47 protein-coding genes (2 of these 47 cut by a window edge) are annotated in these 57,671 nt (G+C 38.3%); 32 read left to right on the forward strand and 15 right to left on the reverse strand.

Annotation, left to right across the window (positions count from 1 at the left end):
• Positions 1 to 1,144 carry the 3' portion of an EAL domain-containing protein gene (locus tag DC53_RS14940; protein WP_204247260.1) on the forward strand. Its footprint begins 539 nt before the window's first position, so 1,144 of the gene's 1,683 nt are visible here — the last part of the coding sequence; its start codon lies beyond the left edge, outside the window; the stop codon is at positions 1,142 to 1,144.
• A 41-nt stretch (positions 1,145 to 1,185) separates the two neighbouring features.
• Here DC53_RS14940 and DC53_RS14935 read toward each other — a convergent pair whose 3' ends face one another.
• Together DC53_RS14935 and rraA are read right to left on the reverse strand one after the other, a co-directional pair.
• A complete protein-coding gene (locus tag DC53_RS14935; RefSeq protein WP_033028830.1) occupies positions 1,186 to 2,235 on the reverse strand; it encodes a formimidoylglutamase in 1,050 nt (349 codons plus the stop codon).
• Position 2,236: 1 nt separating this feature from the next.
• A complete protein-coding gene (gene rraA / locus DC53_RS14930) occupies positions 2,237 to 2,734 on the reverse strand; it encodes a ribonuclease E activity regulator RraA (RefSeq protein WP_007377253.1) in 498 nt (165 codons plus the stop codon).
• 205 nt (positions 2,735 to 2,939) lie between these two features.
• Here rraA and DC53_RS14925 point away from each other — a divergent pair, with 205 nt between their 5' ends.
• The 3 genes from DC53_RS14925 (at position 2,940) to DC53_RS14915 (ending at position 6,508) form a co-directional block, all read left to right on the forward strand.
• The gene (locus DC53_RS14925; RefSeq protein ID WP_007377252.1) at positions 2,940 to 3,479 is read left to right on the forward strand and encodes a phosphatase PAP2 family protein; all 540 of its coding nucleotides are present in this window, start codon (positions 2,940 to 2,942) and stop codon (positions 3,477 to 3,479) included.
• A complete protein-coding gene (locus DC53_RS14920) occupies positions 3,476 to 4,507 on the forward strand; it encodes an MJ1255/VC2487 family glycosyltransferase (RefSeq protein ID WP_007377251.1) in 1,032 nt (343 codons plus the stop codon). The genes DC53_RS14925 and DC53_RS14920 overlap by 4 nt, the downstream gene beginning before the upstream one ends.
• 120 nt (positions 4,508 to 4,627) lie before the next feature.
• Positions 4,628 to 6,508 carry a methyl-accepting chemotaxis protein gene (locus DC53_RS14915; protein WP_007377250.1) on the forward strand — a complete coding sequence of 627 codons (1,881 nt, stop codon included), beginning with the start codon at positions 4,628 to 4,630 and terminating at the stop codon, positions 6,506 to 6,508.
• A gap of 30 nt (positions 6,509 to 6,538) precedes the next feature.
• On the opposite strand, the gene DC53_RS14910 is transcribed toward DC53_RS14915, so the two are convergent.
• The 5 genes from DC53_RS14910 to priA form a co-directional block, all read right to left on the reverse strand.
• Positions 6,539 to 6,913 (reverse strand): gamma-butyrobetaine hydroxylase family protein, encoded by a 375-nt coding sequence (locus DC53_RS14910; RefSeq protein WP_007377249.1) that lies wholly within the window; start codon positions 6,911 to 6,913, stop codon positions 6,539 to 6,541.
• Positions 6,914 to 6,975: 62 nt separating this feature from the next.
• Positions 6,976 to 8,304 (reverse strand): ATP-dependent protease ATPase subunit HslU, encoded by a 1,329-nt coding sequence (gene hslU, locus DC53_RS14905; RefSeq protein WP_007377248.1) that lies wholly within the window; start codon positions 8,302 to 8,304, stop codon positions 6,976 to 6,978.
• A gap of 11 nt (positions 8,305 to 8,315) precedes the next feature.
• Positions 8,316 to 8,834 carry an ATP-dependent protease subunit HslV gene (gene hslV, locus DC53_RS14900; RefSeq protein ID WP_002958366.1) on the reverse strand — a complete coding sequence of 173 codons (519 nt, stop codon included), beginning with the start codon at positions 8,832 to 8,834 and terminating at the stop codon, positions 8,316 to 8,318.
• 79 nt (positions 8,835 to 8,913) lie between these two features.
• Complete coding sequence (locus tag DC53_RS14895; protein ID WP_007377247.1) at positions 8,914 to 9,441, reverse strand: SPOR domain-containing protein; 528 nt, start codon at positions 9,439 to 9,441, stop codon at positions 8,914 to 8,916.
• Positions 9,442 to 9,461: 20 nt separating this feature from the next.
• On the reverse strand, positions 9,462 to 11,648 hold the full coding sequence (priA, locus tag DC53_RS14890; protein WP_033028831.1) for a primosomal protein N': 2,187 nt from the start codon (positions 11,646 to 11,648) through the stop codon (positions 9,462 to 9,464).
• A 232-nt stretch (positions 11,649 to 11,880) separates the two neighbouring features.
• Here priA and rpmE point away from each other — a divergent pair, with 232 nt between their 5' ends.
• A complete protein-coding gene (gene rpmE / locus DC53_RS14885) occupies positions 11,881 to 12,096 on the forward strand; it encodes a 50S ribosomal protein L31 (protein WP_007377245.1) in 216 nt (71 codons plus the stop codon).
• Positions 12,097 to 12,619: 523 nt separating this feature from the next.
• Positions 12,620 to 13,861 (forward strand): malic enzyme-like NAD(P)-binding protein, encoded by a 1,242-nt coding sequence (locus DC53_RS14880; RefSeq protein WP_033028832.1) that lies wholly within the window; start codon positions 12,620 to 12,622, stop codon positions 13,859 to 13,861.
• 72 nt (positions 13,862 to 13,933) lie between these two features.
• Here DC53_RS14880 and metJ read toward each other — a convergent pair whose 3' ends face one another.
• Positions 13,934 to 14,254, reverse strand: a complete 321-nt coding sequence (gene metJ / locus DC53_RS14875; protein WP_007378651.1) for a met regulon transcriptional regulator MetJ — start codon at positions 14,252 to 14,254, stop codon at positions 13,934 to 13,936.
• 199 nt (positions 14,255 to 14,453) lie between these two features.
• Between metJ and metB the strand changes: the two genes are divergently transcribed.
• Both metB and metL read left to right on the forward strand, forming a co-directional pair.
• The gene (metB, locus tag DC53_RS14870; protein WP_033028833.1) at positions 14,454 to 15,701 is read left to right on the forward strand and encodes a cystathionine gamma-synthase; all 1,248 of its coding nucleotides are present in this window, start codon (positions 14,454 to 14,456) and stop codon (positions 15,699 to 15,701) included.
• A 5-nt stretch (positions 15,702 to 15,706) separates the two neighbouring features.
• On the forward strand, positions 15,707 to 18,052 hold the full coding sequence (gene metL, locus DC53_RS14865; RefSeq protein WP_033028834.1) for a bifunctional aspartate kinase/homoserine dehydrogenase II: 2,346 nt from the start codon (positions 15,707 to 15,709) through the stop codon (positions 18,050 to 18,052).
• Between the two features lie 45 nt (positions 18,053 to 18,097).
• On the opposite strand, the gene DC53_RS14860 is transcribed toward metL, so the two are convergent.
• The gene (locus tag DC53_RS14860) at positions 18,098 to 20,599 is read right to left on the reverse strand and encodes a penicillin-binding protein 1A (RefSeq protein ID WP_033028835.1); all 2,502 of its coding nucleotides are present in this window, start codon (positions 20,597 to 20,599) and stop codon (positions 18,098 to 18,100) included.
• A gap of 131 nt (positions 20,600 to 20,730) precedes the next feature.
• Here DC53_RS14860 and DC53_RS14855 point away from each other — a divergent pair, with 131 nt between their 5' ends.
• The 9 genes from DC53_RS14855 (at position 20,731) to DC53_RS14815 (ending at position 29,600) form a co-directional block, all read left to right on the forward strand.
• Positions 20,731 to 21,810: a pilus assembly protein PilM gene (locus tag DC53_RS14855; protein WP_007378655.1), complete on the forward strand. Its 1,080-nt coding sequence runs from the start codon at positions 20,731 to 20,733 to the stop codon at positions 21,808 to 21,810.
• Positions 21,798 to 22,370 carry a PilN domain-containing protein gene (locus DC53_RS14850; protein WP_007378656.1) on the forward strand — a complete coding sequence of 191 codons (573 nt, stop codon included), beginning with the start codon at positions 21,798 to 21,800 and terminating at the stop codon, positions 22,368 to 22,370. The genes DC53_RS14855 and DC53_RS14850 overlap by 13 nt, the downstream gene beginning before the upstream one ends.
• Positions 22,360 to 22,965, forward strand: coding sequence for a type IV pilus inner membrane component PilO (locus tag DC53_RS14845; RefSeq protein WP_007378657.1), 606 nt, complete (start codon positions 22,360 to 22,362; stop codon positions 22,963 to 22,965). The genes DC53_RS14850 and DC53_RS14845 overlap by 11 nt, the downstream gene beginning before the upstream one ends.
• Complete coding sequence (locus tag DC53_RS14840; protein WP_007378658.1) at positions 22,962 to 23,498, forward strand: pilus assembly protein PilP; 537 nt, start codon at positions 22,962 to 22,964, stop codon at positions 23,496 to 23,498. The genes DC53_RS14845 and DC53_RS14840 overlap by 4 nt, the downstream gene beginning before the upstream one ends.
• Positions 23,485 to 25,578, forward strand: a complete 2,094-nt coding sequence (locus DC53_RS14835; RefSeq protein ID WP_033023843.1) for a type IV pilus secretin PilQ — start codon at positions 23,485 to 23,487, stop codon at positions 25,576 to 25,578. Before DC53_RS14840 ends, DC53_RS14835 begins: the two co-directional genes overlap by 14 nt.
• Positions 25,579 to 25,762: 184 nt before the next feature.
• Positions 25,763 to 26,281, forward strand: a complete 519-nt coding sequence (gene aroK, locus DC53_RS14830) for a shikimate kinase AroK (protein ID WP_006793103.1) — start codon at positions 25,763 to 25,765, stop codon at positions 26,279 to 26,281.
• A 26-nt stretch (positions 26,282 to 26,307) separates the two neighbouring features.
• A complete protein-coding gene (aroB, locus tag DC53_RS14825; protein WP_033028836.1) occupies positions 26,308 to 27,378 on the forward strand; it encodes a 3-dehydroquinate synthase in 1,071 nt (356 codons plus the stop codon).
• Positions 27,379 to 28,677: an AAA family ATPase gene (locus DC53_RS14820; protein ID WP_033028837.1), complete on the forward strand. Its 1,299-nt coding sequence runs from the start codon at positions 27,379 to 27,381 to the stop codon at positions 28,675 to 28,677.
• Positions 28,678 to 28,730: 53 nt separating this feature from the next.
• Positions 28,731 to 29,600: a Dam family site-specific DNA-(adenine-N6)-methyltransferase gene (locus DC53_RS14815; protein ID WP_007378664.1), complete on the forward strand. Its 870-nt coding sequence runs from the start codon at positions 28,731 to 28,733 to the stop codon at positions 29,598 to 29,600.
• On the opposite strand, the gene DC53_RS21610 is transcribed toward DC53_RS14815, so the two are convergent.
• Positions 29,545 to 29,730 carry a DUF2970 domain-containing protein gene (locus DC53_RS21610; RefSeq protein WP_081824543.1) on the reverse strand — a complete coding sequence of 62 codons (186 nt, stop codon included), beginning with the start codon at positions 29,728 to 29,730 and terminating at the stop codon, positions 29,545 to 29,547. The two genes, DC53_RS14815 and DC53_RS21610, sit on opposite strands and share 56 nt — an antisense overlap.
• A gap of 4 nt (positions 29,731 to 29,734) precedes the next feature.
• Positions 29,735 to 30,034 (reverse strand): hypothetical protein, encoded by a 300-nt coding sequence (locus DC53_RS14810; RefSeq protein WP_007378665.1) that lies wholly within the window; start codon positions 30,032 to 30,034, stop codon positions 29,735 to 29,737.
• A gap of 216 nt (positions 30,035 to 30,250) precedes the next feature.
• Between DC53_RS14810 and rpe the strand changes: the two genes are divergently transcribed.
• From rpe to trpS, 3 genes are read left to right on the forward strand one after another with little or no spacing between them, the layout of a single operon-like run.
• Positions 30,251 to 30,934 carry a ribulose-phosphate 3-epimerase gene (gene rpe / locus DC53_RS14805; protein ID WP_033028838.1) on the forward strand — a complete coding sequence of 228 codons (684 nt, stop codon included), beginning with the start codon at positions 30,251 to 30,253 and terminating at the stop codon, positions 30,932 to 30,934.
• On the forward strand, positions 30,934 to 31,599 hold the full coding sequence (locus DC53_RS14800; protein WP_033028839.1) for a phosphoglycolate phosphatase: 666 nt from the start codon (positions 30,934 to 30,936) through the stop codon (positions 31,597 to 31,599). The genes rpe and DC53_RS14800 overlap by 1 nt, the downstream gene beginning before the upstream one ends.
• A gap of 32 nt (positions 31,600 to 31,631) precedes the next feature.
• Positions 31,632 to 32,636, forward strand: a complete 1,005-nt coding sequence (gene trpS, locus DC53_RS14795) for a tryptophan--tRNA ligase (protein WP_033028840.1) — start codon at positions 31,632 to 31,634, stop codon at positions 32,634 to 32,636.
• Positions 32,637 to 32,750: 114 nt separating this feature from the next.
• Here trpS and DC53_RS14790 read toward each other — a convergent pair whose 3' ends face one another.
• Together DC53_RS14790 and DC53_RS14785 are read right to left on the reverse strand one after the other, a co-directional pair.
• Positions 32,751 to 33,671 carry a TraB/GumN family protein gene (locus DC53_RS14790; RefSeq protein ID WP_007378669.1) on the reverse strand — a complete coding sequence of 307 codons (921 nt, stop codon included), beginning with the start codon at positions 33,669 to 33,671 and terminating at the stop codon, positions 32,751 to 32,753.
• Positions 33,672 to 33,707: 36 nt separating this feature from the next.
• Positions 33,708 to 34,073: a hypothetical protein gene (locus tag DC53_RS14785; protein ID WP_007378670.1), complete on the reverse strand. Its 366-nt coding sequence runs from the start codon at positions 34,071 to 34,073 to the stop codon at positions 33,708 to 33,710.
• 281 nt (positions 34,074 to 34,354) lie between these two features.
• On the opposite strand from DC53_RS14785, the gene DC53_RS14780 reads away from it, so the two are divergent.
• Positions 34,355 to 36,499: a transcriptional regulator gene (locus tag DC53_RS14780; protein WP_033028841.1), complete on the forward strand. Its 2,145-nt coding sequence runs from the start codon at positions 34,355 to 34,357 to the stop codon at positions 36,497 to 36,499.
• Positions 36,500 to 36,580: 81 nt separating this feature from the next.
• Here the strand turns inward: DC53_RS14780 and uvrA are convergent, their stop codons facing one another.
• Positions 36,581 to 39,400 (reverse strand): excinuclease ABC subunit UvrA, encoded by a 2,820-nt coding sequence (gene uvrA, locus DC53_RS14775; protein WP_007378611.1) that lies wholly within the window; start codon positions 39,398 to 39,400, stop codon positions 36,581 to 36,583.
• A 162-nt stretch (positions 39,401 to 39,562) separates the two neighbouring features.
• Between uvrA and DC53_RS14770 the strand changes: the two genes are divergently transcribed.
• The 4 genes from DC53_RS14770 to DC53_RS14755 all read left to right on the forward strand — a co-directional run bounded on the left by DC53_RS14770 (position 39,563) and on the right by DC53_RS14755 (position 46,554).
• On the forward strand, positions 39,563 to 40,930 hold the full coding sequence (locus tag DC53_RS14770) for an MFS transporter (protein WP_007378610.1): 1,368 nt from the start codon (positions 39,563 to 39,565) through the stop codon (positions 40,928 to 40,930).
• A gap of 20 nt (positions 40,931 to 40,950) precedes the next feature.
• Positions 40,951 to 41,676 carry a single-stranded DNA-binding protein gene (gene ssb / locus DC53_RS14765; protein ID WP_007378609.1) on the forward strand — a complete coding sequence of 242 codons (726 nt, stop codon included), beginning with the start codon at positions 40,951 to 40,953 and terminating at the stop codon, positions 41,674 to 41,676.
• A gap of 317 nt (positions 41,677 to 41,993) precedes the next feature.
• Entirely contained in the window at positions 41,994 to 44,423 is a 2,430-nt protein-coding gene (locus DC53_RS14760) for an ATP-binding protein (protein WP_239462844.1), read from the forward strand.
• A 448-nt stretch (positions 44,424 to 44,871) separates the two neighbouring features.
• Positions 44,872 to 46,554, forward strand: a complete 1,683-nt coding sequence (locus tag DC53_RS14755; protein WP_239462843.1) for an EAL domain-containing protein — start codon at positions 44,872 to 44,874, stop codon at positions 46,552 to 46,554.
• On the opposite strand, the gene DC53_RS14750 is transcribed toward DC53_RS14755, so the two are convergent.
• The gene (locus DC53_RS14750) at positions 46,551 to 47,459 is read right to left on the reverse strand and encodes a 1-aminocyclopropane-1-carboxylate deaminase/D-cysteine desulfhydrase (protein ID WP_033028842.1); all 909 of its coding nucleotides are present in this window, start codon (positions 47,457 to 47,459) and stop codon (positions 46,551 to 46,553) included. The genes DC53_RS14755 and DC53_RS14750 overlap by 4 nt on opposite strands.
• Before the next feature lie 920 nt (positions 47,460 to 48,379).
• On the opposite strand from DC53_RS14750, the gene DC53_RS14745 reads away from it, so the two are divergent.
• From DC53_RS14745 to DC53_RS14715, 7 genes are all read left to right on the forward strand, one after another.
• Complete coding sequence (locus tag DC53_RS14745) at positions 48,380 to 50,422, forward strand: SUMF1/EgtB/PvdO family nonheme iron enzyme (RefSeq protein WP_033028843.1); 2,043 nt, start codon at positions 48,380 to 48,382, stop codon at positions 50,420 to 50,422.
• 134 nt (positions 50,423 to 50,556) lie between these two features.
• Positions 50,557 to 51,600, forward strand: a complete 1,044-nt coding sequence (locus tag DC53_RS14740; protein ID WP_002958401.1) for a rod shape-determining protein — start codon at positions 50,557 to 50,559, stop codon at positions 51,598 to 51,600.
• A complete protein-coding gene (mreC, locus tag DC53_RS14735; protein ID WP_188085246.1) occupies positions 51,600 to 52,442 on the forward strand; it encodes a rod shape-determining protein MreC in 843 nt (280 codons plus the stop codon). The genes DC53_RS14740 and mreC overlap by 1 nt, the downstream gene beginning before the upstream one ends.
• Complete coding sequence (gene mreD / locus DC53_RS14730) at positions 52,435 to 52,914, forward strand: rod shape-determining protein MreD (protein ID WP_007378603.1); 480 nt, start codon at positions 52,435 to 52,437, stop codon at positions 52,912 to 52,914. The genes mreC and mreD overlap by 8 nt, the downstream gene beginning before the upstream one ends.
• Positions 52,915 to 53,484 carry a Maf family protein gene (locus tag DC53_RS14725; RefSeq protein WP_008137331.1) on the forward strand — a complete coding sequence of 190 codons (570 nt, stop codon included), beginning with the start codon at positions 52,915 to 52,917 and terminating at the stop codon, positions 53,482 to 53,484.
• A gap of 1 nt (position 53,485) precedes the next feature.
• Positions 53,486 to 54,958: a ribonuclease G gene (rng, locus tag DC53_RS14720; RefSeq protein WP_007378601.1), complete on the forward strand. Its 1,473-nt coding sequence runs from the start codon at positions 53,486 to 53,488 to the stop codon at positions 54,956 to 54,958.
• Positions 54,958 to 57,671, forward strand: the 5' portion of a protein-coding gene (locus DC53_RS14715; protein ID WP_033028844.1) for a YhdP family protein. Its footprint extends 1,144 nt past the window's final position; the window shows 2,714 of its 3,858 coding nt (coding positions 1-2,714); its start codon is at positions 54,958 to 54,960; the stop codon falls past the right edge of the window. Before rng ends, DC53_RS14715 begins: the two co-directional genes overlap by 1 nt.

The following is a 57,671-nucleotide window of genomic DNA, read 5'->3' on the forward strand; positions in this document are numbered from 1 at the left end:
AAATAGAATAAAAAAACTATTAGAAAACGATGAGATTGTTGATTTAGGGTCACAAGAAAAACTGGCGCATTTAGGTGGACTTAACTTTGCCTTTATTTGTAGTTTGGCGACTCAAAATCATCTTCATGAGCACGTTATAGAGCACATTCTTGGTGCAACATTAAAACCTTTCAACGTTGCAAACTGTACCGTAGAGGTTAACGCACGAGCAAGTTATGTGGATTGCGGGGCACAAGAAAATAATTTTGATGATTTAATCTCCTACGCATATTTAGCGCTTGATAGTCACCCTCAACGAAAGGTGGTCCCGTATCATCAGCAAATGATGGTAGAGCAACTTGAGCAACAAGCACGCTTAAAAGAGTTAGCTAATATCGACTTTTCAAGTGAACTAGAGCTCTATTTTCAACCAATTATTCGTAATGATGATGGAAAAATAGAATTTTTAGAACTGTTGTTACGTTGGCAGCATCCAAAGCAAGGTATTTTATCTGCAAATAGATTTATTGATGATATTAGAATTGCAGGATTGGCTTATCCATTAGCTACTTTTGTGATAGAGCGTGCGGCAGAACTCGCAATGGCATTGCGTATAGAAGGGATAGCAATACCGCTTAGTATTAATGTATTTGGTCCTGAAATGCTTAACGAAGAGTTTGTTGAGTTTGTTGACCGCATCACAAGTGAGCATCAACTAGAGGTTGGGGATTTAATTGTTGAATGCCCGTTACACATTTTTACCAATTTAGATAATAAAGGTAGGGCGATGATTGCTAGGCTCAATAACATTGGATTAAAAGTCTGTGTTGATGGGCTCGGTGATAATCCAGTACTACTGTCTAAATTACCCAATTTAGCTGTTGAGTATATTAAAGTTGCACCGTCGTTAACTGCTGATTTTAGCAATCAAAATAATATACGCAGTTTAATTAGTGGCATGGTTGAAATGCATAACCAGCAAAAGACTAAAGTTATTTTTGAGGGCGTAGAAACGTTTGAGCAACTGAGATTTGTTAAAAGTTTAAATGCTTATGCTGCACAAGGTTATTACTTTGGTCATCCATTGAGTAGTATTGGTTTAATGAGCTGGCTAAAGCAGTGGCAGTTAACACAAGGGGAATATATTCCTCCTACTTCACGGTAAATAGCAGTATTAATTTTATTTCAATAAAAGTAAGGCGTTTACTAAAGGCCTTCTTTAGCTTGTAAATAGGTATTCACTAGCGCGCTAATTACTTGCCCACAGTGTTGTATGCCATTCTCAACGTTATTTGGATGCTGATTTGGTGCAGCTTCACATAAATGTAAATACTGAGACTGACGGTTTTTAGCGGCTAAATGCACAAAGTGCTCACTGTCGTCCACGTTAAACCCACTGCACGTATAGGCACTTACTGGCATGTAAGAAATGCTGTCTAAATCTACTTCAACTCCAAGTGGTAAGTTATCAAAGCTATTTAGTGCATTATTAACGGCTTGAGTGAGTGTAATATCCCGTCTCACTTTTATCGATTGGTAGCTATTAAATTTAAAATTAGCGTTAGCCATAGCTTCAAGAATAGCTTGATTGTTTTTCAGTTCGTGTAAACCAATCACGTGATAATTATTTAAGAGTTGTTCGTTGTACGCATACCGGAAACCGTTGCCACTGTGACGGCCTTCACAGTCTCTAAAGTCGGCATGAGGATCAAAATTTATGGCATTAACCGGTGTATTTTTATATTTACTTAAAGCACGAATAATACCTAAGCAGTTATTATGCCCCCCGCCAATAATAATTGGCTCAAGACCTGCTTTAAATACAAGGGATAATACATTTTCTACTCGTTCATCGAGTTGCTGACATAAATTTCGTAATTGATTTAACTGTTTAGGCTGTTGATTATCAAGCTGCTTACTTTTTGCCATTAGATCATCAACATTGACTTCACCTAATAAAAGTACTTTTTGTGTAGCAATAAATTGATTATGAGGTTGGTTTAAAAAACGCTTTAAAAAAGCCGGCCACGCTTCGTCTGCACCGCCATTTCCTAGGTTTGCTTTGGGGCCAATATCTTCGCAAATACCGAGTAATACATAGCGAATACCAAACTGTCCGGCATCAATAAGTGCTTGTTGCACATTAACTTGAGTATCGAGCAAGGCCATTGCTTGCCAAGCTTTTTTTTCGTTTGCGCGGATAGAGCAAATCGCTTTAACCGCGCTTTCATCATATACCTTTAAATGATTGGTCACGTTATGCTTCTACGATTTCCAATTCTAGTTCTTCAGCAGATAAAACAATGCCAGTACTGTCAGCATAAATAAAGTCGTCATCAAAAAATGATACACCAGCAAAGTTAACACCTATTGCGTCTTCGCCAGCACCTTCGCTGTCGGCAGCAACCGGTATTGAGGCAATTGCTTGAATACCTAAATCAAGTTCTTCAAGCTCATCGACATGACGTACTGCGCCGTATACAACAATGCCATTCCAGTTGTTTTCGAGTGCAAGTTCGGCTATTTCGATGTCGATAAGCGCACGACGAGTTGAACCACCGCCATCAATAAGAAGCACTAAGCCAGTACCATCTTGAGAAAGTAATTCGCGGATCAGTTCATTATTTTCAAAACATTTAACCGTTTTAATGCGACCACCAAAACTGTGGCGACCACCAAAGTTGATGAACATTGGTTCTAGCACGTCAACCACATCAGCAAAGTGGTCGCATAAATCAGAAGTGCTGTAATCCATTATTTTATCCTCAAAAGGTACATTAATTTATACCTCAGTATACCCTCCTCATAAGCAATAACAACGACTTAATCGCAGTAAATTTAGGCAAAATAAGAAGGGAATCAATAAAAGCAACAATAGTGTCTTAAAAGCGTCACGCAATTGTTATTTACAACACCTAAGCTAAAACAGTGTTCATATATTATGCAGCTAGGAGTAAGTGATGGATGGTAATAATATGCTTAAAAAAGTAGCTCAAATAGATGAGCAATTATTTTTAACTCTGTTTAATTGTAAATCGCCTTCATGGCTGAAAGTAATCGCATTTGGACTATCAAAAAGTGGTGATGGTGGCCTTTATCTACTCATATGTGGGGCTGTATGGTGGTTAAGTAACAATGAACCATATCAGTTATTACCAGTAACTTTGCTACTCGGATTTGCGATAGAAAGACCTATCTACTTTTTAGCTAAAAATCGTTTTGCTCGGGTTCGGCCGTGCGATTGTTTAGTTACAAACGCTTACATAGTACCTAGTGATAAATTTAGTTTACCTTCAGGACACAGTGCAGCTGCATTTTTAGTCGCGATGATCTTAAGCCATTTTTTTCCTGAATATACTTGGCTACTATTTGGCTGGGCCTCGGGAGTGGCAATTTCTCGAGTTGTACTCGGGGTTCATTTTCCCGCGGATATTATTCTAGGTGCTGTGGTTGGTAGTTCATGTGCGATATTTTCTTTAGCATTAGTGGTGCCTGAATGAAAATATTATATGGTATTCAAGGTACTGGGAATGGTCATATTACTCGCGCTCGGGTCATGGCTAGTGGTTTTAAGGAATTAGGAATTGATGTTGATTATATTTTTTCGGGACGTGCTAAAAAAGACTACTTTGATATGCAAGAGTTTGGGCAGTATAAAAGTTTTCGGGGGTTATCTTTTGATACAGAAAATGGTCAAGTAAAAAGCTATCGAACAGTTAGCAATGCGCGCCCTTGTAAATTGCTTGCAGATATAAAGTCGCTCGATGTAAAACAGTATGATTTTGTACTCAATGACTTTGAGCCAGTTTCTGCATGGGCTGCAAAAAGAGCTGGAATTCCGGTTGTTGGAATTAGCCATCAGGCCGCATTTTTGTCCAGTAGTGTGCCTATGTTTAGTCGCGGGATTTTACGTAAGTCACTTATTAAATACTACGCACCAGCCAATACGTATTTAGGTGTTCATTGGCAGCCTTTCGCGCATAATATTATTCCCCCTTTTATTGCTAATCATCAACATGGCAATCCAGTGGCGGTTATGAATAAAGTATTGGTGTATTTACCTTTCGAAAATTTAGACAGCATTATAGATTATTTAAAAGACTTCCCCGAAAAAGAGTTTTATTGTTATCACCCGCACGCCTGTAATCAATCTATTGGGCATATACATTTGCGTTCCCCTTCACGCACTGGCTTTTTAAATGATTTAGCAAATACAAGTGGCGTAATAGGAAACGCAGGGTTTGAGCTTGCTAGTGAAGCATTAAAATTAGGAAAAAAATTATTATTAAAACCTTTAGACGGACAGTTTGAGCAAGGCGCTAATGCACAAACGCTACTTGCAATGGGTATGGCACATGTAATGAGTTATTTAAATCCTCAAGCGCTTGATGATTGGAATACTGCGCCACAAAATAAACAGATTAATTACCCCAGTGATCCCGCTCCTTTAATTTTTTGGCTGCTTAAAAAACAATGGAATAATACACACTCATTACATAAAGGTTTATGGGGAAGTGTGAATTTATAATGATGAAAACTAAAATTAACAACACTAAATAACTATATAAAATAAAAATTTATTAATTTAATTAGTTGCTTTGACTCAATAAGCTATAATATTAAAGCATATTTAATAAAGGCGTTTGCGATGATTTTTTTACAAAATTTAACTATTAAACGACGTTTGCAATTAAACGCAGTCGTTGTTGGTTTAGCTATGGTGATTCTTTTATGTGTGATCATTTTTGAATCACGTACAACCTTAAATTTAAATAAGACTATTCAATTAGCAGAAGAGCTTAATGTACATGCACTAGCACTGCGTAAACATGAGAAAAATTTTCTATTTTATAAGCACGAAGAAGCGTTAACTGAATTTGAAACTGATTTTAAGCAGTTAAGTAGTAAAATTACAAAATTAAAGCAATCAATGAGCCAACAAGGTATTTCTGCTGCTCAGGTTGAGCATTTTGAGCAACTAATTAATAGTTATAACAATGATTTTAATACTGTTGTTAAATTACAAAAAGAGATTGGGCTGAATCCTAAAGATGGCTTATATGGTAAGCTCAGAGCTGCTGTGCATGAAGTCGAAGTACTGCTGAAAGAGCAGCAAAACTACAAGCTTTTATCATCTATGTTGCAACTTAGGCGCTCAGAAAAAGATTTCATGCTGAGATTTGATATTAAATACCTAGGGCGTTTTAATGAAGGCATAAATACGTTTAAGCAACAGATAGCATCGACTGATCTGCTAAGCAGCTACAAAGCAAAAATAACCCCTTTGATTGATATGTATCAAAATGAGTTTGAAACACTTGTACAAGCGCAAACAGCATTAGGTTTAGACCTTAATTCTGGTGCGTTAGGTGTTATGCGAGAAAGCGTCAATAAAAGCGATGTAATTGTTACTCAAATTGTTAAAGAAACAAAACTACAAGTTGAAAAGAGTGTAGAGCAAGCACAATTTTTAGCCATTTTGGTTTTTGTAATTGCAGGTGTGATTGTTCTAGCGCTTGTTTACTTTACCAGTCACTCAATCATTGTACCTATAGAGCGTGTTTATCACACCATTAACGACATTCGTCGTAATAATGATTTAAGTGTGATGATAGAGCAAACAGGTAAAGATGAAATTACCACCATGACAATCGATTTTAATAGCCTCATTGGTGACTTTAGAAACTTAATAAATGAAGTCAACACGGCTTTAAATACGCTTAATGTAGCCACTGAGCATTTATCAGAAAGCACTGCAGCAACAAGTTCAGGTATGCAAGAGCAACTTCATGAAGCAGATATGGTAGCAACCGCGGCAACTGAAATGCAGGCGACTATTCAAGATATTTCTCATAATACCGAAGCAGCAGCCAAAAAAGCGGAATCGACCAACTTAAGTGCACAGCAAGGGCGTAATGAAGTGGATTCAACGGTTAAGCATATTAGAGACCTATCTGAATCCCTTGGGAATGCATCGAGTGTGGTATCACAGCTCGAAAAAGATGGGGAGACAATTGGTTCTGTGCTTGATGTGATCCGTGGTATTGCTGAGCAAACAAATTTACTCGCACTTAATGCTGCAATTGAAGCTGCTCGAGCTGGTGAGTATGGTCGTGGTTTTGCCGTAGTAGCAGATGAAGTCCGCTCACTTGCACAACGTACACAAGAGTCTACTAGCGAGATTGAAGGGATTATTAATACATTACAACAGCGCACTCAAGAAGTTGTGAGTATTATGCATCAGTGTCGTTCACAAGGCGATGAAAGTGCCTCGCAAGCGATTAAGGCTGGAGAATTATTAGGTGCAATTACGGAAGATGTACAAACTATAATGGAAATGAGTACTCAAATAGCCGTCGCAATTGACGAGCAAAGCCAAGTGGCGTCAGAGGTTAATAAAAATGTAGTGCGTATTCGTGATATTGCTCAAGATGCATCAGGGCATGCCGCGAACAATGCACAAACAAGTGAAGAAGTATCTGAGCAGGCTCGTGTGTTATTTAGCGCGATTGATAAGTTTAAGGTATAAATAAAGCTTGTAAAAAATAACCAATAAAGTTTAAGGAATAAACTTTATTGGTACACTGTCTTTACTTTGCTTGAGCTCAATTACACGCTCTAAATATTCAGCCCACAATGTATCGTGCTGCTCTTGCAGTTTTACAAAATAGTGCCAGCTAAATAACCCGCTATTATGGCCATCATCAAAATCTAAGCGCAAGGCATAGTGTCCAACAGGTGCAATACTTTTTATTCCTACATCTTGCTTATTAAGTACTAGCTTCATTGGACCAGAGCCATGGCCTTGCACTTCAGCAGAAGGGGAGTGAACACGTAAAAATTCACAGCTAAAGACGGCTTGGCTGTCATCATCAAAGTAAACATCTAGGTTTTTACTCACACTGTGGTAATGCACTTTTGTTACGTGTTTCATTTAATATATCCCATTAAAAAGCCTCCAATATGGAGGCTTTTAGTATAACGTTTATATTCGTTTTATAGAATAAAGCGGCTTAAGTCTTCATCTTCAACAAGTGCACCTAAGTGTTTTTCAACATAAGCGGCATCGATTACTAAAGACGAACCTGCTTTTTCAGAAGCATCGTATGAAATCTCTTCCATCAATCTTTCCATTACAGTATGAAGACGACGAGCACCGATGTTTTCGGTTTTTTCGTTAACTTGCCAAGCGGCTTTAGCAATACGCTCAATTGCATCATCACTAAACTCAATTGATACCTGTTCAGTTTTAAGTAGCTCGCGTTGCTGCTCAGTAAGCGATGCATGAGGCTCTGTAAGGATGCGTTTAAAGTCATCTGCAGTGAGTGCTTCAAGTTCTACTCGAATCGGTAAGCGACCTTGTAGCTCTGGGATCATATCTGATGGCTTTGCCATCTGAAACGCACCAGAGGCAATAAACAACATATGGTCAGTTTTAACCATGCCGTGTTTAGTGTTTACTGTTGAGCCTTCAATTAGCGGTAGCAAGTCGCGCTGAACACCTTCTCGGCTCACATCAGGGCCTGAAGAATCGCCGCGCTTACAAATTTTGTCTATTTCATCAATAAACACAATACCGTTTTGCTCTACTGCAAAAATAGCTTGTTCTTTTAGCTCTTCAGGATTTACTAATTTAGCGGCTTCTTCTTCCGTTAATAGTTTGAAGGCTTCTTTGATTTTTAGTTTACGTTTAGTACGCTTATCGCCGCCCATGTTTTGAAACATGCTTTGTAGCTGGTTGGTCATATCTTCCATACCAGGAGGCGCCATAATTTCTACGTTTGGTTGTGCTTGTGCTAAATCGATTTCAATTTCTTTATCATCTAACTGACCTTCACGTAGCTTTTTACGGAATGTTTGGCGTGTTGATGAATTATCGTCGCGTTGGCTTTCGCCAAATTGGTCTTTTGCAGGAGGTAAAAGGGCATCTAAAATGCGCTCTTCTGCTGCTTCTTCGGCGCGATGTTTAAACTTTTTAGTCTGCTGTTCGCGAGTCATTTTAATTGATACATCGACTAAATCGCGTATGATTGTCTCAACTTCTTTACCAACATAGCCAACTTCAGTGAACTTAGTAGCTTCTACTTTAATGAATGGCGCATTCGCTAATTTTGCTAAACGGCGTGCAATTTCTGTTTTACCTACGCCGGTTGGACCAATCATTAAAATATTTTTTGGTGTTACTTCGCTGCGTAAATCTTCATTTAATTGCATACGACGCCAGCGATTACGAAGCGCGATAGCTACTGCTTTTTTAGCTTTAGCCTGACCTATAATATGCTGATCTAGCTCGTGAACAATTTCTCTTGGGGTCATATCAGACATAATAGTTCCTATTATAATTCTTCGATTGTTTGGAAGTTATTAGTAAATACGCAGATGTTGCCTGCAATAGTTAAACTTTTTTCTACTATTTCACGAGCGCTTAAGTCGGTATTTTCTAATAAGGCTGTTGCTGCTGATTGGGCAAAGTTACCACCACTGCCAATTGCAATTAGGTCGTTTTCTGGCTGAACCACATCACCGTTACCGGTAATAATTAAAGAGGCTGTTTCGTCTGCTACAGCGAGCAGCGCTTCGAGTTTTCGAAGTGCACGGTCACTTCGCCAATCTTTAGCCATTTCTACTGCGGCTTTAGTTAGGTTTCCTTGGTGCATTTCTAATTTGCTTTCAAAGCGTTCGAAAAGAGTGAAGGCATCAGCAGTACCGCCGGCAAAACCAGCGATTACTTTGCCATTATAAAGGCGTCGAACTTTGCGGGCGTTGCCCTTCATTACGGTGTTACCAAGGGACACTTGGCCATCGCCGCCAATTACAACTTTGTCGCCGCGGCGAACACTTACGATAGTAGTCATGTTATTCCTCATCATCGAGCTGCAGAGGCAGCTCGTAAAAAACGATTATGATGAGGTTATATGGGTGAATGGTTTATTTTCAAGTCCAGCCCCAAATTCCGCAGCCGACTATTTTTACACGTTTAAGTTTGTTTTTATCGCTTTCGGCTTGGCGTTTGGTTTTATAAGGGCCTAAACGTACTTTATACCAAGTACCATTGCTGCCTTCAGCCTGTTTTATCTCAGAAATGAGCCCTGCAAATGCGATTTTAGCTTTTAACGATTCAGCTTGTGCATGAGTTCTGAACGAACCGCATTGCATAACATAAGGACCTTTTTGCTCAAGTTCTTTTACTTCAACTTGAATCTCGTGGTTTCTAATTTCTTTAATAAATTCCGGCGTGCGTGGAATAACAACTTCTACTTTTTCAGGCGCAGTTGGGTGAGCTTGCTTTTCGACAAGTTTTGGATCGGCATTACTTTTAATAAACCATAATCCGTAAACGAAACCACCTACAAGTAAAATAGCAATGCTCACTAAAAAAATTGGAAATGGTTTTTTAGTGGGTGCTTTTTTAGTGTTTTTTCTATTTGCTGGTTTTTTGTTAATGTAATCGTGCTGTGCCATAGCGTTATTTTGGCCTTAACCTAAATCATGTCTATAGGGTCTACGTCTAAGCTCCAGCGCACTTTTTGTGCAAGTTTGCTTGAGCTTAAATAATCAACCATTTGCGCAAGGTACTGATGTAATATGCGACGATCTTGCGCTTGAATATGTAATTGAAAGCGATACATACCTGCGACTTTTTCAAGAGGTGCAGGGATCGGACCGAGCAATTGTATACCAGATACCCCATTCACAGGAACCAAATCCGTCAAAAAATCGACGACTAGTTTAATACTATGTCCTTGTGCACGGACAATGGCCATATTTGTAATGGGTGGTAAGTCCGCATCATCGCGCTCACTAAGGGCAAAACGGGCAAAATCCTGATAACCGTTATTAACTAAGTCTTGTAAAAGTGGGTGCTCTGGAAAGTGTGTTTGTAATAATACTTGGCCAGGCTCCCCTGAACGTCCTGCACGACCAGCTACCTGAGTAACTAACTGTGCTAAATGCTCTGTCGCTCTAAAATCGCATGAATATAACCCGCTATCAACGTCTAAAATTATAACGAGGCTTACATCTGCAAAGTGATGACCTTTAGCAAGCATTTGTGTGCCTACTAAAATACGCGCCCCCCCTAAGTTAATTTCATCGAGTGCCTTTTCAAGGCTACCTTTACGGCGAGTTGAATCGCGGTCTATGCGAGTAACGGGTGTATCAGGGAATTCGGTTGATAAAAATTCTTCAATTTGCTCTGTGCCTTTGCCGTTAGGAAATATTTGCGTGCTGCCACAATCAGGGCATTGGTGAGGAACAGGGTACTGGTCGCCACAGTGATGGCAGATCATTTGCCCAATCGCTTTGTGAAAAGTGGCGCTGGTGCTGCAGCGTTTACATTCACTTAGCCAGCCACACTCATGGCAAATAAGAGTGGGTGAGAAACCTCGACGATTTAAAAACACCATAACCTGTTTACCGCGGTTTAAATGTTGTCGCATAGTGGCAAGGCTAGCATGTGCAATACCTGCTTGGTCGGGCTGACCTTTCATATCGAGTAACTTAAACTGGTTGTCGGTGGCTGTTTGCGCGCGCTCGGTTAAGCTTAATAACTGATATTTGTTATTAAGTGCTTTGTGGAGCGTTTCAAGCGCGGGTGTGGCGCTGCCTAATATAAGCGGAATTTTATGCTGAAAAGCTCTATAAGCGGCTAAATCACGAGCATGGTAACGAAGGGTATCTTGTTGTTTAAATGACGAGTCGTGTTCTTCGTCAACAACAATCATACCGAGTTTTAAAAATGGCAGAAAAATACTCGAACGTGTGCCAATAACTATCGCACAACTGCCTTTTTCACAAAATCGCCATGTTTGTAGGCGTTCGTTGTCGGTAAGTGCTGAGTGCCAAAGCATAACAGGTGTATCTGGGAAGCGGCGACGAAAACGGTTTACCGTTTGCGGTGTTAGGCCGATTTCGGGCACGAGTACGAGGGCTTGCTCGCCACGTTTTAATACTTCTTCTAAGCACTGTAAATACACTTCAGTTTTACCACTGCCCGTTACGCCTTCTAATAAAAAGCTGCTAAAACCGGTACTTTGATTGATTGCTGTACAGGCCACTGCTTGTTCTTTATTAAGTACAGGTTTACTACCGACGGTTGGCGCAACGCTTTGCCATTGGTTATCGTGTTCGATAGTTTGTGTGATGAGTTCTTTAGCAATGAGGCTATCTATTGTTTTTTTACTAAAGCCAAGTGCTTTTAGTTCGGTTAACGATGACTTACCTGATTGTGATAACTGCTTTAATAAGTTGAGTTGAGTTTTAGCTTTTAATGACGGTACTTTAGCGCCTTTTTCGGTAAGCATTACCATGTTAATGCTTGTTTTGTCTGGTGATTCACCTTGGCGTAGTGCACTAGGCAGAGCTATATGAATCGTTTCGCCGAGTGGGTAACAATAATAACGCGCTGTAAAACTAAGGAGATCTAAATGTTCGCTAGATAATATTGGGGTATCGTCGATAACTTCAAAAATGCTTTTAATTTTACTCTCGGGTACTTCAGTACTCTTTTTTACTGCTAATATAACAGCCACTTTACGCTGATTACCAAAGGGTACCAAAACGCGCATTCCGGGCTTCAGATCAGAAACCAAGCCTGAGAGCTGTTCATCTACTTTATAATCAAAGGTGCGCGGTAATGGGACTTTAATAGCAACTTCAACAAAACGCATAACAACTCAACCAATAAAATTAATGGTGTAATGTACTAAATATACAGTTAAAAACCTACTAGCAAATTATAGTCATTTTATTATTTGGTTACTTTTTTAGCAAAAAATTATAATTAAACCTTGTGTGCTCGGTAGTTGTTGGATAAAATCCGCCACCAACAAATTTGTTTTAACGACGTATGGTACCAAACTACGGGTTTGGAGAGCGATGCGGCCTTAACTAGAGGTTTCTATGAAAGAAGGTATTCACCCTAAGTACGAAGTAATTTCAGCAACATGTTCATGCGGAAATGAATTCGAAACAAGCTCTACTCTTTGTAAAAACATTCACTTAGACGTATGTTCTGCGTGTCACCCGTTTTACACTGGTAAGCAAAAAGTTTTAGACACTGGCGGACGTGTTGATCGTTTCAACAAGCGTTTCGGTGCACTTGGTAGCAAGAAGTAATTTTTGCTATTTAGTTAAAAGAAGCACCTTAGGGTGCTTTTTTTGTGCCTGAAATTTATCTTTACGTGCTTTTCCTGCCTATTTATACGTTATCTCCTTTGCATAACTATTTCTTGTTCTTATTCTGAGTATGCATAAACCTTTGCAGACAAAGTACGTAATAGTCTCTATATTTTGAAGTGTTCATTTTTTAACTAAGTTGTTAAATGTAGCTAACGTGAAGATAAATGTTTTTAAAGTAGACTATTAAGCTGTTTATAGTTATTTATACTAAAAATTTGATAGTCGTTTTTAGAGAAAATGGCTCGCGGCTAAAAGTACCTCTAAAAATGCTTTTTATATGAATTTCTATTTATGAAATGTCGCTATATCTTCGCAAAGTTACTGAAAAACCTCTTAAAATTAATGAATCTAGCATATAACAGGATAGACCTGATATTGCTTGGAATTTAAAAATAATAAGGGTATCGTAACCCAGACAACACCTCTCACTTTAACTTAAATTGCAGGATACAATCGCGTTATGTCAGACTTTCGTGAACAAGCACTACATTACCATTCTCATCCCGTTCCAGGAAAAATCAGCATTGAGCTAACCAAGCCTGCCGAAACGGTTCAAGATTTAGCTTTAGCATATAGCCCAGGTGTTGCTGAACCTGTGCGTGAAATTGCTGCTGATCCTGCAAATGCTTATAAATATACCGGTAAAGGTAATATGGTTGCAGTTATCACTAATGGTACTGCAATTTTGGGCTTGGGTAATTTAGGCCCATTGGCATCAAAGCCTGTAATGGAAGGCAAGGCGCTGTTATTTAAGCGCTTTGCAGGCCTTGATTCTATTGATATCGAAGTGAAGCATAAAACAACAGAAGACTTTATTAACACGGTTGCTAATATTGCCGATACATTTGGTGGTATTAATCTTGAAGATATTAAAGCCCCAGAGTGTTTTGAAATTGAAAAGGCATTGATTGAGCGCTGTAGTATTCCGGTTTTTCATGATGATCAACACGGCACTGCAATTGTAACAGCCGCTGGTATGTTGAATGCACTTGAAGTGCAAGAGAAATCGATAGAAGAGGCTATTATAGTATGTTTAGGTGCTGGTGCGGCTGCCGTTGCCTGTATGGAACTGTTAATTAAGTGTGGTGCACTGCGTGAACACATTTACATGCTTGACCGTAAAGGCGTTATTCATACTCGTCGTGATGATTTAAACGAGTACAAACAACTATTCGCTAACAATACGGATAAGCGTACGTTACAAGATGTTATTGCCGATGCTGATGTATTTGTTGGTGTATCTGGGCCTAATTTGTTAGCAGCCGATGATTTAAAACTGATGGCTGATAAGCCGGTTGTGTTTGCGTGCTCAAACCCCGACCCTGAAATTGATCCCGCACTTGCACACAGCGCACGCAGCGATTTAATTATGGCGACAGGGCGTTCTGATTATCCAAACCAAGTGAATAATGTTTTGTGTTTCCCGTTTATTTTTCGTGGTGCACTAGATGTGCGCGCAAGTGCAATTAACGATGAAATGAAAATAGCAGCAGTAGAAGCGATTCGTAGCATTGCAAAAGAGCCTGTACCAGCTGAGGTCTTAAAAGCTGCCGGTGTTGAGAAGCTGGAATTTGGTGCTCAATATATTATTCCAAAACCGATGGATCCACGTTTATTACCACGTATAGCAAGAGCGGTTGCTCTTGCTGCTGTTGAGTCGGGTGTGGCACAAATTGATTTGCCAGAAAGCTATATGCAGTAAATCTATACCGTAAAATTTAATCATAAAAAAACCTCAGTAATTACTGAGGTTTTTTTATTTTACTTTATCTATTTATTCGTCATCTAAAACAGGGACTTCTAACCCCATTTCTTGCATTATTTTTTTCACTTCTTCTGGTACTTTTTCAGCGTTGTCTTTACGTAAGTCATCGTCATTAGGTAAAGGTTGACCTGTAAATGCATGTAAAAACGCTTCACATAGTAGCTCACTGTTTGTTGCGTGACGCAGGTTATTAATTTGACGACGAGTACGTTCGTCAGTTAATACCTTTAATACATTCAGTGGGATCGAAACGGTGATCTTCTTAACTTGTTCTGATTTTTTCCCGTGTTCTGCGTATGGGTGAATATACTCACCATTCCATTTAGCCATAAGATGTATCGTTGCCTCAGATTATTAATTGCTCACATGCGCTAAAATGCGTGTGAATATGCGTGAAATTCTATCGATTTAAAAAAGATAGTCAAATACTAGTTGTTTGGCCATCTAGCTGTTTAAATGTTTTGACTTCTCAAATTGAATAAACTACTCTTTTAGACGTCTAAACATCCAAACTAATCAGGTGACGAATATGAGCGAAAAAAACAAAGCAACCATTGCGGTCCGTAGTGGCGTTGAAGCCGATAAACACCACGGTGCAGTGGTCGCGCCAATCTATTTATCGACTACTTATTCGTTTGCCGATTTTGATACTAAACGCCAATATGATTATGGCCGCAGCGGTAATCCTAACCGCGATATCTTAGCTGAGACCCTTGCTGAACTCGAAGGGGGAGTACGCGGCATAATTACAGCCACAGGCATGGCGGCTGTACACTTAGCAACTCAGCTGCTTAATCACGACGACACGTTAGTGATCCCACACGACTGCTACGGTGGAAGCTACCGTTTATTTACGTCCCTGCAAAAGCGTGGCTTGCTAAAACTTGAGGTTTTAGATTTAACAAAACCAGAAAGTCTTCAAAAAATATTAGTAATTAAACCAAAACTCATTTGGATTGAAACACCAAGTAACCCTGTACTACGTTTAACTGATATTAAAGCGGTTACTGATATTGCTAAGCAGTGTGGCGCACTGGTGGCCGCTGACAATACATTTTTATCGCCTGCTTTACAAAATCCGATTAAGTTTGGTGTAGATATTGTGGTGCATTCAACCACTAAATATATCAACGGACACTCAGATGTAGTGGGCGGTGCTGTTATTGCTGCAACACAAGAGATCGGCGACGAGCTTGCTTGGTGGGCTAATAACATTGGTATCACAGGGGCACCTTTTGATAGCTATTTAACGCTTCGTGGTTTACGTACTTTAAATGTGCGCTTAAGGCAGCATCAAGAAAATGCATTAGCAATAGCTCAGTATCTCGAAGAATCTGAGTTCGTTAGCCAAGTTTATTACCCTGGGCTTGAGTCGCACCCCCAACATGAATTAGCGAAAGCACAGCAGCTTGGTTTTGGTGGCATGGTTAGCTTTGATATTAAAGGCGACATAAACGATGCAGCGGCATTTTTAACTAGTCTACATAACTTTAGTTTAGCTGAGTCGCTAGGCGGCGTTGAGAGCTTAATATGCCACCCTGCGACCATGACGCATGCAGGGATGGATGCAACAGCGCGCTTAGAAGCCGGCGTTGGTGATACGCTTATTCGTGTTTCTGTCGGAATAGAAGACATTGAAGATTTATTAGCAGATCTTGAACGTGTATTTACACTTGTAAAACCTGGCAGAAAAAACAATACAAATCGATTAACTAAAGGTGCGGGAACATCGAGCGGTGATGCTAAGTTAAGTGCCGCTTACCCCGCGCTTTGGTAACTAACATGACTAAAAATATACATAAATTTGGCGGTTCGAGTTTAAGTTCAGCACAGCGTTACAAAAGTGTTGCGGGTATTATATTAGAGCACACACAACCTGGTGATTGCGTTGTGGTATCAGCAGCTGGGAAAACAACCGATACACTAGTTAAGTTATGGCAAAGTTACCAGCAGCAAGATACACATGTAATTGCTGATATTTTATTACAGTTAAATAATCATCAAATAGATTTAATAGAGCAGTTATTACAAGCTAATACAAAGTGTAACGCTCTAAAAAAATTGAATGAAGAGCTATCAACAATAACGCTGTTAGCGCAAACAGGGCAGCTACAAGAAGCCCAATTGCTTGCTCATGGAGAGTTATGGTCAGCACGCGTACTCGCTGCTTACCTGCAGGAGCTTAATGCTGATGCGTGTGTTCACGATGCGCGCGCTTTATTTACATTAAATGATGGGCAGTTATTACATGAACAAAATACTCAACAGTGCGCAAACTTAATTGCGCATAATAAAATTAACGTTGTAACTGGATTTATTGCAGCTAATACAGCAGGGGATACTGTAACGCTTGGTCGTAATGGAAGTGATTATAGTGCGACCTTACTCGCTAATTATTGTCATGCAAAACAAGTCTGTATTTGGACTGACACACAAGGTGTATTTAGTACCGACCCTCGTAAAGTTAGTAAAGCGATTAAATACGCGAAGGTGTGTCGTGGACAGGCCAATTTGTTAGCACGACTAGGTAACCCCGTATTGCATGCTAAAACATTATCTCCTCTTAAAAATACGGATATAAAATTATCAGTACGAAGTAGCTTTGATGTACAAGCTAGCTCTACTGACATCGTTAAAGAAGGTAGTGCCAAGCAAAAGCGCTTTATAACAACGTTACAAAATATTGATTTATTAATAGTTGAAAACTTAAGTGAAGGAGATATTGCGCATGTGAGTCAGCTTATTCAGCATAGCTTGCATCACTTTAGTCAAAATGGTGAGACGTACTTAGTTGTGCCAGCTATTTCGACGCATCAGGTTATTAGCTATTTTGAAGGTCGAGCTAATATTAACGAATCGAGCTTACACGGGTGTGCTGTGATTGCGTCAGAGCAAGATATTAGTAAATTGCACTTATTGGCGATTAATTTATTAAATGCACATGCGATTGAACCACGATTTGCACACCAAGATAGCGGCTATATTTTATTACTTACTGATCAAGTGATTGATAGCGATATACTTAGCATATTACACGATAAGCTGATTAACAAAGGGCAGGAAATTGCTTTAATAGTCGCTGGACTTGGTAATGTAGGTGAGGTGTTTATTGAACAGTTATCTACTCAAGTTGAGCGCTTGTCAGATGACTTTAGTATTAAGCTTGTTGGCTTAGTGCGCTCTCAAAAAATGCTTTTTAATCCTAATGGGATTGGTGTATCGCAATGGAAAACCCAGTTTCAACTTGAAGCGTCTGATTATCAAAACCAAACATTATTAAATGCAATTGATGAACTTGATTACGAACATAAAGTGATTGTAGATATAACAGCGAGTGAAAAGTTTAGCCGGTTATATCCTGATTTTGTAGAAATGGATTGTCATTTAATAAGCGCTAATAAGTATGCAGGTACAGCTCCTACTAATTGGTATAAAGCACTACGTACAAGTATCTCTGAACGCAACTTACATTGGCGTTATAACACCAGTGTGGGGGCTGGTTTACCCATTAATTTTGCGCTTGCTGATTTACAAAATAGTGGCGATAAAATAACACGTATTGAGGGCGTATTTTCTGGAACGTTATCGTGGTTGTGTAGTAAGTATGATGGTTCGATTATATTTTCAGATTTAGTGCTTGAAGCGCAAAAAATGGGTTTTACGGAGCCCGATCCTCGCGAGGATTTATCTGGGCGTGATATGCAGCGAAAATTGCTTATTTTAGCCAGAGAGTTGGGGGTTGAATTAAATCTTGAGGATATTAGTCTTTCGGCATTGATGCCTGATGAACTTGCGCAAGGGAGTTGGGATGATTTTTTAAGTAAAAAGTCCCAGTTAGATAGCTTTATTCAAGAGCATGCAAAGAGAGCTAAGGCACAAAATTCGGTGCTTCGTTATACAGGCTTGCTCGAAATCGCAGAAAATGAAGTAATAGCGAAAGTCGGTATCGCGTATGTATTACAAAGTGATGTTTTGGCTAGTTTAACGCCAGGAGATAATATTTTTGTTATAAATAGTAAGTGGTATAGCGATAACGCGCTCGTTATCCAAGGCCCTGGTGCTGGTAAAGAGGTCACTGCAGCGGGTGTACATTCTGATTTGTATTGGCTGGTCCAAAATTTAAGGTAAACATTACGGCAGCCTAAAGTGGCTGCCGTTTTTATTTAACGCTATTTAAAATAGCTCTTCTTCTGTTTTTGTATCTTCCTCAAATATATCGGTAGGTTGGGAAAGTACATACTTAGTTGGGGCTGTACCTTTGTCAAAATATTCAAAGCGGCTTGTGTAATCGTTTTTGTGGCTCAGTAAACCTGTTGCTAAATCAATACGAATAGATACTAAGTCTTCGGGTGGTTCTATAGGCGCTTCTGGTGCATCTTCAAGTGCCACTTTCATAAACTCAATCCATGCTGGTTGCGCCGTTTTAGCCCCTGACTCTGCCCCTGAGATTTGACTGCTATCAAGGTTGTTATTATATGTTGAGCGGCCTAACGAGTTACCGGGGTTATCAAACCCAACCCATACAGACGTTAGTACATTACGATTAAAGCCACTAAACCAAGTATCTACTGAGTCATTAGTCGTGCCTGTTTTACCTGAGAGATCGCGTCTCTTTAATGCTTGAGCACGCCAGCCTGTTCCGCTCCAGCCTGTTTTATGTGCCCAACTACCACCGCCCCAAATACCACTATGCATTGCATCAGCAATTAAAAATGCATTCTGTTTAGAGATAATCCGTGGTGCGCATTTTTTTTCTTGTTGCTTTTCAGTTTCGAAATTCTGCATTGTTACATCGTTGTTCAATACGCTTAATGTGCTATCGCTATCGTCACAAGCTTCTGTTGGGTTTGTTTTAAATAACACGTCACCATAAGCATCCTGAATTTCAGAAATGAAGTAGGGTTCTATTAAATGCCCACCATTTGCAAAAGCACTCATACCGCGTGCAAGTTCAAGCGGCGTAATAGAAGCGCTACCAAGCGCAAGTGATTCACTGCGATTAATATCTGAATTTTTGAAGCCAAATTTTAGTAGGTGCTCTGCCGTACGCTGTAGTCCAACTCCGCGTAACAAGCGCACCGAAATAACGTTTTTAGATTGTGCCAAAGCACGACGAATACGAATAGGTCCATTATAAACAGCGGGGCTGTTTTTTGGTCGCCATGCAACGCCTTGGCTTTTATCCCATTGGTTAATTGGTGCATCGTTTAATATTGAGGCTAAGGTGTAGCCTTTTTCCAGTGCAGCAGAGTAAATAAAAGGTTTTATATTAGAGCCTACTTGGCGCTTAGCTTGTACTGCTCGGTTATATTGACTTTGTTCGAAACTATAACCACCCACAATCGCTTTAATGCGCCCATTTTGTGGGTCAAGAGAAACGATGGCACTAGATGCTTCAGGAATTTGGCTAAGTAAATAGCTACCGTCGGTATTTTTACGTAACCAAATTTGTTCGCCGGGTGCGAGTATTTCATTAGTTGCTTTAGGTGCAAAGCCTTGACGATAACGCGTGATGTATTTACGAGCCCACTTTAGGTTATCCCAAGTTAGTGTGGTTTGCTCGCCACTTTTAAGTAATACATCAGCTGTTTTGTCATTCACTGCGATTACAACGGCCGCTTTTAATTGGCCAAACTCATTTACAGATTTTAGCTCACTGAGTATTTGAGACTTGCTAAATACAGGCTGTGTTTCTGGATCCCACAACGTTTTAACAGAGCCTCTATAACCATGGCGCATATCATAATTGTGTAAATTATTGATGAGTGCTGTTTGTGCCGCTTTTTGAACTTGTGACTCAACAGTAGTAAATATTTTATAACCTGAGTTATAGGCTTTATCGATTCCGTAACGTGCCACCATTTCTGCACGCACCATTTCAGAAATATAAGGAGCATACAGATCAATTTCTGCACCGTGAAAATAAGCTGTAATAGGTTGGCTGATGGCATCGTTGTATTGTGTTTGTGTTATGTAGTTTTCTGTTAACATGCGGCCAAGAACAACATTGCGACGAGATTTTGCGCGAGTTGGGTTACGGATCGGGTTTAAGGCTGATGGCGCTTTGGGTAAGCCGGCAATCATCGCCATTTGGGCAAGTGTAAGATCTTTTAATTCTTTTCCGTAATATACCTGTGCAGCAGCGCCAATACCAAAAGCACGGTTACCTAGTTCTATTTTGTTTAAATAGAGTTCAAGAATTTCGTCTTTCGTTAGTAAATTTTCTATATGAAGCGCTATAAAAATTTCTTTAACTTTACGAATATAAGCTTTTTCACGAGTTAAGAAGAAGTTTCGAGCTAGCTGCATTGTTATTGTACTTGCACCTTGCTTTTTTTCGCCTGTTGAAATCAAAACCAATGCAGAACGAACAATACCAATAGGGTCTATTCCCACATGGTCATAAAAACGATTATCTTCAGTTGCTAAAAATGCATTTATTAAAGGTTTTGGTATTTCGTCAATCGTTACAGGGATCCGTCTTTTTTCACCAAATTGATTGATCAGAAGGCCATCTTTAGTGAATACTTGCATAGGAGTTTGTAATTGCACATCTTTTAAAACTTGCACACTTGGAATATCAGGTTTAACGTAGTAATAAAGACTGATTAAAGTAATCAGCCCAAGTAATGTGCAAATGATAAAAAATTGTAAAGTTCGTTTTAATAAAATCACTTATATTTCCCTAAATGGACTCCCAATTATGTATGGAGACTGCTAGTATATATTGATTAAAAAATGAATAATATTTTTTAAGATAAAAATTATAACTTGTTTATTATTAAAACAAAGGCCAAGTTTCAAACATGCTAAGTCAACTATTTCAAAAGCCGTCAAAAATGATGGTAGGAATTGATATTGGATCGCACTCTATCAAGGCGGTACTTTTAAGTGAAATTGAAACTGGATTTCGTCTTGAAGCATTAGCGATTGAACCAATGCCTAAGGGCGCAATGAGCGAACGTATTATTCAAGATATTGAAGCAATTGGTAATGTAATATCAAAATTAAAAAGAAAGTTACCAAAATCACTAAAATCTGCTGCTGTAGCCGTCTCTGGCCAAACAGTTATTACTAAAGTTATTTTTATGGATGTGTCATTAACTGACGCTGAACTTGAATCACAAATTGAAATTGAGGCTGATAGTCTTATTCCATACCCCCTTGATGAAGTTAGCTTAGATTTTGAAAAATTATCAACAAATGAAGCCGATCCAAGTAAAATGAATGTGTTACTTTCTGCAGCCCGCACAGAAAGTGTCGAAGCGCGAGTTGGTGCTTTAGAAGTTGCCAATTTAGAAGCGAAAGTTGTTGATGTAGAAAGCTATGCATTGAGCCGCTCGATGGATGTTTATTACAAGCAGTTACCAAGCGATGCCTTTAATAAGTGTGTTGCTGTAGTTGATATTGGTGCTGTGTTGATGTTGGTGAGTGTTGTACAAGCCGGTGAAACAATATATACCCGCGATCAAGTTTTTGGCGGCGATCAATATACCAATAGTATTGTTGCTTACTATAATAAAGGGTTCGATGAAGCTGAAATTGGAAAAACATCGGGTGATCTTCCGCCAAATTACACTTTTGAAGTACTTGCTCCTTTTCAAACATCATTACTTCAACAAGTACGTCGAGCGGTACAGATGTTTTTGACTACCAGCGGTAAAGACCAAATTGATTATATTGTTCTAACCGGTGGAACGGCCATGATAAATGGGCTAGATCGTTTATTAATAGAAGAACTTGGTATCCACTCCATTGTCGTAGAACCGTTTACGAATATGGAGATTTCTCCCAAGGTAGACCGTAATGTAATGCAACGCCATAGAACACAGTTTGCTATTGCGACAGGACTGGCATTAAGGAATTTTTCATCATGCCACATATAAATTTATTACCTTGGCGTGAATTGCAACGCGAAGAGTCAAAAAAGAAATTTGTTACTATTTTAATTGCTGTTGTTATTGTTTGTTTTGCAAGTATGTATGTATTGAACTCGTTCTATACTGCTTTGAAGGATGGACAGAATTTAAAAAATAACTACCTCAGTTCAGAAATTAGTCTATTAGATAAGAAAATTAGTGATATTAGAGATTTAGATTATAGGAAAGAAAACTTACAACAACGTATGCACCTAATTGAAGAATTACAGAGCAGTCGTAACTTAGGCACTCAAATAATGGATGAAGTTGCTAAAATAGTCCCCGCTGGTGTTTATTTAACTAAGTTAGAACGTCGAGGCAATAGAATTCATGTATTAGGGCGCAGTGAATCAAATAACCGCCTCTCCAACATGCTTAGAGAAGTACAAAACTCATATTTATTAGAGCGCCCAACAATGCAAGGCATTGTTGCTGGCAATCAATCTTCTCGTTTACTTAGTGATTTCAATATGGAGTTTTACGTTAAACCATTTGATAAAATTGGTGAGGTTCCAAATGAACCTTGATTTAAAAGCGTTTAGTGATATTGATTGGAATGAGATTGAACTTGATAATATTGGCGAATGGCCAATTGCTGTTAAGGTTATTTGCGCTACATTTGTTGCTGCTTTAGTGCTGTTTTTTAGTTATAGCTTATTGGTATCTGATGAAATTGATAGTTACCATAATGCGGTTACAAAAGAAGTTGAATTACGGACAACTTATCGTACCAAATATGCTGTAGCCAGCAGGCTTGATATTTATCGTGAACAAATGCTTAAAATGGAGGAGAAATTTTCTCAATTATTAAAGCGTTTACCTACCTCAAATGAAACCCCTGGTTTGTTAGATGATTTATCTTATGTGGGAACTACAAGTGGTTTAACTTTTTTAAAGATTGGCTGGCTGCCAGAAGTTGAAAAAGAATTTTATACTGAGCTACCTATTAAAATAGAGGTTGTAGGTACTTATCATGAGTTTGGTGAATTTGTGGGAAAAGTGGCTCAATTGCCGCGTATTGTGAGCTTACATGACTTTTCTATTTCATCCTCAGGCGAAAAGCAGTTAACATTTAGTGTGGTGGCAAAAACTTATCGCTATGAAGAAGGGGAGGTAAAGTGAAGCATTTTTCCTTTATTCCTATAGTTGCTCTCCTGCTAAGTGGTTGTAACGACGATACCTCAGAACAAAAAGAGTTTATAGATCAAGTTAAAGCGAGTACGACTGCTAGAGTTGAAGCAATTCCTGAATTAACAAAGTTCGAGCATTTTGAATATAACGCTGGGCAGCTAAGGAGTCCTTTTGTGGCCCCGCAGCCTGAAATAATCCAAAACAAATTAACTCAAGTTAAAAATTGTTTACATCCGGATCCTGAACGCCAACGTGAAACCTTAGAAAAATACCCACTGGATAATTTATCTATGAAAGGAACAATCGGATCAAGTGGACAAGCTTGGGCGCTCATTACAGCTACAGACGATACTTTACATCGTATTACAGTCGGTAATTATTTAGGTAGCTATGATGGCAAAGTACAATCAGTAAATAATGATTATATTGAGTTAATAGAATTAATCCCAGATGGGTCTGGTTGTTGGAAAGAGCGCCTGACTAAATTAGAAATGTTAGAGGCGGCAACCAATGGCGCAGGTTAATAACAAAAAAGGTAAGAACAAAATGCATAAGGGTGTACTTTGGCACAATCGTATTCAACGAGCACTATTTGCAACTTTAGCTCTGGTTATAGCCAATTCAGCTATTGCAGCGCCGTTGCTCTATGATATTCGTTATAACCCATTACTCAAGGGTGAAACCGAGTTGCAGCTGGTATTTGATGAAAAGTTAACGCAAGAACCAAAAATACAAGTATTTAATAGCCCGGCACGAATTGAAATGATGTTTGATTCGGCACAATTAGAGCAAGGTCTTGAAAATGTACAGGTAAACCAAGCTGGCATTAACAATGTTACTAATGTACTTACTGATAAGGGATTAAAAGTAACAATAAATCTTACTCGTTTGAAAATCTATGAGACGGAAGTTAATAATAATTTAGTGTCTTTACGTGTTTCTGATAACCCATTAACAGAGCAAGACGTTGATGATGAAGCAACTAGCTCTGATGCAGTGTCTGGAAATTATATCAATCGGATTCAGTCTATTGACTTTCGTCGGGGGGAGAAGGGCGAGGCAAAAATACTGGTGTTCTTACAAGATACGCAAGCCGCAATAGAAGTGCATGAAAGTGGTGGTAAAATTATTGCTGATTTTCATCATACAGATATTTTAGATGACTTACTGTATGAGTTAGATGTGCTCGATTTTGGCACCGTAGTAAGCAGCATTGAAACTTTTAAAGAAGATGGATTAAGCCGCGTTGTTATTGAACCAAATGCCGCTTTTACTTTTACCTACCAACAAATAGATAATATTCTTACTTTAACGGTGGAAAGAGACGAAACGCAAAATGCATATTTAGATGGCGGTAAAGATTACCAAGGCCGCCTAATGACATTAAATTTTCAAGATATTTCTGTTCGTGCAGTGTTACAAATCATAGCGGGCTATAATGATTTTAATTTAGTCACTAGTGACTCGGTGACAGGTAATATTACATTACGCTTAGATGGCGTGCCTTGGGATCAGGCGCTTGATGTTGTTCTTAAAATTAAAGGCTTAGACAAGCGTATGGATGGTTCTATTTTGATGGTTGCGCCATCAGAAGAGCTTGCTGCACGTGAAGCTAAAGATTTACAAGCAAAGCAGAACGTAGAAAACTTAGAGCCGCTTTACAGTGAATACATTCGTTTAAACTACGCAAAAGCAGAAGAGTTTGCTGATTTATTAAAAACAGATACAAATAGTATTATCACTCAACGTGGTAGCGTATCTGTTGATAAGCGTACTAATACATTATTACTCAAAGATACGGCCAAAAGTATTGAGAGCGTGCGACGCATGGTCGAAACACTTGATATAGCGGTTAGACAGGTTGTAATCGAATCACGTATGGTAACCGTGCGTGATAATGTAACCGAAGATTTAGGTGTGCGCTGGGGGTTTAGCGACCAGCAGGGCAGTGATGGCATATCAGGTACACTTGAAGGCGCTAATACAATATCAAATGGTATCATTCCTGATATCTCTGATCGTTTAAACGTGAATTTACCCGTGACAAACCCATCAGCAAGTATCGGCATGCATATCGCCAAGTTAGCTAACGGTACTTTGATTGATTTAGAGTTAACAGCTCTTGAGGAAGAAAACAAAGGTGAGATTATTGCGAGCCCTCGTATTACTACTGCAAACCAACAACAAGCACGAATAGAGCAAGGTACTGAAATCCCTTATGTTGAGTCAGCTTCTAGTGGTGCGACAACGGTTAGCTTTAAAAAAGCAGTACTGAGTTTACAAGTAACCCCTCATATAACTCCTGATAATAAAGTTATTTTGGATTTAATTATTACTCAAGATACGCGAGGAGATACAGTTCAAACAGGAACTGGGCCAGCTGTTGCAATTGATACTCAGCAAATTCAGACACAAGTGCTAGTGGAAAATGGGCAAACAATCGTGCTCGGCGGTATTTTTCAGCAGCAAATCATAAATTCGACTAAAAAAGTACCTCTACTTGGTGATATTCCGTACTTAGGAAGGCTGTTTAAGAGTACAAGTGAGTTTAACGAAAAGAGAGAATTACTTATTTTTGTAACACCAAAAATACAAATAGACTAAAATTAGGCGTATTTTTGTTAACCAATGGGCGATTATTCAGATTAATTGCTCGTTATATGGCTTTTTATTCTAATTGACTTGAAATACCCCAGCAATTACTGAGATAATCCCCTCCTTAATTTTGGGGCCAGGTCGTTAGGCGGGGTTTTATTTCAAATTTTAGAGTTCGTTTGTACTAAAAGATATGGCTGAGAAACGTAATATATTTCTAATTGGCCCCATGGGGGCTGGAAAAAGCACAATTGGTCGTCACATTGCCGATCAATTACACCTTGAATTTGTTGATTCTGATCAAGAAATCGAACGCCGTACCGGTGCAGATATTGCCTGGGTGTTTGATCTTGAAGGTGAAGAAGGCTTTAGACTTCGTGAAGAATCTGTTATTGGCGACTTAACTGAGATGCAAGGTATTGTACTTGCAACTGGTGGTGGTTCAGTAATGAGTAAAGAAGTTCGAAACAAGCTTTCTGCTCGCGGTATAGTAGTATACCTAGAGACACCTATAGAAAAGCAAGTTGCACGCACACAACGCGACAAGCGTCGCCCATTGCTGCAAACTGAAGAAGCACCTCGTGATGTACTAGAGCGCTTAGCAGAAGAACGCGAACCGTTATATAAAGAAGTGGCTGATTTTGTTGTACGCACTGATGAGCAAAGCGCTAAAGTTGTTGCTAACCAAATCATCGAGAAATTAGATTTTTAAAAACCAATAATAAAGGAAGACTGAGCATGCTTGAATTAACTGTTAATTTGGACGAGCGAAGTTATCCTATATATATTGGTCAATCTGCACTTCAAGATAATGGCCGCCTAATTCACTACATTGGTGATTGTCGGCCTATCATCATTACTAATGACACAGTTGCACCTTTATATCTACAAGGGCTACTTGATTCGTTAGCTGAGCTAAAACCACTCTCTTTTGTCATACCTGACGGTGAGCAATACAAATCACTAGAATGGTTTGAAAAAATATCTGCTTTTTTACTCCAAAATAACTGCGGTCGTGATACGTGCTTAATTGCATTAGGTGGTGGTGTTATAGGTGACTTAACTGGGTTTGTAGCTGCATGTTACCAACGCGGTGTGCCATTTATTCAAATACCAACCACATTGTTATCGCAAGTAGACTCATCAGTTGGTGGTAAAACAGCTGTAAATCATCCTTTAGGTAAAAATATGATTGGGGCATTTTATCAGCCACAAGCGGTTTTTATTGATACCAAATCTTTGCATACGCTACCAGCAAGAGAGTTTGCTGCCGGTATGGCTGAGGTTATAAAATATGGATTGATTTATGATACTGAATTATTTAGTTATTTAGAAAAAAACGTAAAAGACTTACAGCAATTAAATGAAGCGTGTTTACAGCATATTATTTTTAGATGTTGTGAAATTAAAGCTTTAATTGTTGCTCAAGATGAAAAAGAGCAAGGCCTTAGGGCACTTTTGAATCTGGGTCATACATTTGCCCATGCGATTGAAGCGCAGATGGGTTACGGTATTTGGCTACATGGTGAAGCTGTTGCAACAGGAATGGTGCTTGCCGCACAACTTGCTCATACACGCAAAGACTTGAGTGCTGATGAAGTGGCACGTATTATTGATGTTATTACGCAATATAACTTACCAACTAAAATACCTACAGAAATGACAAGCGAGCAGTTTTTAACGCATATGCGTAAAGACAAAAAGAATAAAAAAGGTACAATTCGGTTTATTTTACCAACCCAATTTGGTCAATGCGCATTAGTTGATGATGTATCTGACGACCAAGTTCGAGCCTTAATCGAGCAATAAATGCAGTCACAAATTTTACCAAGCCGTGCGGCTTTGGTGGATAGAATCGCATTGCAATTTGAATACGGGCAAAACCTTATCGTTTTACTTGGCACATCAGGGCTAGGTAAAAGTTATATGCTCGAAACCTTCATTACCGATAAATATAATGACTTCAATAAAGCTTTTGTACAAGTAACAGGAAAAATGACTGATACTCAGCTTATGAGTCAGTTATTAGAACAAAGCTTTAATGCTCCTTTGGTGGATCATAACTTAAGCTTATCTGAAAACTATTATCAATTGCTTCAACAGCAAACATGTGGGCCTTGTTTGTGGGTGCTTGACGGTGGTAGACATCTCTCAGAAGAAATACTCATTGAGCTTGAGTCATTGGCTAAAATGAGTCCAAGTACCTTGTATATTATGGTCGCTTCACAATCAAAACTGTTTTTTAATGATGTTGTTGAAATTTATTTAGAGCCTTTAAGTCTACGAGAAAGTAAGCAGCTTATGAGTTGGTACTTCACTGCTCTTCCTTATGACGAGGATCCTGTTTTCCAGACTTTTTTGTCTGAAGCTCGAGGGAATCCTAGTTTATTGTTGGCATGGCAACCCACTGAACATGTGGCAGATTTTACAGTTAAAGATAAAGTATCGTGGCGATTACACTTATTAACTTTACTGTTGATAATAATGTTCTTAATTATAGGTTTATTGTATAAATCAAATATGACGCAATGGTGGCAGCAATATCATCAGCAGGAGCAACCTGAGTTGCTAACGTTAGCCATTCCAGTGAGCGAAGTAAGTAATCGACTCATGCCTCCTAATGAAGCGCCTATCCCCCAAATACTTCCAGATGTAATAAACGAGACGAAGCTTAAAGAGCACCAGAATGATGTGCCCGCAATTATGCAAAGCTTAAAAAAAACGAGCGTAAAAACGGAACGGTTAGCTACAAATATAAAAATAGCTGAAGAGCCACCTAAACCGCAAGTGAAGAATGAACAATCAGATGTTGAAAAGAATTGGTACTTACAACAGCCTACTCACCACATTGTAATTCAGTTATTAGCCGTAACACAGCAGCAAATTAGTATTGAGTTTATGACTAAATATGAACTGGAAGGTGAGGCCTATACTTATCAAACTAAAAGAAACAACAAAATTTGGTGGGTAGTTACGTTTGGTAATTTTGCGAGTTTAGAGGATGCAAAATTGGCAATGAAAACATTGCCTTCTGACATTTTAAAAAATAAACCTTTTTATAAAAAAATTAGCAAAATAAAACAAGAAATAGCACTAGTTGATCAGTAAATTAAATCGCTTTAGTGTAAAATCGCGTAACACCAGATTGAAGTAAAGAGCCAATGCAGCAAAAGAGTAGAGCCTTCCTTAAATGGGCTGGCGGAAAATACAGCCTCGTTGATGATATTAACGCGCGACTAAACCAAGCAAGCAAGCATGCAGACACTTTGGTTGAACCTTTTGTTGGTGCTGGATCGGTGTTTTTAAATAGTAATTTTAAACATTATATTCTTAATGATATAAATGCAGATTTAATAAACTTATACAAAGAACTAAGAAATTCACCAGATGAGTTTATTAGTGATGCAAAAAAGCTATTTGTTGATTTGAATAACCATCCTGACGCTTACTATGAGTATCGTGTACAGTTTAATCAAAGCCGCGATGTATATGAGCGATCAATGTTATTTTTGTACATGAACCGCTATGGTTATAACGGGTTGTGTAGATACAACTTAAAAGGTATTTTTAATGTGCCTTTCGGTAAATATAAAAAGCCTTATTTTCCTGAAAAAGAAATGTATTTTTTTGCCGCGAAAGCTCAGCAAGCAACTTTCACCTGTTTAGATTACGATGATGTATTTAAATTGGTACCCGAGAATGCAGTTATCTATTGCGACCCGCCATATGTACCCTTAAGTAAAACTGCATCATTCACCTCTTATGCAAAGGGTGGCTTTAATTTAGATGATCAGGCTAACTTAGCTAATTTGGCAGAGCGGGCAGCATTTGAAAATAATACACCAGTACTTATATCTAACCACGATACAGTATGGACACGAAAGATTTATAGCCAGGCATCATTGGATCAAATTCAAGTAAAGCGGACTATTAGCCCTAAAGGCGGTTCTCGTAATAAAGTAGATGAGTTAATGGCTATGTATTTACCACTAAAGCAACAATCGCGTAAATCGAAAATACAAAAACTATAAAAAGCACAATCGCAATTATAATTATTGAATATGGAGAGTGTTTTTTGAAGTCTGAATTGCGTTTGCTTTCTGATTGAACGCCAAAAAATGCTGCTAGCACACTTTGTAACGCGCTAAAAAATTGCAGCATTATATTAAAATAGAGGATTTAAAGATGGCGCTTTTTTCGAATCATCTGAGCTGGTAAGTAGTTCTAATAAATCTAAATAATGAAACTGCGCACTTCTACTATCACCAGTAATCCACGAAACCCAAGATGAATCCTCTTCTATCTTAATACACACTTCTGCAGTATTTTTAGAAACCACAGATAGATTTTGATAATGGCAATTATTTACTGAGCTAATTTCTGGCTCAGAATTTGGAGAGAAACTAAACGCCCCAATAAACAATAATGCCGATGCAATTAATATCCCTGTTTTAAAAGCTCGCATATGTAGGCCTAATTATTTGTTACTTTTTTAATCATACCAAAGGTTGGTTAAATAACAAACTTAAATATTTAAGATAATAGTGAATAATTATTAAAAATAATAACTTAACTATTCTTTTTAATTTTAGGGATCCATCATTATCTTTTATCCGTTCTTGGGTAACTTCATTAATTAAGTTACATTAACGAAATATACTATTTATTGATGGAGTTAATCATGTTTAACCCAGAGCAAAAATATTTAATTGCCCCTTCTATATTGTCCGCTGATTTTGCAAAACTAGGCGAAGATGTTGATAAAGTACTCGATGCGGGTGCTGACGTGGTTCATTTTGATGTGATGGATAATCACTATGTACCTAATCTCACAATTGGCCCAATGGTGTGTAAAGCACTCAGAGATTACGGTATAACAGCACCTATCGACGTACATTTAATGGTTAAACCTGTAGATAGTCTTATTCCACTGTTTGCAGAGGCTGGCGCATCAATTATTACTTTTCATCCAGAAGCCAGTGAACACGTTGATCGTACAATACAGTTAATTAAAGATCATGGCTGTAAAGCAGGCTTAGTGTTTAACCCTGCAACGAGTCTAAGTTACTTAGATCATGTTATTGATAAGCTAGATACCATTTTACTAATGTCGGTTAACCCAGGTTTTGGCGGGCAAAGCTTTATCCCTCATACGCTTGAAAAATTACGCCAAGCTAAGCAACGCATTATTGAATCGGGTCGAGATATTCGCTTAGAGGTTGATGGTGGCATTAAAGTCGATAATATTGCAGCAGCAGCACAAGCAGGCGCTGACATGTTTGTGGCAGGCTCCGCTATTTTTAACCAACCTGATTACAAAGTGGTGATTGATCAAATGCGTGAGCAGCTTGGAAGTGTAAAATAATGAAGTACGACGTCGCCTTATTTGATTTAGATGGTACTTTGGTTGATAGCGTTTACGACTTGTATATTGCAATTAACCTAACCTTGAGTGACCTCGCTTTTCCTATCGTTAGCCAACGCTTAGTTGAAAGCTGGGTAGGTAATGGCATAGAAGTACTCGTTAAGCGTGCTTTGAGTGGCGATATGCAGGTGAGTGAACATTTAGACGAGTCACTTAGTGATAAAGCAATATCACGGTTTTATAAGCACTATGAACAACAAGTTGGTGAGTATAGTGTGCTGTACCAACACGTGGAAACTGGGCTTGCAGCACTTCGTGGTATGCCAAAAGCACTAATCACTAATAAGTCTCGAATATTTACAGAAAAACTACTCGATAAACTGGCACTAACGAGTCATTTTGATGTGATTGTATGCGGTGACGACATGGCAAAAAAACCGTCGCCAGAACCATTGCTATTTGCCTGCAAAAAACTAAATGCGGAGCCTAATAAAGCAATAATGATAGGTGATTCTAAAAGCGATATACTTGCAGCTAAAGCCGCTAATATAGACGTAATTGCACTTAGTTATGGCTATAACCAAGGTGAAAATCTTAAGGATTACAATCCACAGTACCTATGCGATAACTTCTTAGATATAATACCTGTTCTAACGCAGCGTTAAATATTATTCATTAAGCAAAATAAAGGAAAATCATGAGTAAACCAGTAGTTTTAAGCGGCATTCAGCCAACCGGTGGTATGACAATAGGCAACTATGTTGGCGCTATTAACCAGTGGCTAAAGTTACAGGAAGACCACGAAAGTTTCTTTATGTTAGTAGACTTACACGCTATTACTGTTCGCCAAGAGCCTGAATTACTGCGCTCTCGCGTGTTAGATGGTATTGCTCTTTACGCGGCATGTGGCATTGATCCTGAAAAATCTGCGTTATTTGTACAATCACAAGTACCTGAGCACGCACAGTTAGCATGGGTATTAAATTGTTACGCGCAAATGGGTGAGCTTAATCGAATGACTCAGTTTAAAGACAAGTCATCTAAGCATGCAAATAACGTAAACGTGGGCTTATTTTCATATCCGGTATTACAGGCTGCGGATATTTTATTATACCAAGCTGATCAAGTACCAGTAGGGGATGACCAAAAGCAGCATTTAGAGCTGACTCGCGATATAGCCACACGCTTTAATAATTTATATGGCGACGTATTTAAATTACCAGAACCGTACATTCCACAGTTTGGTGCACGCGTAATGAGCTTGCAAGATCCACTTAAAAAGATGTCTAAGTCTGACGAAAACCCAAATGGTTACATCATGTTATTAGATGAGCCTAAACAAATTGTGAAAAAGCTTAAAAAAGCAGTAACTGATTCAGATGAACAAGCACGTATTTATTTTGATCGCACAGAAAAGCCTGGCGTATCAAACTTGCTTACTTTATTGAGTGTTGCAACTAAACGTTCAATTGAAGACCTAGTGCCTGAGTATGAAGATAAAATGTATGGCCACCTGAAAAAAGACACTGCCGATGCAATTGTCAACATGATTGAGCCAATTCAAGCACGCTTTAAAGAAATCAGAGAAGATCAAAACCTACTTGATGGCATAATGAAGTCAGGTGCTGAAAAAGCAAGTGTACGTGCTGAGAAAACATTGAAATCGGTATACGATGCGCTTGGTTTTATTCCTCGCGGGTAAGTTTATTAAAATAAAAAATGCCGCTTGTTAGCGGCATTTTTTATATAGCACATATCAACATGATAGACCCAAATAGAAACAGTAGCGATATAGCTAGTTTGTCTGTTTTATCCATTATTCAGCCCCTCTTACTGTTATATCTGCCGTGCTATCAATATCAACTAGAGAAACTTTATAGCCCTTGTTTTCAAGTAAGGTAAGTAAACTATCTTGTCCTGCAAGATGGGCAACTCCAACAAGTACAAACTCATTTTTGTCGTTGTTAAACATGGCTTCTACTTTTGGTAACCAATCATTATTTCTATCTGTAATGATTTGTTTATAGCTATTCGGATCATTTTTCTGCATATCTTCAAGTGCCACTTTATTTAGGGTGTCTGTATCACCTTTGCGCCATGCAGCTAAAAGCCCTTTAAACATATCGCTATAGTTGTGAAGCTCGGCTAAGTTACGTTTAATGAAATCGTTTTCGTTGCCTTGACCCATTGCTTTAAAAAGCTCTAACTGAAATTCCATTGTTTCTAAGTAATTTTTTGTTTTGTTATCTTCAGTCGCTTTTTTAGTAAAGTAAGCATCAACCCCTTCACCCATTATATTTTGTTTTTGAAGCTCCATCGACATTAAAACAATACTAACCATAGCAGGGCGATAACCATCTAACTTAGCTAGGTTAGCGCCAAACTCGCTAAGCTTATTTTCAAGTGAAGCTTTAATCTGGGGTTCTAGCTTTTGACTTAACGTTTCGTTATTTTTATACGATAGCGCGCCTAACATTTGCATTTGTGCATTGGTGTCGGCTGGGTCAGGTAACGGTGCTTCTAAAATAATTGTATCTGCTTGTTCATAAGCATGGTTAAACTCAGCGGGCAGTGGCATTTCAGCTTTAGGTAGTATGTGAACTGTACCGCCAATAAATAGTGAGTCATTGCCATTACTTACTTGCCATACAGAGCTTTGAGCCTGTGCTGTATTTGCTAAAAAGCTACAACTAAGTAATACGCTGGCAGATACTAATTTTTTTGTGAATTTTTTCATGATAATTCCTTAATATAACTTTTAATTTTATTGTTTTTAGTTCGATAACACATTACTGAAATATGCAGTGATTGACGATGTTACCTTTGAAAGGCTTTTATCAATTTGCGTGTTTATTTTGCTCATTGAAGAGTCAAGCTCAGCTGATATTTTTTCATCCATTAAAGAAAGTAACGTTTGCGTATCAATATTACTTTTTAAAGACTCAGAAGCGTCTATTTTGTTTGCTTTTTGCAGCTTTTGATTAACAGGGTTAATCGCCTCTATACTTTTACCAATCATGTATTGCTCAAAATTACTTTGATCGGTGTGTTGTTTAGCGTCAGCTGCAATAACTGAAGTTGTATTAAAAGCAGTTGCTAGTAGTAAAGCCGGTAGTACTTTTTTCATTGTGCTATTCATAATTAAACCTTTATATTTTTAATTGCAGCCAATTTAGAATCACAAATGATTTTTTACTAAGCTGCTTGTTGATGACGGTTTAAAGAATATCGCTGAATTTATTGAGAGTCGCTTATCTAGTTGTGAGCAATTAATAGATAAGGTTTTGAAACTAAATAATTGTTTAAATTTAGTATGTTAGATTTAAACCTTATAATGCTAATATAAGGTTTAAAATGCTTTTTCTATAAAATAAAGTGTAGATGTGATACGGTTTATAAAAATAAAAATACGTAAAGACTATGAATTATCAAATCGGACCTTGGCAATTTATTAGTAATCGCTGTGTGATTACTTCAAACCATTTAGAAAGAGAGTTAGATCCACTTTTAGTAAAGTTATTACTCCACTTTATAGACAAGCCTCAACAAATCGTTTCCCGCCAAGAGCTTATTGAGAGTGTATGGCAACAGAGCTTTGTTGATGATAATGCGATTAACCGTGCAATCTCAGAGTTAAGAAAGCAGCTTGCCCACCCAATTGAAAAAGCGCCGCTTTTAAAAACGCATTACCGTAAAGGATATAGCCTAACAGTAATAGCTGAGCGTTTAACGCAAGCAAACGTCTCCAAAGAGTCTGCAAACATTTTGCCTGACTCACCGGGTATTTCTGCCAAAAATGAAGAGATAGCTACTGCAACTACTTCTCAACCAGTTCAAAAAAAGAATAGTAAAAAGTTTTTGATTTATTCTTTACTCGTCATTATTTGCCTGTGCTCTTTAGTATGGTTTGGGTTGTTTTTTATTAATGCACCTTCTAGCGAAAATATTAAACAGATCACGGTTAATAAGGTAGCAAGCACGTGGAATATAGGCAGTGAGGTTCACCCTGAGATGTCCTCAGATAAACAATATTTAGCTTATACAAATGTTGAACCTGAAAATGACATAATGCATGCATTTGTAAAGCGACTATCTGATCAAAGGGAAGTTGAAATTACCTATCCTGGCTTTCAAGTATCTATTTTATCGTGGCAGTTAAATCAGCACTCTGTGTTGTTACAAGCGACCAACTTAAAGCAGCAAAAGTGTGAAATGGTACTGGTTGATTTAAGCCAGTTTCCTGTTATAGGAGAGGCTACTTTAATTAAAAAGTGCGACCTTAGATACACAGGTTATGCGCAAGTAGACGAAAGTGGTGAGCATATTTATTACACCGAATATAAAAATGAGCATGAGGGTTCAGGTTTATATAAATATGATTTAGAACTTAAAAAAGAATTCATAGTGATCCCACCACCAGGCGTCATGTATGGCGTAATCATGCCTCGTTTATCTCATTCTGGTAGTAAAATAGCATATGTACTTAGTCAAAAGGGTAAGCCTTTTTCTGTATTTAGCTACAACTTTGAGACTCATGAAACCAAGCGGTTATTTAAAGCAAAGAAAAGCATAATTAGCTTCGCGTTTGACTGGCTTGCAGACGATAAAGGCGTGATTGTTTTTGAAGACTCTGAGCTTTCAACCATTGTGTTTGATGAAAATAATATTATTAAACGCACACTAACGGTTACCCCAGCAATTTCACCTTATTATATTGCAGTTCACTCTGATAACAGCCTATTTTACTCGGAAAATATGACACAGGCATACTCGCTGATTAAAGCTACAGACCCTTTTGGTGATAATCCTGAGTATGAAGCACTTTATAAAAGTGATAAAGACGAGTACAACATTGCTGAAATAATTAATAAGGAAGGGACAGCACATGTTTTTGTATCAGAGCGTTCTGGCAGCAGTCAATTGTGGCTCTCTCAAAATGGTCTTACAAAGCAACTTAGCTTTTTTAATTACGATGATGGCTCATCAACTTTTGTATTGGGAGGACTAAGAGCCTCTCCTAATAAGCAACGCATGATATTCATGAAAAATAAAGGCTTTTCACTTTATGACGTAAACGCTCAAAAATTTTATCCATTTGAAGAATTTAATAAGCATAAAATAGTAAGCTATATTTGGTCAAAAAATAACGACAGCATTATTTATGTTAAGCGACTTGGTTCAAAAAATATATTGGCAGAATTTAATTTAGTAACACGTGATACACGTGTAATTGAAGGTATAAAAGCTAATAAACTCATTTCAGATAGTAAAGGTAACGGGTACGTAACCAATGATAATCAGTTAATTCGCCTTTCAGATAGGCAAAGCTGGGAATTACCTAAAAACGCCAAAAAGTCAGTTGCATATGGAGTTAGCAAAGACTATTTCTATTATTCAGATTCTATTTCTAGAGTCGCTAGACTAAATTTACACGATCAAACTATACAAGATATACACGTGGACTTTCGACCTATTGGTTTTGAAGTGAGTTCAGATAACGAAATTTTATTCACGGGTGCTAAATACAAAGATATGCAAATTATACAAATTAGTTGGGATGAATAAAAAGTTTATCAAGGACTAACAGTCGGGAGCTAAATATAAAAAACACCAAGTAGTTAAACTACTTGGTGTTTTTTATTGGTATTAAAGCAATGGCTTTAAGTAATGCCCAGTATGTGAACGCTCACATTCGGCTACTTCTTCAGGCGTGCCTGCAATGAGTATTTCACCGCCGCCAGCTCCGCCTTCAGGTCCTAAATCTATCACCCAATCTGCTGTTTTAATAACATCGAGGTTGTGCTCAATAACAACAATTGTATTTCCGTGGTCGCGCAGACGATGAAGTACAACAAGCAGCTGCTCAATATCAGCAAAGTGTAAGCCTGTTGTTGGCTCATCTAATATGTAGAGTGTTTTACCTGTATCACGCTTTGATAGCTCGCGTGCTAGTTTTACACGTTGCGCCTCACCACCTGAAAGAGTGGTAGCGGCTTGACCTAAGCGGACATACGATAAACCAACGTCCATTAGGGTTTTAAGCTTACGGGCAATAGCCGGTATTTTATCAAAGTAATCATGAGCGTCTTCAACAGTCATCTCAAGTACTTGGTGTATGTTTTTACCTTTGTATTGTACTTCGAGCGTTTCACGGTTATAGCGTTTGCTCTTACACACATCACACGGTACATACACATCAGGTAAAAAGTGCATTTCAACTTTAATTAAGCCATCACCTTGGCACGCTTCACAGCGTCCGCCTTTAACGTTAAAGCTAAAGCGACCTACTTTGTAGCCACGTGAACGCGCTTCTTGTGTGCCTGCAAATAACTCACGAATGCCGGTAAATATACCTGTGTAGGTTGCCGGATTTGAACGCGGAGTACGACCAATCGGACTTTGATCAATATCAATCACTTTATCAAAATGATCTAAACCGCTAATTGATTTATACGGTGCCGCTTCGGCAGTGGTTGCGCCATTTAGCTCTGTATGAGCAAGTTTAAATAAAGTGTCGTTTATTAGCGTTGATTTCCCCGAGCCCGATACACCTGTCACACAGGTCATTAAACCAAATGGGATTTTTAAATCCACATTTTTAAGGTTATTACCCGTTGCGCCAAATAGTTCTAGCCATTTGTCGTTCGTTGGGTGACGTTCTTTTGGTATTTCTATTTTACGTACGCCTGATAAAAATTGGCCCGTAACAGACTCTTTGCTTGCTAAAATATCATCGCGTGTACCTTGTGCAATAATATGCCCACCATGAACACCCGCACCTGGACCAATATCAATAATATGATCAGCGGCTCGAATAGCATCTTCATCGTGCTCTACCACAATAACGGTGTTACCTAAGTCGCGTAAATGGACCAGTGTTTGTAGTAAGCGGTCGTTATCGCGTTGATGTAGCCCAATTGATGGCTCATCTAGTACGTACATTACACCTACAAGACCGGCACCAATTTGACTGGCTAAGCGGATACGTTGAGCCTCACCACCTGATAATGTATCGGCGCTGCGCTCAAGTGATAAGTAATTTAGGCCAACGTTAATTAAAAACGATAAACGGTCGCGAATTTCTTTTAATATTTTTTCAGCTATTTGGCCTTTTTGTCCGGTTAACTCTAAACTTTCAAAAAATTCCATGGCTTCACCAATACTCATGCATGTGATTGCAGGTAAGTTGGTTTGTCCAATAAATACATTTCGAGACTCTTCGCGTAAGCGCGAGCCATGACAGCTAGGACACGCTTGGCTTGTTTGGTATTTAGCAAGTTCTTCGCGTACAGAGTTTGACTCGGTCTCGCGGTAGCGGCGATTCATGTTATTTAAAACGCCTTCAAACTCATGGTTACGCGTAATTAAATCGCCACGGTCGTTACGGTAATTAAACGCAATTTTAGTGCTACCAGAGCCGTCTAAAATAATTTTTTTCGAGTCGCTGTCTAAATCTTGATAAGGCACGTCTAAATCAAAATTGTAATGATCCGCAACCGCTTGCAGCATTTGATAGTAATAAAAGCTGCGTTTATCCCATCCTTTAATTGCACCGCCAGCAAGGCTTAATTCCGGGTTATGCACTACGCGATTAGGATCAAAATATTGACGTATACCTAAACCATCACAGGTTTGACACGCACCAGCTGGGTTATTAAACGAAAACAAACGCGGCTCAAGTTCAGTCATTGCATAGCCACAAGTAGGGCAGGCAAAATTTGCTGAAAATAGAATCTCTTCAGCGCTGCTATCATCCATGTATGCTACATGTGCAACGCCATTAGACATTTCAAGTGCAGTTTCGAACGATTCTGCTAAGCGTTGTTGTAAGCCATCTTTTACTTTAAATCTGTCTACAACAACTTCTATTGTATGTTTTTTATGAAGCTCAAGCGTTGGAGGATCAGACAAGTCACATACTTCACCGTCTATACGGGCGCGAATATAACCTTGGCTAGATAGCTGTTCTAATAACTTAACATGCTCACCTTTACGCTCTTTTACTATTGGCGCAAGCAGCATTAATTTACTGCCCTCAGGTAGAGCCAAAACAGTATCTACCATTTGGCTCACTGTTTGCGCAGCAAGTGGTAAATCATGTGTAGGACATCGTGGTTCGCCAACGCGGGCAAACATGAGTCGTAAGTAATCGTAAATTTCGGTAATAGTACCTACGGTTGAACGCGGGTTATGAGACGTTGACTTTTGCTCAATAGAAATGGCAGGAGAGAGGCCTTCAATGTGATCTACATCAGGCTTTTCCATAAGCGATAAAAATTGTCTTGCATACGCAGAGAGTGATTCAACATACCGGCGCTGCCCTTCTGCATAAAGTGTATCAAATGCAAGTGATGACTTCCCCGAACCAGATAGGCCAGTAATAACTATTAATTTATCACGTGGGATGGTTAGGCTGATGTCTTTTAAATTGTGCGTGCGGGCGCCTCGGACTTCAATGTTTTCCATGCTATCTCGTTTATTACCAAAATTATTTACTCAGTATCGCATAATACGAAGCAATATTAATCCTTGATCAATGAAAAATCCTTACTTATAGGCGATTAATTATTGCCAAGCTTATGGTAGAATCCCAACCTCAATTTTTCATAGAGTAAGATCACGCAGATAATGACCGCATCTTCACTTAATTCACGAGAAAAACGCGCCGCTGTATCACTGGCGAGTGTGTTTGCATTTAGAATGCTCGGCTTGTTTATGCTGATGCCTGTATTGGCTATTTATGGACAATCGCTTGAAGGTTTTTCGCCTATTTGGATTGGTTTTGCCATTGGTGCGTATGGTTTAACGCAAGCTGTATTACAAATACCTATGGGTCGATTATCCGATAAGATTGGTCGTAAAAAGGTTATTGTTGGTGGCTTAGTTGTATTTGCTATTGGCTCTGTAGTTGCGGCATTAGCGGACTCTATCCAAATGGTTACCGTAGGCCGCGCTCTACAAGGTATGGGCGCAATAGCCAGTGCGCTACTCGCGTTTGCTTCAGATTTAAGCCGCGATGAGCAACGACCAAAAGTAATGGCCGTTATTGGTATGAGCATAGGAATGAGCTTTGCCTTTGCTATGTTACTTGGACCAATTGTTGCAGCTTCGTGGGGTATTGCGGGTGTATTTTGGTTGACTGCTATTTTAGCTGTCTTTGGTATATTTATAGTGACCATGCTAGTGCCAAAGGCGGTAAATAAAGCACCCAAGGGCGATACATTAGCAAGCTTTAGCGACATTAAAAAATTAATTAAACACCCTCAGTTAGCACGATTAAATGCAGGTGTATTGTTATTGCATTTAACGCTAACCACAATTTTTGTGGTACTGCCGAGTCAATTAATTAAAGATGGTTTGGTTGCCGACCAGCATTGGTATTTATATATCCCAGTGTTGTTTTTAGCCTTTTTATTAATGGTACCAATAATGATTGTGGCCATTAAAAAAGAGAAAGAAAAACAAGCGTTCATTGGCTCAGTAGCCTTGTTAACTATTAGTATGTTAGCAATGTCGGTATGGGTTAATAGTGTAGTAGGCATTGCTGTGTGTATGCTGCTTTATTTTGTGGCGTTTAACTTTTTAGAAGCCACTATGCCTGCGCTTGTATCGCGAATAGCACCTGCAAGCCAAAAAGGTTCAGCAATGGGTGGCTACTCATCTAGTCAGTTTTTAGGCGCCTTTTTGGGCGGTATGTTAGGTGGCTATGTAGCACAAACTACAACGACGCAAGCTGTGTTTGCGGCAGCGGCACTTGTTGGGTTAATATGGCTTATTATTGCGTGGAAAATGCAAGTCCCACCCAAAAGTAAAGTTATTAGTTTAATGACCAAATTAGATTCTGAAGAGCATGCTCAAACACTTGCTTCTCAGTTAGTTGCTTTACCAGGCGTAATAGAAGCAACTGTGGTTCGCGATGAAAGTCGCAGCTATTTAAAGATTAATGATAAAGAATTTGACCTAGACCAAGCGCGTAAAGTAGCTGGTTTAATCTAACATTTATAGGAGATGGTTTCATGGCACGCGGTGTGAACAAAGTAATTTTGGTTGGTAATTTAGGGCAAGATCCTGAAGTTCGTTATATGCCTAACGGCAACGGTGTAGCAAATATTACCTTAGCAACTTCAGATAGCTATAAAGATAAAAACACTGGCCAAATGGTTGATAAAACTGAGTGGCACCGTGTTGTATTTTTTGGCAAGTTAGCTGAAATTGTTGGTGAATATTGTCGTAAAGGTTCACAAATTTATGTTGAAGGTAAGCTTCAAACACGTAAGTGGACCGATCAACAAGGCCAAGAAAAATACACTACAGAAATAGTTGTAGATGGCTTTACTGGTCAAATGCAAATGTTGGGCGCACGTGGTGGCGATCAACAAAGTGGTGGTTACCAAGGTAATCAGCCGCAAGGTGGGCAACAAGGTGGTGGTTACCAAGGTAATCAAGCGCAAAGTGCTCAACAAAGTGGTGGTTACGGTCAAAATAATCAAGGCCAAAATAACCAGCAACAAGGTGGTTATGCTCCACAACAGCAAGCAGCACCTGCAGCGCAACCTCAGTCAGCGCCAGCACCACAACAAAATAACCAATACCAACAACCGCAAGGCGGCTTTGCACCACAACAAAATAGTGCACCGCAGCAACAAGGTGGTTTCGCTCCTAAACCACAAAGTGCTCCGCAAGGTGGCGCATCAAACCCAATGGAACCAACCATTGATTTTGATGACGATATTCCGTTCTAGCTTACGTATAATTTAAAAGTGTAAATATAAATCGCTTTTAATTAAAGTGTTAAACCAAACCCAGTGTAAAAACTGGGTTTTTTGTTTTTAAAAAGATGTAAAAATGACATGGTGTATCTATAAAACACTATGTCACTATTATCTAAACAATTAGCCACGTAACTGAAGCTAATGTTTATATCAATATTATTAAAATATGACTCATTCTTGCGAGCTAAATAACTTATCTACTTTGTTTCTTCTCTGTTGTAGAAGTATTTGCCAATCGTATCAGTTGCTCATTTTATTTTATGTAATTTGTATTAGTTGATATATAAATGATTGCAATCTATCCTCTACAGACTTTTTTAAATGAAGCTATGGGAAATATGAAAACTCATATCGTAACAGTATTTCTATTTTTTCAGCTTTTTAGTGCTAATTTGCATGCTCAAGTATCATCCGAGACTACGCAAGTTCTATTAATTAATTCTATAAATCAAGATATGCCATGGCAGAAAAGTGTTGAGGTTGGATTACGTGCAGAATTAACTAGACAAGCTTTTGACTTTGATCTCTTTGTTGAAAATATGGATGTTGGTCGCTTTGATGAAGTACAGCAAAAAAAAGTGATGAAACTGTATTTACAGCAAAAGTATCAGAACAGAAAAATTGATATCATTGTTACTCAATCGGTATCAGCTGCAGCGTTATTGACTGAATTTTATGGTTTTTTCCCAGATGTACCAAAAATATATCTAGAGCCAGGCGCTAATTTTACAGTACCTGAGAGTATCAATACGGTTACAATAAATGCTAAATTAGACTACAAGCAGGCAACTCAAGATGCAGTTAATTTAATAAACCCAAAAGAGCTCATTGTTATTTTAGATACGACGAATGACATGGGGCGTAATTTTTATCAAAATCTTCTTCCGGTTATTGGTAATGATTTTCCTCATTTGAGGATAAAAAAATGGTTTGATGTGCCAACCGAGACCTTAATAAATAAAATAAATAATGCCCCATCTGATGCCATTGTATTGTTTACTCCTATTTTTCGAAAGTATAAGGGGAAGCAGTTAAGTCCTTTTCAGTTTGTAAAATTACTAACAAGTGATAACCAAGCTCCTATTTTTAGTTATTGGCATGCGTTATTAGGTTCTGGTATTGTTGGCGGGTACTTATTATCGGGCGAAACCATTGGTAATCGCATCGCAGAATCAATCATTTTTTTTAAGGAAAATAAAAGCTTAAAACCGATTGATGATGAAAAACTCAGTGCGCACTATTATGATTGGAGACAATTAAAAAAGTTTAAAATAGATCCTCAACGTTTACCCCAAGGGTCGATGCTTTCCTATTACGAACCTACCTATTTTGAAGAAAACAAAATGCTTATTTATAGCGCAATTATTATTATATTAACGCTAAGTAGTTTTTTAATGTTTTTTTTAATTTTGAATAGCAAACGCGTACAGCTGTTAAAAGAGTTAGATAGCGAAAAATTAAAACTAGAATTTCGTGTTGAGCAACGAACCAAAGAGTTATTAACAGCAAAAGATGAAGCGGAGCATTTAGCTTTGGTTAAATCAGAGTTTTTGGCTAATATGAGTCATGAGATAAGAACCCCAATGAATGGAGTTATAGGCCTCACCAATATTTTACTTGAAAGTGAATTGCCACTAAAACAAAGGCAGTACCTAGATAAAATTAAATACTCTTCGGATCAATTGTTAATCGTGATAAACGATATCTTAGACTTTTCTAAAATTGAATCAGGAAATACTAACCTCGAAGAATTTCCTTTTTCGGTTAACGCTGTTGTAGATTACATAAAAACAACGTTTGAAAACCAAGCTCAGGACAAGGGCATTAAATTTATAGTTAATGTAGCGTCAAATGTTCCACCTGATTTAGTCGGAGATGTTGTTCGCATTAATCAAGTGCTATTAAATTTATGCTCTAATGCAATAAAGTTTACTTCACACGGGAAGGTGTCTGTTTGCATTCATGCAGAGCAAATACTGAACGATGATGAATCAATATTAATACACTTTATTGTTAAAGATTCAGGCATTGGTATCGCACCTCAAAACGTATCTCACTTATTTGATGCATTTACGCAAGAAGATAGCTCTACGACCCGAAACTTTGGCGGCACAGGATTAGGTTTAACAATAAGTAGACGTTTGTGTAAGTTAATGGAAGGCGATATTTCTGTCGTAAGTACGCAACATTTAGGCAGTGAATTTACTGCATCAGTGAAAGTAAAAGTTAATAAGAAAATTGTTATTGCAGATTCTTTCAATTCAATTCAAACCAGTATTTTAGATTCAAAAAATTCAGCTAATCATCCATCTTTAATTGGTTTAAAGGTGTTAGTAGCCGAAGATAACGAGATTAACAAATTAGTTATTACCGCAATGTTGGAGAAAAAAGGTGTGGTAATTCATTTAGTCGATAATGGGTTTGAATGTATTCAAGCCCATAAATCTCAACAATTCGACTTAATATTAATGGATATCCATATGCCAATTATGGATGGTATTGAAGCGAGTAAAATGATACGAAATGACAGCGATAAAACGATTGCCAATATTCCAATCATCGCTTTAACAGCTAATGTTATGGAAAATGATATTGCATACTATTTATCCGTTGGCATGAATGCACATGTGGCCAAGCCGACCAAAGCATCTGAGCTGTATCGTATTATTGATCAGTGTTTAAAAAGCAACTCAGATTATTTCGATAAAACACAGTAATTAAAGAGATTTAAGGAATCTAAAAATATATATAGTCGTTTAATTTTGTTGACTTCAATTTAATATAAATTAAGTGTTTATGTCTTATTTTGTGATATTAAAATAGATCAAATTAGGCCCATAAATGCTGAGCATATGATAGCCGTAGCTGGCTAACGAAAATAAATTTAAGTACATTATGGTTCAATGTGTTAGTAAATTATTTAGTCACGATTCAGGTTAAATATACTGTTTGCCTGTCGGGATTATTGATCAATGCTCTATTTAGGAGATCTATAGAGAGTCAGTGGAATGATAATCATTGCTTTAGATCGCTTAAATTCATAATTCCTCGTTTATATAGAGCTTTTTTAAAATTAGTAATGAACATTTAAACTTGCTTTATTGACTTGTGCTAATGGGGATCTTGAACAACACTTTAGTTATTAATTTAACGAGTGGGCAAGCTATGCAAAAGGAAAGGTTCTGGATTTTTAATCAATTTAAAGTCATCTATTTTTCCCTGCTTGCATTAATAATTTTGGGTTTTAATTTTATTTTGAATGATGCATTACATGAAAAAATACATCACTCAGGCCAGCTATTAGTTAAACAAGTTTTTGAACTTGAAATAACCCCCTCTTCAAATAATAAGATACTTGCAGCCCTCGTAAAAAATGAAGGGTTTATGCTTAAGCCGAATTCATCTCTTACGCACTTTGGTCATATTATAAAGTTAGAGCTAGAGGTCTATAACTATAAAACGCTGAGCTTAAATCTATACCACCCTCCTGTATGGATAATAGAAAGCTATTTATTTATATTGCTTAACTTGGTTATGTTTGGAGCTGCTAGCTGGTTTTATCGTTGGTGGAACACGTTACATGTCAACAATATTTCACGTTCGAAAAACTTACTCGCCAGCACAACTCCATCAGTTAAAGAGCACAATACACAGGTTGTTAAAGTATTAAAAAATTTCGAATTAAGCTCGCTGTACACAACAGCACCTGTATGTCACAGCTTGTTTGTACTGGTTCAATGTAATTGCCATTTTGATAACAATATTGATAAAGAAGCCAGCTTTGAAGTGTTAATGGTGAAAAACTTTTCTGAATTGAGTTGTGTTTCAGTAAGGTTATTAAATTGCGGTAACTTAGCGATTACATTATCAGAGGTTCCTTTTTCAGAACTTGAACGATATGTACAACATTTACATAAAAGTATTTTTTTAGCATGCAGAAACTATCAAAAAAATATCACCAGAAAAGACATTAAAGTCGGTGCATGTGATTATCGGCTTAGAGCTGATCAAGCAACTGTTTATCAGCTTGCAAAAGCTGCTTTAGTTTTATCCCAACGTAGCTTGTTAAAGCATTGTCATCGATTACCTCTAAATCAAAGTCAAACACGAGTACTTTCTAGTAAACAAGTTATCGATAATATTAAAAAGAATAAGTTTATACTTTTTTTTCAGCCTCTATTCGAACTCTCAAGTGGCGATATTTTACAACATGAAGTATTGCTTAGAGTTAGGCACAGTAAGCATGGTTTGATTGCTGCTCGCTATTTTATCGATCAAACGTATAGCCGCCAAGATACTTTAATATTAGATAAAGGTGTTTTAATTCAAGTTAAAAAACTACTATTAGCAGAGCCTTCGCAATTAACCGTAAGTGTTAATTTATGTTCTGACAGCTGGATAAACAAAAAGTTTTGGAGCTGGTTTAGCGTTCAAATTAATGATTTTAAACTGAGTAGTAAGTTACAATTTGAAATAAGTGAAGTCGAGTTTTTTAATCATCATGAGGCTTTAAAGGACGTATTTATAATAATGAAAAAAGGAGGCTCTCGAATTATCATCGATAATGTAAAGTGTAGTGAAAATTTAATGAAGTTAGCTGACCACCAAGAGGTGTGTGGGTTAAAGTTATCGTATGAGTTAGTACATCTAGTGGATGAAAAAACACAAAACCAAAATCAAATAAAAACAATTATAAGTATAAGTAATACATTAAACTTACCTGTGTTTGCGGTGGGTGTTGAAACTCAAAAAGAGCTATTAATGCTAACAAAATTAGGGGTAGCAGGGGCTCAAGGGTTTTATTTTTCAGAGCCGTTAGAGGAACTCACTCAGGCCGTATTTCATTAAATCAGATCTCTATACCTTAACCCGTTTAAACCTTGCATTCCTCCTGTATGTATCGCCATAATTTTACTACCTGTAGGGAAAAAATCTTTTTCAATTAATTGCCAAAGTGCATACATCATTTTACCACTATAAATTGGCTCCAAAGGAAGTTGATGTTCATCACTCATTTTTTGACAGAACTGCCATAGTTCGGGTGTGAACTTACCATACCCTCCATCGTGAAAATCAGTGAGTAGTTGCCAATTATTTTGCTTATCGGCTTTATTACTTAATTTACCTACCTCTTTTTTTAAGTAATCTGCTTGTTTTAATACAGCAACCCCTATTATTTGGGTGGTTTCTTCACTGCCTTCAATTAGACCCGCTAATGTACCGCCACTACCTGTAGGACAAATTAGGTAGTCATGCTTAGGAAGGCTTTTTGCTAACTCAGTACAGCCCAATAGAGCAAAAGAGTTAGTACCACCTTCAGGAAGTATATAGGCATTAGGAAAGCGAGCTTGAAGTGACTTTAAGTAATCATCATCGTTTCGTCGTCGGTATTCAATACGATTAACAACGTGCAGCTTCATTCCGCATTGCTTTGCAAATTCAAGTGTGGGGTTATTACTGTCGAGCTCAGGGCCTCGTATAATTGCGTGCGTAGTTAAACCAAATTCTTTTCCGGCAGCAGCACAAGCATGAATATGATTTGAAAAGGCGCCTCCGAAAGTCAGTAATTCAGTTTTTCCAAGTTTCTGCATATTGGCTAGGTTATATTTTAATTTACGCCATTTATTACCACTTATTAATGGGTGTATTAAGTCATCTCGTTGAATACTCACAGAGATATTTTTGTTTTTTAGAAGCTGAGAGTCTATTTTTTGAATATAATTATTTTCTTTTATTTTTAATTGCTTAGACATTTTATCTTCTGTTTTTGTTTAGTGCATTGATAATAAATATATGATTAATCCGCAGCCTACTTAGGGTTAATCTATTATTTTAGAGTGCTACATTGTATTTTTAAAGGTGCACCATAGGCAAGTAATCTACACATGTAGCGTATCAATACATGGATGTAGAAATATCTTAGTTTATGCTTGGGCAATTAAGCATTAAAAACCTTATCGTGATTTTTATAAAGGTATATGAACGTTGGATAATAGATTTAAATATCATCATAGCTCTATGTTTTAAGGTCCAAGGTCTATTTTCCTTTCGGGGTTGAATTTTCAGCAGCAGGTTTGGTTTTTAGGCAAGGCAGAGTCTATGTTATGTGGTTATACCAACCTGCTTATATAGGGTTTATTTAACGATAATAAAATAGCGCATAAAACTATTCGATAAGCAGCATAAATGCCAACTGCGTTGTCCTTTGGGATCGTCTTAGGGGCAATTTATTTTTTATTTATTCTTACATGGACGTAAGTCATTAGAGTAACGCAGAAGCAGTTACTAAGCCTACGAGGTTACAAATTTCGCGCCGCGATTAAATAGCCCCTAGATAGAACAAGTTTGATTCTTAAAAGATCAACAGGCTCTGGTAAGTCCCTTACCTAGAGTTCAGGTTAGGTCGCGTTATTTATAAAGTCATATTTTTAAATGCAATACAAAAGTCTTGTTAATACTGAAAAGACGGGAAGTGAACTTGTGGCTATTTTATAATTTTGCCGCTTAAAGGGAAATGATCGGGTTATTTACTGGCGTGGTACACGTGAATAGTTGTAAACTCAGATAATAATTGAACAAAGCTTGTATTTTGTGCTGCAAGTACATAGCATAAGGCTTTAATTATAAAAAATAATAACGACCAAATAATTGCCGCTTTTTGGGACTGGAATATATGCGAATTACTCCTTTATCTCTGTTAATTTCAGCTAGTTTGTTAGCTAGTAGTGCATTTGCACAAGATACAGCAACTGTAACTGGAATTGAGTCAGAAATTAGTATTAAACAAACAGAATACGATAGCTCGACAAGAATACTTGATAAACATCTTAAAGAAGAAAATCAGTTACAAACTCAACTGGAGTTACTTCGTTCTCGTTCAACTGAATTAGATAAAGAAAAAAACCAAGCACTTGACGCAATGAACGAAATGTATCGTCGCTTAATTGACGATCCTACGTTAGATATCAGTACAACTCAGTCGCGTTATCAAAAAGCGGTGGTTGATCACAAGCAAAATAAAGACGATATTTCTATGCAGTTGGCGGCAATTGCATCCCACCGTAAAGACATTGAACAGATCCGTGTTGCTAAGCATACGTTACTAAACACCTTAGAGAGTTTAAAAGAGCAACTAACAACAGCGCGAGTTGAACGTTTACGTAATGAGTTTACGCGTGAGGGTACGCTAGAAGTTAATCATACAATTAACTGTAAACGCACCGAAACACTTGCAGCTTGTGAACAACGCGGCCAACAAATGGGCTTACAAAAAGCAACAAAACGTTTTGTAGACCAAATTTTTGCCAACTTAACGGAAGAGCGCTTAGTAGAGCCAAAACGTAATATGGCGGGCGCTCAAGTACAAATTTTAAGTAGTCATGTAGTGAGCAGCGCCTTTAGTGGGCAAGGTAATTACAACGTTAATTTAAGCGTCACAATGCGTGGTGAAGTCAACAGCAGTCGTTTATGTAACTTACTAAGTGTTGATAACCATTATTGTTCTGAGTATGGGACACCACTTACCGCTGTGTATCAGCCGACTTATGGCACTACTTTTTCAGATAGTCAGTTAACATTCAGTAATAGCGCGGATAATAGCGCAACAGTTCAGGTATCTCGTTTAGATGAGCCGTCAGTAAGTAATTACACAATGAAACCTGTTGCTAGCAATAATCGTGTTATTACCACAAATGATAACAATAAACAGGTAGAGTTAACGCTTCGCTCTAATGTTTACGACGACGAAGTTTTTATTGATGGTGTTAGTTTTGGTTCCACTCGTTTAGTAACTAGTTTACCGCGTGGAGTTCATAATGTAGAAGTGCGTAAGTTGGGTTACAAACCCTACCAAGCACGTGTAGATTTAAATAAAGCACAGACTATTCATGTAAATTTAGTAAAAAAGCCTGAGTCGATTGCTGCACCGACATACACTCGTGAGCAAACAGAAGTGACTACCCGTCAGGTTAATGAAAATATAAATGTATTAAATGAAAATGTTCAGACCGCTGTTGTTGTTATTCCAGCAGGCAAGTTTAAAATGGGCGATATTAACGGTAATGGTTTAGCGAATGAGCGTCCGGTTGTTGAAAAAGTGATCGCCAATTCATTTGCGATGCAAAGTCGAGAAGTGACCGTTGGAGCCTATGAAAAATTTGTAGCAAATACCGGTTACAAAACACAAGCAGAGCAAAATAAAGGGTGCGCATATTATTTAAATGGCGAACCAGTATGGGAAGCAAACTTAAATTGGCGCAACCCAGGATTTGATCAAAATAGTAACTTTCCTGCTGTATGCTTAACCTATAACGATGCTAAAGCGTATGCAGAATGGTTATCAGGTCAAACCGGGCAGCAATTTCGTTTACCTAATGAAGTTGAATGGGAATATGCTGCACGAGCCGGTACTGAAACCGAATACCCTTGGGGTAACGAAATTGGTAAAGGTTTAGCTAACTGTGGTTGGTGTGGTAGTGAATGGTCAAATAAGCGCGCTGCACCAGTTGGTTCTTTTTCACCGAATGCATTTGGACTATACGATACCGTAGGTAATGTATGGGAATGGACCAATAAAGAATCAGGTGAATCTGATATTGCAGTAAGAGGTGGGGCGTGGAATTTTGCACCAAGTCTTGCTCGTGCTTCAACGCGCTTAATTTTAGCACCTGATTTTAGATCTAATTACATTGGTTTTCGTCTAGTACGTGAACGATAAAATTTAAGAAGGAAGCTTAGCTTCCTTTTTTCACAAATTTACAAAGGCAGCTGCGCTTTATATTGCTCACATAACTAAGCATGTTAAAGTAAGGCAGCTAACATAAGAACGTATTTCAAAGGTCATCCAGCCTCATGTTTAAAAAACTCCGTGGTATTTTTTCTAACGATCTATCGATCGATTTGGGTACAGCCAATACCCTAATTTATGTAAAAGAAGAGGGTATTGTATTAAACGAACCTTCAGTTGTAGCTATTCGCCAAGAGCGTGCTGGTGGACCTAAAAGTGTAGCCTCAGTAGGAACTGAAGCAAAGCAAATGTTAGGTCGTACGCCAGGTAATATTAAAGCAATTCGTCCAATGAAAGATGGTGTAATTGCTGACTTTTATGTAACAGAAAAAATGTTACAGCACTTTATCAAGCAAGTGCACAACAATAACTTTATGCGCCCAAGTCCACGTGTGCTAATTTGTGTTCCATGTGGTGCTACTCAAGTAGAAAAACGAGCAATACGTGAATCTGCAATGGGTGCCGGTGCTCGTGAAGTTTACTTAATTGAAGAACCAATGGCAGCCGCTATTGGCGCAGGCTTACCAGTATCAGAAGCAACCGGTTCTATGGTTGTTGATATTGGTGGCGGTACAACTGAAGTTGCTATTATTTCACTTAACGGTGTTGTTTACTCATCATCTGTACGTATTGGTGGCGATAAGTTCGACGAAGCGATTATTAACTATGTGCGCCGTAACTTTGGTAGCTTAATTGGTGAAGCAACAGCTGAGAACATTAAGCATCAAATTGGCTCTGCGTTTAAAACTGACGAGCCAATCGAAATAGAAGTGCGTGGTCGTAACCTTGCAGAAGGTGTTCCGCGTTCATTTACACTTAACTCACACGAAATCTTAGAAGCGCTACAAGAGCCATTAATGGGTATTGTAAGTGCAGTTATGGTTGCACTAGAACAGTCTCCACCAGAGCTTGCGTCAGATATTTCTGCGCACGGAATGGTATTGACTGGCGGCGGTGCATTGCTAAAAGATTTAGACCGTTTATTGATGGAAGAGACGGGTATTCCGGTTGTTGTTGCCGATGATCCACTTACATGTGTTGCACGTGGCGGTGGTAAAGCGCTGGAAATGATCGATGTTCATGGTGGTGATGTTTTTAGTTACGATTAATGAAATTAATGTTTGGACGAGCCGTCTCCTTACAACTGCGACTTTTTGTCGCAGTGTTTTTGAGTATCGTACTCATAATTGGTGATAGATACACACAAGGTGGTACGGTTGTTCGTACTAGCCTCAATACCCTCGTTAGCCCGTTAATTTATGTTGCTAATTTACCATACGAACTTTTTAGTTTTAGTGCCAAAAGCCTGCATACACGGGATCAACTTCTTACTGAAAACGAAGCGCTTAAAAAAAAGCAAATGTTACAAAGTGAGCAACTTCAGCAATATCAATTCTTAGCCAGAGAAAATCAAAAACTACGTGCCTTACTTGGCTCATCGGCAAAGCAGTCTAATCGTAAAATTATTGCGCAAGTGCTTTCAGTTCATTCAAATCCATATAGTCACCAAGTGGTAATTAATCGTGGTACAACCGATGAACTCAGTGAGGGGCAAGCCGTTATTGATGAAATGGGAGTGGTAGGGCAACTTACTAAAGTAGGATCGACGACATCACGGGTATTGCTAATGACAGACACCACACATGCTACGCCGGTACGTATTTTACGTAATGATGTGCGCACCGTGGTCGAAGGCATTGGTAAAATTAATGTCGTTAAACTCTCGCATGTGCCACATAGCTTAGATGTGCGTATTGGCGATGTACTCGTTACGTCAGGTTTAGGCGGCACATTCCCAGAAGGCTACCCCGTGGCTGTTGTAACTGAAATTAACCGAGATGAAGGTCAGCCATTTGCTCAAGTATATGCCGAGCCAATTGCTCAGCTAGATCGTATTCGTTTATTAGTTATTTTGTGGCGCAATAAGCAGGAGCGTCTAAATAATGATTAGCCGTTATTCATTGTTAATAGGGTTGAGCATATTTTTTGCCTTAGTTATGGCGTTAATGCCATTACCTTTTTCGTTTGAACCATTTCGCCCTGATTGGGTATTACTTGTTTTGATGTATTGGTCACTTGCATTACCGCATCGTTTAAATATTGCTACAGCATGGGTGGTTGGCTTATTAATTGATTTAGCTTCTGGTTCGCCACTTGGTGTGAATTCACTGACTTATTCGATTTGTATTTTTGTAACTGCAAGCAATTTCCAAAAAATTCGTAATTTTTCGCTTTGGCAGCAAAGCTTATTAATTGGTTTGTTTTTAACGCTTTATCATTTAATGCAGTTTTGGTTAAATCACTTTTTACTCGGTGTTTATTTTAATCCACAATATTTATGGCCAGTGCTTACCGGTATGGTGAGTTGGTTTTGGGTATTTTCATTACTTCGTAAGTACCGCAGACATTTTAGGATCAGGTAAATGACTACCTCAGTGTATTTGGCATCAGCCTCTCCCCGCCGTAAAGAATTACTAAATCAGTTAGGCATCGAGTTTTCGCAATTTAGTGTTGATGCAGACGAAAGCCAGTTGCCTAATGAGCAGCCGCATAATTATGTAGAGCGTTTAGCGCGTTTAAAGGCAAGCTTAGGTGTTGAGCTTGGCTATACCGACCGACCGGTGCTTGGTAGTGATACAGTGGTTGTTATTGATAACGAGTCTTTATGTAAGCCTCGTGATGAAGCTGACTTTACGCAAACATTAAAGCGCTTATCAGGTAACACACATCAAGTGTTAACGGCTATCGCATTTGCTAGTAAAGATAAAATACTTAGTTGCGTAGTAAGTACTGACGTTACGTTTAAAACCCTCACCGATGAAGAAATAAAAGCATATTGGCTAAGTGGTGAACCACAAGATAAAGCCGGTGGCTATGGAATACAAGGTTTAGGCGGTCGCTTTGTTACTCATATTTCGGGTAGCTATTTTTGTGTTGTAGGCTTACCTTTATATGAGACCGAACAATTATTACAAGCATTCTTAAGAAGGTAACATGAGTACAGAATTACTGATCAATGTCACACCAAGCGAAAGCCGTGTTGCCTTAATAGAAAACGGTGTATTACAAGAAATTCAACTTGAGCGTATTGGCAACCTCGGTATTGTTGGTAATATTTACTTAGGGAAAATAAGTCGTGTATTACCAGGAATGCAAGCTGCTTTTGTTGATATAGGCCTTGAAAAAGCGGCCTTTTTGCATGCGTCAGATATCGTAAACAGCGCATCAATTGTAGAAGGCGTTGACGACACTCCGATAAAAAAAGTACAAGATATTCGTGAGTTAGTTCGCCAAGGTCAATACATTATGGTGCAAGTGGTTAAAGATCCGCTTGGTACTAAAGGTGCAAGACTCACCACAGATATAACAATTCCTTCTCGTTATTTAGTATTTATGCCCGATGCTACTCATGTAGGAGTTAGCCAACGCATCGAAACCGAAGAAGAGCGTGCACGCCTTAAAAAAATAGTTGCGGAATATGGCGATGAAAATGGCAGTTTTATTGTGCGTACAGCAGCCGAAGGGGCAATCGAAGCTGAGCTAAGGCATGACGCTGAATTTTTAAGAAAGTTATGGGAAAAAATAGTATCTCGCAGAAAAAAAACAAGTAAAGCGAGCATCTTACATGAAGACTTAACACTTGCGTTCAGAACGCTTCGTGATTATGTAGGTGAAGACATGGAGCGTATTCGTGTCGATTCAAAATTGACTTATCAAGAGCTTAAGTTATTTACTGATGAGTTTGTACCACAGCTTTCTAAAGTACTTGAGTATTATCCAGGTGAGCGCCCAATATTTGATTTGTTTGATGTCGAAAATGAAATTCAAAAAGCATTACATCGTAAAGTAACGTTAAAATCGGGCGGTTATATCATTATTGATCAAACCGAAGCGATGACCACGGTTGATGTAAACACTGGAGCTTTTGTTGGCCATCGTAATTTAGAAGAAACTATTTTTAATACCAATGTAGAAGCTACTTCGGCTATCGCCCGTCAACTCAGACTACGTAATTTAGGCGGCATTATTATTATCGATTTTATTGATATGGTAAGCGAAGACCACAAACGCCGCGTATTACATTCGCTTGAATCTGCGTTATCGAAAGATTGCACCAAAACGAATATAAATGGTCTTTCTGCACTCGGTTTAGTGGAAATGACCCGTAAGCGTACGCGCGAAAGTCTAGAACATATTTTATGTGATGTATGTCCTGCATGTTCAGGTCGTGGTTCGCAAAAAACAGTTGAAACAGTGTGCTATGAAATATTACGCGAGATAGTGCGCGTTAATCGTGCTTACGCAGCCGATAAATTTATGGTATACGCTGCCCCAGCAGTGAGTGAATCTTTACTTAATGACGAATATCATAACCTAGCGGAACTTGAGCTTTTTATTGGTAAGCAAGTACATATTCAAACCGAGAGTTTATACAGCCAAGAACAGTTTGATGTGGTAATGATGTAATGAAAGCAAAAGCGGTCTGTTTTTTTTGTTTTAGAAAGTTATGGCAAACCTGCGCCATAATTTTGGTATTACTGGCCGTTATTGTTTCTATTTTAAAATATACACTTCCTTATGCTAATGACTATAAAGGCGATATTGAAACTTACTTACACAGTAAATTTGATGTCAGCCTTTCAATTGGTTCTATTTCAGCAAGTTGGCAGGGTAGTGGCCCCGCTTTGGTTCTTGAAGATTTATCCTTTAAAGATAATGAAACGGCTCCTATTTCTCTTACCATCGCAAAAACCAGTTTAGAGCTTAATTTGTGGGAAAGCTTAAAAACGCTACAGTTAAAATCTAATTATTTTGTTATTAGTGGCTTTCACACCAGCGTTAATGTGGGCAACTTATTTAATGGCAATGAGCAAGGTGAAGTTTCTTTTGAACAAAAAGAACTCATTGAAGGTCTTTTTTTAGGTGAAACTGGGCATTTTGCAATTGAGAATTCAAGCGTCAACTTCATACTTGAAGATGGTAAAGAGCGTAAAGTAATGCTTAAAAATATTACTTGGCAAAATGAAGATAAAAAACACCTCGGCAGTGGTAGCTTGGCATTGCCTGGTATCTCAGTTGGTAATTTTGATGCGCGCATTGCTTTATCGGGTAAGACCTTGGAAAAGGTGATTGGTGATATGTATGTGCAAGCAAATAAAGTAGATGTATCTAACTGGTTAGCGCAATACATAACAAGTGAAAAGCAGCAATTACACAGTGATATAAATTTACAAGCTTGGTTTAAGCTCGAAAAAGGGCTATTTAGCGATATAAAAGTGCAATGGTTACCAAGCTTTGTGCGTTGGCAGTATGAAGAAAAAAATCAACAAGTTAGTTTAAGCGAAGGGGGATTTCATTTATACCCAGAGCAAAATGGCTGGCGCTTAAAAAGTACAGGTTTAACATTTGCTAGTAACAGCAAGGCTTGGCCAAGTTTAGAGTTTGAAGCAAAGCTAGATGCGCAAAACAAAGTATGGTTACAGCAAGTTGATTTAGAGCTACTAAATAATTTAGCTGGATTAACTAATTTTAATGGTTTAGCCCCTTTTTTAGAGCGTGAACCAAGTGGTTTGATTAAACAAGCATATTTAAATTTTGAAAGCGTTGAGCAGTGGCAGCTATGGTTTGAGGCTGACAATATTGGTTGGCAAGAACTCGATTCAGTACCGGCTGCTCAAGGGTTAAGAGTAAGTGGTCTTGTAAATCAAGCAAGCGGACGTATTAGCTTATTTGGCGAAAATGGCACGCTTGTTACTGGCGAAAACTTTAGTAATGATATCCAATATAATCAAATTAATATCGATTTAGATTTAGTAAATCGAAAAGAAGGTTGGCACATCAGTAGTGATGAAATTTGGTTTGATAATAATGAAATAACACTTGCTGCTGAAATGCAGCTGAGCCTCGGGGATACGCCTCGTTTAGATTTATATGCAGAAGCATTTGCACCAGATGCCAATATTGCAGGGCATTACTTCCCGCTAAAAGCAATGAGCCCTGAGCTTGTAAGTTACTTAAATGGCGCAATTAAAGCTGGAGAAATAACGAAGGCCCAAGTGCTGTTTGCAGGCCCGCTTACAAGCTTTCCATTTACTGATGGGTTAGGGCAATTTGATGTACTTGCGCAAATAGATAACGCAACGTACCAGTTTGATCCACAGTGGCCTTCAGTGACAAATGCGAATGTACAATTACATTTTGCCAATGAACGTATGGATATTTATAGCCAGCAAGGTAAGTTAGTCAATTTAGACTTGGGTAACAGCGTACAAGTTAGTATTGCTGATTTAATGGACGCCGATGAACTCATTGTGCAAATAGATAAAAAAGTAGCGATGGAAAAATTGCATGACTTTTTTACAGCCACTCCGATTGCCAACCCACTTGCTGAAATATTTAGTATTGTTCAAGGTAAAGGAGAAGCTAATGCAAGCATTGAGTTATTAGTTGGCTCTAAGTTTAAAGATGGTGCAAGCGTGAGTGGGACGGTCGGCTTAAACGGCTTGCCACTTTATATCGCCACTCCAGGAATTGACCTTAAAGATTTAAACGGTGAATTACACTTTAAAAACGATGATATATCCCTCAAAGATGCTACTGCAACGTGGCTGGGAATGCCGTTAAGTATTAATTACGACAGTAAAAGTAATAACGAAGATTATCGTGTAAATATAGATATAAGCGCTCAGCTAGATGCTGAAACACTTATCGACAGCGCTCAAGGTATTTTAAAAGATTACCTGAAAGGGAAAAGTGATGTAGAGATTGGTGTAGTACTTGATTTTACTGAGCAAGGCTTTAATTATCGTGCACAAGTTAGTTCAGATCTGATTGGTTTAATCAGTGATTTACCTGCACCGTATGGTAAAACGAGTGATAAAATATGGGCACTTGATGCTGTTGTGCAAGGCGATAAAATTTCAAATTTAATTACAGCCAATGCCAATCAACAATTTTATTTCAATGCCATATTAGAAAACGGTAAGCCGCAATTTAGTAATGCACACTTTATATTAGGTGGGCAGGATTTAGGGCTGAATCAAAAAGATTTAAGTGTAAATATCAATCTTGAGCAAACAGAGCTAACGCCTTGGCTTGATCTTATTGATCAAATAACCAATGCAGCCAGATCAAACCCTGAAAATCAATCATCTGGCATTATGCCACCGTTAAATGAAGT

The sequence above is a fragment of the Pseudoalteromonas fuliginea genome (assembly GCF_000690055.1).
GTDB lineage: Bacteria > Pseudomonadota > Gammaproteobacteria > Enterobacterales > Alteromonadaceae > Pseudoalteromonas > Pseudoalteromonas fuliginea.

Excerpts from the sequence above, each read along its gene's own strand:
- rraA (WP_007377253.1), bottom strand. The coding sequence starts at position 2,734 with ATGGATTACAGCACTTCTGATTTATGCGACCACTTTGCTGATGTGGTT.
- DC53_RS14925 (WP_007377252.1), top strand. The coding sequence starts at position 2,940 with ATGGATGGTAATAATATGCTTAAAAAAGTAGCTCAAATAGATGAGCAA.
- DC53_RS14920 (WP_007377251.1), top strand. The coding sequence starts at position 3,476 with ATGAAAATATTATATGGTATTCAAGGTACTGGGAATGGTCATATTACT.
- DC53_RS14915 (WP_007377250.1), top strand. The coding sequence starts at position 4,628 with ATGATTTTTTTACAAAATTTAACTATTAAACGACGTTTGCAATTAAAC.
- DC53_RS14910 (WP_007377249.1), bottom strand. The coding sequence starts at position 6,913 with ATGAAACACGTAACAAAAGTGCATTACCACAGTGTGAGTAAAAACCTA.
- hslU (WP_007377248.1), bottom strand. The coding sequence starts at position 8,304 with ATGTCTGATATGACCCCAAGAGAAATTGTTCACGAGCTAGATCAGCAT.
- hslV (WP_002958366.1), bottom strand. The coding sequence starts at position 8,834 with ATGACTACTATCGTAAGTGTTCGCCGCGGCGACAAAGTTGTAATTGGC.
- DC53_RS14895 (WP_007377247.1), bottom strand. The coding sequence starts at position 9,441 with ATGGCACAGCACGATTACATTAACAAAAAACCAGCAAATAGAAAAAAC.
- priA (WP_033028831.1), bottom strand. The coding sequence starts at position 11,648 with ATGCGTTTTGTTGAAGTTGCTATTAAAGTCCCATTACCGCGCACCTTT.
- rpmE (WP_007377245.1), top strand. The coding sequence starts at position 11,881 with ATGAAAGAAGGTATTCACCCTAAGTACGAAGTAATTTCAGCAACATGT.
- DC53_RS14880 (WP_033028832.1), top strand. The coding sequence starts at position 12,620 with ATGTCAGACTTTCGTGAACAAGCACTACATTACCATTCTCATCCCGTT.
- metJ (WP_007378651.1), bottom strand. The coding sequence starts at position 14,254 with ATGGCTAAATGGAATGGTGAGTATATTCACCCATACGCAGAACACGGG.
- metB (WP_033028833.1), top strand. The coding sequence starts at position 14,454 with ATGAGCGAAAAAAACAAAGCAACCATTGCGGTCCGTAGTGGCGTTGAA.
- metL (WP_033028834.1), top strand. The coding sequence starts at position 15,707 with ATGACTAAAAATATACATAAATTTGGCGGTTCGAGTTTAAGTTCAGCA.
- DC53_RS14855 (WP_007378655.1), top strand. The coding sequence starts at position 20,731 with ATGCTAAGTCAACTATTTCAAAAGCCGTCAAAAATGATGGTAGGAATT.
- DC53_RS14850 (WP_007378656.1), top strand. The coding sequence starts at position 21,798 with ATGCCACATATAAATTTATTACCTTGGCGTGAATTGCAACGCGAAGAG.
- DC53_RS14845 (WP_007378657.1), top strand. The coding sequence starts at position 22,360 with ATGAACCTTGATTTAAAAGCGTTTAGTGATATTGATTGGAATGAGATT.
- DC53_RS14835 (WP_033023843.1), top strand. The coding sequence starts at position 23,485 with ATGGCGCAGGTTAATAACAAAAAAGGTAAGAACAAAATGCATAAGGGT.
- aroK (WP_006793103.1), top strand. The coding sequence starts at position 25,763 with ATGGCTGAGAAACGTAATATATTTCTAATTGGCCCCATGGGGGCTGGA.
- aroB (WP_033028836.1), top strand. The coding sequence starts at position 26,308 with ATGCTTGAATTAACTGTTAATTTGGACGAGCGAAGTTATCCTATATAT.
- DC53_RS14820 (WP_033028837.1), top strand. The coding sequence starts at position 27,379 with ATGCAGTCACAAATTTTACCAAGCCGTGCGGCTTTGGTGGATAGAATC.
- DC53_RS14815 (WP_007378664.1), top strand. The coding sequence starts at position 28,731 with ATGCAGCAAAAGAGTAGAGCCTTCCTTAAATGGGCTGGCGGAAAATAC.
- DC53_RS21610 (WP_081824543.1), bottom strand. The coding sequence starts at position 29,730 with ATGCTGCAATTTTTTAGCGCGTTACAAAGTGTGCTAGCAGCATTTTTT.
- DC53_RS14810 (WP_007378665.1), bottom strand. The coding sequence starts at position 30,034 with ATGCGAGCTTTTAAAACAGGGATATTAATTGCATCGGCATTATTGTTT.
- rpe (WP_033028838.1), top strand. The coding sequence starts at position 30,251 with ATGTTTAACCCAGAGCAAAAATATTTAATTGCCCCTTCTATATTGTCC.
- DC53_RS14800 (WP_033028839.1), top strand. The coding sequence starts at position 30,934 with ATGAAGTACGACGTCGCCTTATTTGATTTAGATGGTACTTTGGTTGAT.
- trpS (WP_033028840.1), top strand. The coding sequence starts at position 31,632 with ATGAGTAAACCAGTAGTTTTAAGCGGCATTCAGCCAACCGGTGGTATG.
- DC53_RS14790 (WP_007378669.1), bottom strand. The coding sequence starts at position 33,671 with ATGAAAAAATTCACAAAAAAATTAGTATCTGCCAGCGTATTACTTAGT.
- DC53_RS14785 (WP_007378670.1), bottom strand. The coding sequence starts at position 34,073 with ATGAATAGCACAATGAAAAAAGTACTACCGGCTTTACTACTAGCAACT.
- DC53_RS14780 (WP_033028841.1), top strand. The coding sequence starts at position 34,355 with ATGAATTATCAAATCGGACCTTGGCAATTTATTAGTAATCGCTGTGTG.
- uvrA (WP_007378611.1), bottom strand. The coding sequence starts at position 39,400 with ATGGAAAACATTGAAGTCCGAGGCGCCCGCACGCACAATTTAAAAGAC.
- DC53_RS14770 (WP_007378610.1), top strand. The coding sequence starts at position 39,563 with ATGACCGCATCTTCACTTAATTCACGAGAAAAACGCGCCGCTGTATCA.
- ssb (WP_007378609.1), top strand. The coding sequence starts at position 40,951 with ATGGCACGCGGTGTGAACAAAGTAATTTTGGTTGGTAATTTAGGGCAA.
- DC53_RS14760 (WP_239462844.1), top strand. The coding sequence starts at position 41,994 with ATGATTGCAATCTATCCTCTACAGACTTTTTTAAATGAAGCTATGGGA.
- DC53_RS14755 (WP_239462843.1), top strand. The coding sequence starts at position 44,872 with ATGCAAAAGGAAAGGTTCTGGATTTTTAATCAATTTAAAGTCATCTAT.
- DC53_RS14750 (WP_033028842.1), bottom strand. The coding sequence starts at position 47,459 with ATGTCTAAGCAATTAAAAATAAAAGAAAATAATTATATTCAAAAAATA.
- DC53_RS14745 (WP_033028843.1), top strand. The coding sequence starts at position 48,380 with ATGCGAATTACTCCTTTATCTCTGTTAATTTCAGCTAGTTTGTTAGCT.
- DC53_RS14740 (WP_002958401.1), top strand. The coding sequence starts at position 50,557 with ATGTTTAAAAAACTCCGTGGTATTTTTTCTAACGATCTATCGATCGAT.
- mreC (WP_188085246.1), top strand. The coding sequence starts at position 51,600 with ATGAAATTAATGTTTGGACGAGCCGTCTCCTTACAACTGCGACTTTTT.
- mreD (WP_007378603.1), top strand. The coding sequence starts at position 52,435 with ATGATTAGCCGTTATTCATTGTTAATAGGGTTGAGCATATTTTTTGCC.
- DC53_RS14725 (WP_008137331.1), top strand. The coding sequence starts at position 52,915 with ATGACTACCTCAGTGTATTTGGCATCAGCCTCTCCCCGCCGTAAAGAA.
- rng (WP_007378601.1), top strand. The coding sequence starts at position 53,486 with ATGAGTACAGAATTACTGATCAATGTCACACCAAGCGAAAGCCGTGTT.